50 protein-coding genes and 1 riboswitch (2 of these 51 only partly in view) are annotated in these 56042 nt (G+C 73.3%); of the genes, 12 read left to right on the top strand and 38 right to left on the bottom strand.

Annotated features, from left to right (window positions below; all coding sequences use genetic code 11):
• Positions 1 to 74, top strand: the 3' end of a protein-coding gene (locus tag ACF08W_RS06355; RefSeq protein WP_385206604.1) for a type II toxin-antitoxin system RelE/ParE family toxin. 196 nt of this gene lie to the left of the window's left edge; 74 of the gene's 270 nt are visible here — the last part of the coding sequence; the start codon falls outside the window, past its left edge; the stop codon is at positions 72 to 74.
• 18 nt (positions 75 to 92) lie between these two features.
• Here ACF08W_RS06355 and ACF08W_RS06350 read toward each other — a convergent pair whose 3' ends face one another.
• The 12 genes from ACF08W_RS06350 to ACF08W_RS06295 all read right to left on the bottom strand — a co-directional run bounded on the left by ACF08W_RS06350 (position 93) and on the right by ACF08W_RS06295 (position 11544).
• Positions 93 to 1034, bottom strand: a complete 942-nt coding sequence (locus ACF08W_RS06350; protein ID WP_392278601.1) for an exopolyphosphatase — start codon at positions 1032 to 1034, stop codon at positions 93 to 95.
• 72 nt (positions 1035 to 1106) lie between these two features.
• The gene (locus ACF08W_RS06345; RefSeq protein ID WP_352276961.1) at positions 1107 to 1652 is read right to left on the bottom strand and encodes a DUF501 domain-containing protein; all 546 of its coding nucleotides are present in this window, start codon (positions 1650 to 1652) and stop codon (positions 1107 to 1109) included.
• A 64-nt stretch (positions 1653 to 1716) separates the two neighbouring features.
• A complete protein-coding gene (locus ACF08W_RS06340) occupies positions 1717 to 2187 on the bottom strand; it encodes a septum formation initiator family protein (protein WP_392278600.1) in 471 nt (156 codons plus the stop codon).
• Between the two features lie 198 nt (positions 2188 to 2385).
• The gene (gene eno, locus ACF08W_RS06335; protein WP_352276958.1) at positions 2386 to 3675 is read right to left on the bottom strand and encodes a phosphopyruvate hydratase; all 1290 of its coding nucleotides are present in this window, start codon (positions 3673 to 3675) and stop codon (positions 2386 to 2388) included.
• 333 nt (positions 3676 to 4008) lie between these two features.
• Positions 4009 to 4773 carry a transglycosylase family protein gene (locus ACF08W_RS06330; protein ID WP_352276957.1) on the bottom strand — a complete coding sequence of 255 codons (765 nt, stop codon included), beginning with the start codon at positions 4771 to 4773 and terminating at the stop codon, positions 4009 to 4011.
• 3 nt (positions 4774 to 4776) lie between these two features.
• A riboswitch (cyclic di-AMP (ydaO/yuaA leader) is annotated at positions 4777 to 4950 on the bottom strand.
• Positions 4951 to 5262: 312 nt separating this feature from the next.
• Positions 5263 to 6231: a transglycosylase family protein gene (locus tag ACF08W_RS06325; RefSeq protein WP_392278599.1), complete on the bottom strand. Its 969-nt coding sequence runs from the start codon at positions 6229 to 6231 to the stop codon at positions 5263 to 5265.
• Between the two features lie 102 nt (positions 6232 to 6333).
• Positions 6334 to 7704, bottom strand: a complete 1371-nt coding sequence (locus ACF08W_RS06320) for a cytochrome P450 (protein WP_392278598.1) — start codon at positions 7702 to 7704, stop codon at positions 6334 to 6336.
• Positions 7701 to 8708, bottom strand: a complete 1008-nt coding sequence (locus ACF08W_RS06315; protein WP_392278597.1) for a nucleoside triphosphate pyrophosphohydrolase — start codon at positions 8706 to 8708, stop codon at positions 7701 to 7703. Before ACF08W_RS06315 ends, ACF08W_RS06320 begins: the two co-directional genes overlap by 4 nt.
• A 43-nt stretch (positions 8709 to 8751) precedes the next feature.
• A complete protein-coding gene (locus ACF08W_RS06310) occupies positions 8752 to 9396 on the bottom strand; it encodes a SurA N-terminal domain-containing protein (RefSeq protein ID WP_385206619.1) in 645 nt (214 codons plus the stop codon).
• A gap of 232 nt (positions 9397 to 9628) precedes the next feature.
• On the bottom strand, positions 9629 to 10066 hold the full coding sequence (locus ACF08W_RS06305; protein ID WP_385206622.1) for a hypothetical protein: 438 nt from the start codon (positions 10064 to 10066) through the stop codon (positions 9629 to 9631).
• A gap of 114 nt (positions 10067 to 10180) precedes the next feature.
• Entirely contained in the window at positions 10181 to 10585 is a 405-nt protein-coding gene (locus ACF08W_RS06300) for a GtrA family protein (RefSeq protein WP_385206625.1), read from the bottom strand.
• On the bottom strand, positions 10582 to 11544 hold the full coding sequence (locus ACF08W_RS06295; protein WP_392278596.1) for a glycosyltransferase family 2 protein: 963 nt from the start codon (positions 11542 to 11544) through the stop codon (positions 10582 to 10584). The genes ACF08W_RS06300 and ACF08W_RS06295 overlap by 4 nt, the downstream gene beginning before the upstream one ends.
• 123 nt (positions 11545 to 11667) lie before the next feature.
• Here ACF08W_RS06295 and ACF08W_RS06290 point away from each other — a divergent pair, with 123 nt between their 5' ends.
• Both ACF08W_RS06290 and ACF08W_RS06285 read left to right on the top strand, forming a co-directional pair.
• Positions 11668 to 14229 carry a YfhO family protein gene (locus ACF08W_RS06290; RefSeq protein ID WP_392278595.1) on the top strand — a complete coding sequence of 854 codons (2562 nt, stop codon included), beginning with the start codon at positions 11668 to 11670 and terminating at the stop codon, positions 14227 to 14229.
• Between the two features lie 245 nt (positions 14230 to 14474).
• Entirely contained in the window at positions 14475 to 15002 is a 528-nt protein-coding gene (locus tag ACF08W_RS06285) for a DapH/DapD/GlmU-related protein (RefSeq protein ID WP_392278652.1), read from the top strand.
• 10 nt (positions 15003 to 15012) lie between these two features.
• On the opposite strand, the gene ACF08W_RS06280 is transcribed toward ACF08W_RS06285, so the two are convergent.
• The 3 genes from ACF08W_RS06280 to ACF08W_RS06270 all read right to left on the bottom strand — a co-directional run bounded on the left by ACF08W_RS06280 (position 15013) and on the right by ACF08W_RS06270 (position 19470).
• A complete protein-coding gene (locus ACF08W_RS06280) occupies positions 15013 to 16554 on the bottom strand; it encodes a protein kinase (protein ID WP_352276942.1) in 1542 nt (513 codons plus the stop codon).
• On the bottom strand, positions 16551 to 17186 hold the full coding sequence (locus tag ACF08W_RS06275) for a hypothetical protein (protein ID WP_392278594.1): 636 nt from the start codon (positions 17184 to 17186) through the stop codon (positions 16551 to 16553). Before ACF08W_RS06275 ends, ACF08W_RS06280 begins: the two co-directional genes overlap by 4 nt.
• Before the next feature lie 193 nt (positions 17187 to 17379).
• Positions 17380 to 19470, bottom strand: coding sequence for an N-6 DNA methylase (locus ACF08W_RS06270; protein WP_392278651.1), 2091 nt, complete (start codon positions 19468 to 19470; stop codon positions 17380 to 17382).
• A 327-nt stretch (positions 19471 to 19797) separates the two neighbouring features.
• Between ACF08W_RS06270 and ACF08W_RS06265 the strand changes: the two genes are divergently transcribed.
• A complete protein-coding gene (locus ACF08W_RS06265; protein WP_385206638.1) occupies positions 19798 to 20667 on the top strand; it encodes a DUF4190 domain-containing protein in 870 nt (289 codons plus the stop codon).
• Between the two features lie 93 nt (positions 20668 to 20760).
• Here ACF08W_RS06265 and ACF08W_RS06260 read toward each other — a convergent pair whose 3' ends face one another.
• Positions 20761 to 21525 (bottom strand): HNH endonuclease family protein, encoded by a 765-nt coding sequence (locus ACF08W_RS06260; RefSeq protein WP_392278593.1) that lies wholly within the window; start codon positions 21523 to 21525, stop codon positions 20761 to 20763.
• 168 nt (positions 21526 to 21693) lie between these two features.
• The gene (locus tag ACF08W_RS06255) at positions 21694 to 22515 is read right to left on the bottom strand and encodes an SDR family NAD(P)-dependent oxidoreductase (RefSeq protein ID WP_392278592.1); all 822 of its coding nucleotides are present in this window, start codon (positions 22513 to 22515) and stop codon (positions 21694 to 21696) included.
• An 87-nt stretch (positions 22516 to 22602) separates the two neighbouring features.
• On the opposite strand from ACF08W_RS06255, the gene ACF08W_RS06250 reads away from it, so the two are divergent.
• Entirely contained in the window at positions 22603 to 23460 is an 858-nt protein-coding gene (locus ACF08W_RS06250; RefSeq protein ID WP_385206645.1) for a helix-turn-helix transcriptional regulator, read from the top strand.
• Between the two features lie 49 nt (positions 23461 to 23509).
• Positions 23510 to 24124 (top strand): DinB family protein, encoded by a 615-nt coding sequence (locus tag ACF08W_RS06245; RefSeq protein ID WP_392278591.1) that lies wholly within the window; start codon positions 23510 to 23512, stop codon positions 24122 to 24124.
• A gap of 43 nt (positions 24125 to 24167) precedes the next feature.
• Here the strand turns inward: ACF08W_RS06245 and ACF08W_RS06240 are convergent, their stop codons facing one another.
• The 3 genes from ACF08W_RS06240 to ACF08W_RS06230 all read right to left on the bottom strand — a co-directional run bounded on the left by ACF08W_RS06240 (position 24168) and on the right by ACF08W_RS06230 (position 25600).
• On the bottom strand, positions 24168 to 24737 hold the full coding sequence (locus tag ACF08W_RS06240; protein ID WP_392278590.1) for a hypothetical protein: 570 nt from the start codon (positions 24735 to 24737) through the stop codon (positions 24168 to 24170).
• 141 nt (positions 24738 to 24878) lie between these two features.
• On the bottom strand, positions 24879 to 25238 hold the full coding sequence (locus ACF08W_RS06235; protein ID WP_385206651.1) for a hypothetical protein: 360 nt from the start codon (positions 25236 to 25238) through the stop codon (positions 24879 to 24881).
• A 44-nt stretch (positions 25239 to 25282) separates the two neighbouring features.
• Positions 25283 to 25600 carry a hypothetical protein gene (locus ACF08W_RS06230; protein ID WP_392278589.1) on the bottom strand — a complete coding sequence of 106 codons (318 nt, stop codon included), beginning with the start codon at positions 25598 to 25600 and terminating at the stop codon, positions 25283 to 25285.
• Between the two features lie 92 nt (positions 25601 to 25692).
• Here ACF08W_RS06230 and ACF08W_RS06225 point away from each other — a divergent pair, with 92 nt between their 5' ends.
• The 3 genes from ACF08W_RS06225 to ACF08W_RS06215 all read left to right on the top strand — a co-directional run bounded on the left by ACF08W_RS06225 (position 25693) and on the right by ACF08W_RS06215 (position 27117).
• Positions 25693 to 26532, top strand: a complete 840-nt coding sequence (locus ACF08W_RS06225) for a Scr1 family TA system antitoxin-like transcriptional regulator (RefSeq protein WP_392278650.1) — start codon at positions 25693 to 25695, stop codon at positions 26530 to 26532.
• A complete protein-coding gene (locus tag ACF08W_RS06220; protein WP_392278588.1) occupies positions 26529 to 26744 on the top strand; it encodes a DUF397 domain-containing protein in 216 nt (71 codons plus the stop codon). The genes ACF08W_RS06225 and ACF08W_RS06220 overlap by 4 nt, the downstream gene beginning before the upstream one ends.
• A 163-nt stretch (positions 26745 to 26907) precedes the next feature.
• Entirely contained in the window at positions 26908 to 27117 is a 210-nt protein-coding gene (locus ACF08W_RS06215; protein WP_392278587.1) for a DUF397 domain-containing protein, read from the top strand.
• A 25-nt stretch (positions 27118 to 27142) separates the two neighbouring features.
• Here ACF08W_RS06215 and ACF08W_RS06210 read toward each other — a convergent pair whose 3' ends face one another.
• Positions 27143 to 27943 (bottom strand): phosphotransferase enzyme family protein, encoded by an 801-nt coding sequence (locus ACF08W_RS06210; RefSeq protein WP_392278586.1) that lies wholly within the window; start codon positions 27941 to 27943, stop codon positions 27143 to 27145.
• A gap of 229 nt (positions 27944 to 28172) precedes the next feature.
• The gene (locus ACF08W_RS06205) at positions 28173 to 29429 is read right to left on the bottom strand and encodes an MFS transporter (protein ID WP_392278585.1); all 1257 of its coding nucleotides are present in this window, start codon (positions 29427 to 29429) and stop codon (positions 28173 to 28175) included.
• 88 nt (positions 29430 to 29517) lie between these two features.
• Between ACF08W_RS06205 and ACF08W_RS06200 the strand changes: the two genes are divergently transcribed.
• Positions 29518 to 30498 (top strand): ArsR/SmtB family transcription factor, encoded by a 981-nt coding sequence (locus ACF08W_RS06200; RefSeq protein WP_392278584.1) that lies wholly within the window; start codon positions 29518 to 29520, stop codon positions 30496 to 30498.
• An 81-nt stretch (positions 30499 to 30579) separates the two neighbouring features.
• Here the strand turns inward: ACF08W_RS06200 and ACF08W_RS06195 are convergent, their stop codons facing one another.
• Positions 30580 to 31389, bottom strand: a complete 810-nt coding sequence (locus ACF08W_RS06195; RefSeq protein WP_392278583.1) for a maleylpyruvate isomerase N-terminal domain-containing protein — start codon at positions 31387 to 31389, stop codon at positions 30580 to 30582.
• A 144-nt stretch (positions 31390 to 31533) separates the two neighbouring features.
• The gene (gene mfd / locus ACF08W_RS06190) at positions 31534 to 35067 is read right to left on the bottom strand and encodes a transcription-repair coupling factor (RefSeq protein ID WP_385206667.1); all 3534 of its coding nucleotides are present in this window, start codon (positions 35065 to 35067) and stop codon (positions 31534 to 31536) included.
• 515 nt (positions 35068 to 35582) lie between these two features.
• Here mfd and ACF08W_RS06185 point away from each other — a divergent pair.
• Positions 35583 to 36569 (top strand): helix-turn-helix transcriptional regulator, encoded by a 987-nt coding sequence (locus ACF08W_RS06185; protein ID WP_392278582.1) that lies wholly within the window; start codon positions 35583 to 35585, stop codon positions 36567 to 36569.
• A 175-nt stretch (positions 36570 to 36744) separates the two neighbouring features.
• On the opposite strand, the gene ACF08W_RS06180 is transcribed toward ACF08W_RS06185, so the two are convergent.
• Positions 36745 to 37014, bottom strand: coding sequence for a hypothetical protein (locus ACF08W_RS06180; protein WP_392278581.1), 270 nt, complete (start codon positions 37012 to 37014; stop codon positions 36745 to 36747).
• Positions 37011 to 38261, bottom strand: coding sequence for an amidohydrolase (locus ACF08W_RS06175; protein WP_392278580.1), 1251 nt, complete (start codon positions 38259 to 38261; stop codon positions 37011 to 37013). The genes ACF08W_RS06180 and ACF08W_RS06175 overlap by 4 nt, the downstream gene beginning before the upstream one ends.
• 205 nt (positions 38262 to 38466) lie before the next feature.
• Between ACF08W_RS06175 and ACF08W_RS06170 the strand changes: the two genes are divergently transcribed.
• Positions 38467 to 38643, top strand: coding sequence for a thiazolylpeptide-type bacteriocin (locus tag ACF08W_RS06170; RefSeq protein ID WP_352276917.1), 177 nt, complete (start codon positions 38467 to 38469; stop codon positions 38641 to 38643).
• 140 nt (positions 38644 to 38783) lie between these two features.
• Here ACF08W_RS06170 and ACF08W_RS06165 read toward each other — a convergent pair whose 3' ends face one another.
• The 12 genes from ACF08W_RS06165 to ACF08W_RS06110 form a co-directional block, all read right to left on the bottom strand.
• Positions 38784 to 40775 (bottom strand): TOMM precursor leader peptide-binding protein, encoded by a 1992-nt coding sequence (locus ACF08W_RS06165; RefSeq protein WP_392278579.1) that lies wholly within the window; start codon positions 40773 to 40775, stop codon positions 38784 to 38786.
• Positions 40772 to 41527, bottom strand: a complete 756-nt coding sequence (locus ACF08W_RS06160; protein ID WP_352276914.1) for an ABC transporter permease — start codon at positions 41525 to 41527, stop codon at positions 40772 to 40774. The genes ACF08W_RS06165 and ACF08W_RS06160 overlap by 4 nt, the downstream gene beginning before the upstream one ends.
• A gap of 67 nt (positions 41528 to 41594) precedes the next feature.
• Positions 41595 to 42560: an ABC transporter ATP-binding protein gene (locus tag ACF08W_RS06155; protein ID WP_385206681.1), complete on the bottom strand. Its 966-nt coding sequence runs from the start codon at positions 42558 to 42560 to the stop codon at positions 41595 to 41597.
• A 27-nt stretch (positions 42561 to 42587) separates the two neighbouring features.
• Positions 42588 to 43727: a M50 family metallopeptidase gene (locus ACF08W_RS06150; RefSeq protein WP_392278578.1), complete on the bottom strand. Its 1140-nt coding sequence runs from the start codon at positions 43725 to 43727 to the stop codon at positions 42588 to 42590.
• Positions 43724 to 44797, bottom strand: a complete 1074-nt coding sequence (locus tag ACF08W_RS06145) for a lantibiotic dehydratase C-terminal domain-containing protein (protein WP_385206687.1) — start codon at positions 44795 to 44797, stop codon at positions 43724 to 43726. Before ACF08W_RS06145 ends, ACF08W_RS06150 begins: the two co-directional genes overlap by 4 nt.
• The gene (locus ACF08W_RS06140; protein ID WP_392278577.1) at positions 44794 to 47535 is read right to left on the bottom strand and encodes a lantibiotic dehydratase; all 2742 of its coding nucleotides are present in this window, start codon (positions 47533 to 47535) and stop codon (positions 44794 to 44796) included. Before ACF08W_RS06140 ends, ACF08W_RS06145 begins: the two co-directional genes overlap by 4 nt.
• A gap of 48 nt (positions 47536 to 47583) precedes the next feature.
• Complete coding sequence (locus tag ACF08W_RS06135) at positions 47584 to 49164, bottom strand: nitroreductase family protein (RefSeq protein WP_385206693.1); 1581 nt, start codon at positions 49162 to 49164, stop codon at positions 47584 to 47586.
• 14 nt (positions 49165 to 49178) lie between these two features.
• The gene (locus ACF08W_RS06130; RefSeq protein WP_392278576.1) at positions 49179 to 51170 is read right to left on the bottom strand and encodes a TOMM precursor leader peptide-binding protein; all 1992 of its coding nucleotides are present in this window, start codon (positions 51168 to 51170) and stop codon (positions 49179 to 49181) included.
• Entirely contained in the window at positions 51160 to 53526 is a 2367-nt protein-coding gene (locus tag ACF08W_RS06125; protein WP_392278575.1) for a TOMM precursor leader peptide-binding protein, read from the bottom strand. Before ACF08W_RS06125 ends, ACF08W_RS06130 begins: the two co-directional genes overlap by 11 nt.
• 5 nt (positions 53527 to 53531) lie before the next feature.
• Positions 53532 to 55466 (bottom strand): BTAD domain-containing putative transcriptional regulator, encoded by a 1935-nt coding sequence (locus ACF08W_RS06120; RefSeq protein WP_392278574.1) that lies wholly within the window; start codon positions 55464 to 55466, stop codon positions 53532 to 53534.
• An 11-nt stretch (positions 55467 to 55477) separates the two neighbouring features.
• Positions 55478 to 55711: a hypothetical protein gene (locus tag ACF08W_RS06115; RefSeq protein WP_392278573.1), complete on the bottom strand. Its 234-nt coding sequence runs from the start codon at positions 55709 to 55711 to the stop codon at positions 55478 to 55480.
• 272 nt (positions 55712 to 55983) lie between these two features.
• Positions 55984 to 56042, bottom strand: partial view of an ABC transporter permease gene (locus ACF08W_RS06110; RefSeq protein WP_392278572.1) — the end only. 2530 nt of this gene lie beyond the right edge of the window; only the last 59 of its 2589 coding nucleotides appear in the window; its start codon lies off the right edge, out of view; its stop codon occupies positions 55984 to 55986.

Here is a 56042-nt window from a genome sequence, read left to right as displayed (position 1 = left end):
GGGTGGAGGACGGCGAGCTCGTCGTGCTCGTCGTCAAGGTCGGCGACCGGCGCGATGTCTATCGCCACATCTGAGACGCGGTCGGTCCGGGGTTACGCGATCGACCAGGCGATGCCGTCGAGGATGTCGTGCTCGCTGACCACGACCTCGCGGGCCCCGGTCCGCCGCATCACGGCGAGCAGGATGAGCGCGCCGGAGACGATCACGTCGGCCCGGCCCGGGTGCATCGCGCCGAGGGCGGCCCGCTCGGCGTGGGTCGAGCCGAGCAGCCGGGCGGTGATCTCCTCGACCTGGTCGACGGAGATCCGGGAGTGGTGGATCGCCGACGAGTCGTACTCCTCCAGGCCCAGGGCGACGGCGGCGACCGTGGTGACCGTGCCGGCCAGGCCGACCAGGGTGGCCGCCCCGGTGAGCGGGACGCTCTGTGCCGCGAGGTCGAGGGCGGCCCCGATGTCGGACCGGACCGCCTCGACCTGGTCGGGGGCCGGCGGGTCGGTCAGGACGCCGTCGCGGACCAGGTGCCGCTCGGTCATCCGTACACAGCCGATGTCCACGGAGCGGGCGGCCCGCACCCGGTCGTCGCCGACGACGAACTCGGTGGAGCCGCCGCCGATGTCGACCACCAGGTACGGCGTCGGGAGGTGCTCCTGGCCCGCGAGTTCCCGGGTGGCGCCGGTGAAGGAGAACTCGGCCTCCTGGTCGCCGCTGATCACCTCGGGCTCGACGCCGAGGATGTCGACCACACCGCGCACGAAGTCGTCCCGGTTCTCCGCGTCCCGGGAGGCGGAGGTGGCGACGAACCGAGGCTTGCCCGCCCCGTGCTCCTCGATCACCGCCGCGTACCGGCGGCAGGCCGCGAACGTGCGCTCCAGCGCCTCGGGGGCCAGCCGGCCGGTGCGGTCGACGTCCTGGCCGAGGCGGACGATCTCCATCCGCCGGTCCAGCTCGACGAGTTCACCGGTGGACGGGTCCGCGTCGGCGACGAGCAGGCGGATGGAGTTGGTACCGCAGTCGATGGCGGCCACGCGGGTCATGGTGCTGCTCCTGGGGAGATCGGGGCCCCTCCGGCGGACGGGGAGCGGGGTGGGGGCGCGGAGGAAGGGCCGTCAGCCCTCGTCCGGCGCGCCGTCCTGCGGGGCGCAGGGCGTGACGCACGGGCCCTTGCGCCACCATTCCGGCAGCATCGCGATCGCCTCGTCGCCCAGCGGGTTCACACCCGGCCCGGCGGCCAGCGAGTGGCCGACCAGGACGTGCAGGCACTTCACCCGGTCCGGCATGCCGCCCGCGCTCGGGAAGCCCTCCAGCACCTCGATGGCGTCGCGCCGGGCGATGTAGTCCTCGTGGGCGGCCCGGTAGGCGGCGGCCAGCTCGGGGTCGGTGGCGAGGCGCTCGGTCATCTCCTTCATGACCCCGTTCGCCTCCAGCGTGCCGATGGCGGAGGCGGCGCGGGGGCACGTCAGGTAGTACGTCGTCGGGAACGGGGTGCCGTCCTCCAGCCGGGGCTGCGTCTCGACCACGTCCGGGTTGCCGCAGGGGCAGCGGTGCGCGATGGCGCGCAGGCCGCGCGGCGGGCGGCCCAGCTGCTGCTGGAACGCGGCGATGTCCGCCTCGGTGGGGGCGGTGGACTCGGTCTGGGGAGGAGGGGTTTCCATGCCTGCCTTGGTTCTGATCGGGTCTGCTCGAAATGCGGTACTACGGGGACGGGCGGCGGGAAGGTCAGCCGCGGTCGGCGCTGTCGACGCCGTCCCACAGGTTGGAGTGCCAGGGCCGGCCGGAGCCGTCCGCCCGGCCCTGGCGTTCCTTGACCGCGTCGGGGTCGACGATCGTGTAGCCGGTCTCCCCCGGAAGAAGGTAATGCAGATGCGTACGGGCCAGCCGCCTGATGTAGGCGTCGTCCTGGAGCCGCGCCTTCTCGTCGCGCAGCTCCTCGGTGCGTTCCTTGGCCTTCTGCGCGAGGCGCCGCTGGTCGGCGATCTCGTCCTGCTGGGAGACGTAACTGCGCATCGGATACGCGAGCACGACCACCAGGGAGCAGACGACGAGCGCCAGGAAGGCCGCCCGGCCGGTGAGCCGCGAGCGGCGGGCCTGACGGCGGTTCTGCGAACGGTAGACGCGGGCGGCGGTCTGCTCGCCGAGCAGTCGCAGCCGGGTCGCGGTGGAGAACCGGTCCCGGTCCTTCGCGGCCATCTCTCCGCCTCCCCATTACGCACGTCCGTCCCCGCACACGGTACGGGACCGAGTGCGGGGACGGACGGAGGCCGGGGCCGTTCGCGGCGCGCACTGCTCCGCGAGAGGCGTTTCCGCTGCTCCGCGGGGCGGCTGTGCCTACAGGTGCCTACTGGTCCGCGGAGCGGCTGTGCCTACTGGTCCGCGGAGCGGCTGTGCCTACTGGTCCGCGGAGCGGAACCGGGGGAAGGCGGAGCGGCCGGCGTACACCGCCGCGTCGTCGAGGATCTCCTCGATGCGCAGCAGCTGGTTGTACTTGGCGACGCGGTCCGAGCGGGCCGGGGCGCCGGTCTTGATCTGGCCGCAGTTCACGGCGACGGCGAGGTCGGCGATGGTGACGTCCTCGGTCTCGCCGGAGCGGTGCGACATCATGCACTTGAAGCCGTTGCGCTGGGCCAGCTCGACGGCGTCCAGGGTCTCGGTCAGCGAACCGATCTGGTTGACCTTGACGAGCAGGGCGTTGGCGGAGCCCTCCTCGATGCCGCGGGCCAGGCGCTCCGGGTTGGTGACGAAGAGGTCGTCGCCGACGATCTGCACCTTGGCGCCGAGCCTGTCGGTGATGACCTTCCAGCCGGCCCAGTCGTCCTCGAACAGCGGGTCCTCGATGGAGACCAGCGGGTACGCGGAGACGAGCTCCTCGTAGTACTCGGTCATCTCGGCGGCCGAGCGGGACTTGCCCTCGAACTCGTACGTGCCGTCCTTGTAGAACTCGGACGCGGCGACGTCGAGCGCGAGCGCGATGTCCTTGCCCGGGACGTAACCGGCCTCCTTGATGGCCTCGACGATGAGGTCGAGGGCGGCGCGGTTGGACTCCAGGTTCGGCGCGAAGCCGCCCTCGTCGCCGAGGCCGGTGGACAGGCCCTTGGTCTTCAGGACCTTCTTCAGCGTGTGGTAGACCTCGGCGCCCCAGCGCAGGGCCTCGGAGAAGGACTCCGCGCCGATCGGGGCGATCATGAACTCCTGGATGTCCACGTTGGAGTCGGCGTGCGAGCCGCCGTTCAGGATGTTCATCATCGGAACGGGCAGCAGGTGCGCGTTCGGGCCGCCCAGGTAGCGGAAGAGCGGCAGGTCGGATGCCTCGGAGGCGGCGTGGGCGACGGCCAGCGAGACGCCGAGGATGGCGTTGGCGCCGAGCGAGCCCTTGTTCTCCGTGGCGTCCAGGTCGAACATCGCCTGGTCGATCAGGCGCTGCTCGGTGGCGTCGTAGCCGACGAGCTCCGGGCCGATCTGCTCGATCACGGCGAGGACGGCCTTCTCGACGCCCTTGCCCTGGTAGCGGTTGGGGTCGCCGTCACGGAGCTCGATGGCCTCGAACTGACCGGTGGAGGCGCCGGACGGAACGGCAGCACGGCCCGTGCTGCCGTCGTCGAGGCCGACCTCGACCTCGACCGTGGGGTTTCCGCGGGAGTCGAGGATTTCCCGGGCTACGACGACGTCGATGGACGGCACGTGGCATCTCCTTCTGGGATATGACGCTGTTGGTGCAGGGTCGCTTTGGCCTTGCGACAAGAGCCTAACCGGCCCGGCCCGCCCGCCCCCACGACCGCCCGACCCCTGGGACGAAAAACGACCCGAGAGACCTCATTGCCGGGCATACCGGCCAAAATTTACCGGTCGGTAACTACAACAGTTGAACGCATCCCCGCTCCCCCGAGCGCAGGGAGCGGCGAAGACGGCGGAGCGGGTGGGGGACGGCGTCGCCCCGGTCCGGTGCGCACGGGGGGGGATGCGCGCCGGACCGGGGCGGTCTGGAGGAGAGAGCCCGCGCCGCGGGGTCCCGTGCTACTTCGTCAGGTGCAGCTGCTGACCCGGGTAGATCAGGTCGGCGTCCTCGACGATGTCCTTGTTCAGCTCGAACAGCCGCTGCCAGCCGCCCTTGACGCCGTGCTCGGCGGCGATCGCGCTCAGCGAGTCACCCTCGACGACCTTGTACTCGCCGTCACCCTTCTTGACCTTCTCGCCGGTCGGGGTGGTGACGGTCTTCTTCGACTCGGCGCTCGGGGCCTGGCCACGGTCCGAACGGGAGGCGGCGGGGGCCTCGGTGCGCTCGGCCGGCTTCGGCTGCGCCTGCTTCTTCGGGGCGGTGCTCTGCTGCTCGGAGGCGCCGGAGCCGGCGGTCGAGTTGGCGGAGGAGTTCGAGGACGAACCGGTGTCGACGCCCGGGTCGACACCGTCGTTGGTCAGGTTGCCGGCACCGGCGCAGGCCCAGGCACCCGGGCCCTGGAGGGCGAGGAGGCGCTCGGCGGTGGCGATCTGCTGGGCCTTGGTGGCCAGGTCGGCGCGCGGGGCGTACTGGGTACCGCCGGCGGCGGCCCAGCTCGACTGCGAGAACTGCAGGCCGCCGTAGTAGCCGTTGCCGGTGTTGATGGACCAGTTGCCACCGGACTCGCACTGGGCGACGGCGTCCCAGGTGGCGACGGAGGCGGCGGAGGCGTTGGTGGCGCCCATCAGCGGCACGGCGACGGCGGCACCCGCGACACCGGCGAGCGTGACGATGCGGACGGCCTTGGACGGGCGGCGGTGCTTGCCCTTGCTGGAAAGCAGCATGGAACTTCTCCTCACCGACGCCTACGAGGTGAGCTGTCGGGTTCGGGCCGAGTGAGTTGCCCGGTCGCACGTCCTAGCACGCGACTTCACCCCAAGCCTGATCCGATACGTCGTCCCGACGTCCGGACCCGGCGGCTTACCTGGGTCCCCCGCTCCTGCCTACGGCGCTGTACGCGTCTGTTTTCCCTTCGACCGACGGCAGGATTCGGCGTGACGGTCGACGGGGCCCGCGGTGCGAGCGATTCCGACCGTAAACATACGCAAGCCCTACATTCAAAGATGGACACATCAGACAATCAGCCCGTACTTGCATCTGAAGAATTGCCGTTTCCGCAGGTGGGAGCGGGGTGAGCGAGCCTCCGGATCGCGACACGCCGGAAGACGCAAAGAGACCCATGTCTCACTTACGCATAAGTGGACATAGGCCCCTAAACTGCCCCGGTTTCTGAGGCATTTTTAGGCGGTTTCCGGACCGCCGACCGGTCGCCCCTACTCGGCCTTCACGCCGAGTTCGAGGCTCTGACCGGGGAGGATGAGGTCCGGGTCGGAGCCGATGACGTCCTTGTTCGCCTCGTAGAGCGCGGGCCAGCCGCCGGGGACCTTCTGTGCATCAGCAATCGTCCAGAGGTTGTCCCCTGACCGGACGGCGTACGTGCCGTCGGCGGTCTGCCCGGCCGTGTCGCGCGCGTCGCCGCCGCGCGAGGCGTGCCGGCCGGACTCGCGGTGGCCGCCGTCCGTGCCACGGCTCTCGTCGGCGGCCGGGGCGCCTCGGTGGCGGCCGTTCGTGCCGCTGGAGGACTCGGGCGAGGCGGAGCCGTCCTGCGCGGGCTTCGACGGCGCGCCGGTGGAACCGGACGGGGTGGCCGAGGGCGAGGTCTCCGCGGACGGCGTCTTCGACGGCTTCCCGTTCGACTCGCCCTTGCGCTTGCCGGAGTCGCCGGACGGGCTGTCCGCCGAGCCGTCGGAGCCGTCCACCGCGTCCGCGCCCTCCCAGGCGGTGTGGGGCGGCGTGACGATGTCCGACGCGTCGTCCTGCTCGTCCCCGGAGGGAGTGGTGCCGGGGTCGACGCCGGGCAGCGAGGCGTCCGTCGCCAGGCCGGAGATGACGGCGCAGCTCGGCCACGCCTTCGGCCCCTGGTCCGCCAGGACCTTCTCGGCCACCGCGATCTGCTGCGCCCGGCTGGCGAGGTCGGCGCGGTCCGCGTAGGTCTCGCCGCCGTACGCCTTCCAGACCTCCGGCGAGATCTGGAGGCCGCCGTAGGAGCCGTTGCCGAAGTCGGCGCTCCACGCGCCGCCGCTCTCGCACTCGGCCACCCGGTCCCAGGTCGTGGCGTCGGCCGCGGACGCGCCCGACGCGCCGAGCAGCGGAATGGCGATGGCCGATCCGGTCACGCCCGCTGCGACGACGATGGCCGGTGCCTGCCGGGGGCGACGGTGCCTGCCGTTCGCGGATCCCATGGAATTGCCTTCCGTGTGACTGACGTCTGACTAGGTCGAACGGTGAACCTAGCCGCACTCGAACGCGCGTCACAAGTCGATGCAGCGCGGATCACGCGAAAGTCACAGAGTTGACGTTGCGTCAGCTGCAGGTGCGGTGCGTTCCGGTGTGAACTGGACCGGGAGCGTGCGGAGTCCGCGCATGATGAGCCCGCCACGCCACCGCAAATCGGTAGGTTCCACCGCGAGTCGCAGGTCCGGGAGACGGTTCAGCAGGGTGGCGAGCGCGGTCCGTCCCTCCAGCCGGGCGAGCGGTGCGCCGAGGCAGTAGTGGATGCCGTGCCCGTATCCGAGGTGCTGATTGTCACGTCGGGCGAGATCGAGGGTGTCGGGGTCCGGGAAGCGGTCCGGGTCGCGGTCGGCGGCCGCGAGGACCACGAGCACCGGGTCCCCGGCCTCGATGGACTCCCCGCCGAGCGTCAGCGGTTCGGTGGCGAACCGCCAGGTGGCCAGCTCCACCGGGCCGTCGTAGCGGAGCAGCTCCTCGATGCCGGTCTCCAGCAGCTCCTCCTCCCCCGCGTCGAGGGAGCGTTGCAGCCGTTCGCGTTCCCCGGGGTTGCGAAGCAGGGCATACACCCCGTTTCCGATCAGATTGACCGTGGTCTCGAAGCCGGCGAAGAGCAGGATGAAGGCCATGGCGGCGGCTTCGTTCTCGGTGAGGTGCTCGCCGTGGTCGCTGGCCCGGATCAGCCCCGAGATCAGGTCGTCGCCGGGCTCCTCGCGCTTGCGGTGGATGAGTTCGGCGAGGTAGCCGCGCATCTTCTTCACCGACCGGGCGACCCCGCCGCGCGGGCCGCCGCCGTGGCGGATCATCATGCCCGCCCAGTCCCGGAAGTCGTCCTGGTCCTCGGGCGGTACGCCGAGCAGGTCGCAGATGGCGTAGATGGGGAGCGGGAAGGCCAGGTCGTGGATGAGGTCGGCCTCGCCGCTCTCGGCGAAGCGGTCGATGAGCCGGTCCGTCAGCTCCTGGACGCGCGGGGCGAACTCGGCTACCCGGCGCGGGGTGAACGCCTTGGAGACGAGGCGGCGCAGCCGGGTGTGGTCGGGCGGGTCGATGTTCAGCAGATGCGTCATCAGCTCCGCCTTCCGCTCACCGGGGATGCCGGTCTTCCCCTTGGCGTGCGCGGGTTCGGCGTGGTGGGCCGGGTTCTTGGAGAGCCGGGAGTCGGCGAGGGCCTGCCGGGCGTCCTCGTACCGGGTCACCAGCCATGCCTCGACGCCGCTGGGCAGCTCGGTGCGGTGTACGGGGCTGTGCTCGCGCAGCCAGGCGTACGCCGGGTACGGGTCGGTGGCGAACTCCCAGGTGAAGAGTGCGGGCGCCCCGGCGGCCGCCGGGCACGTGGCGGGCTCGGCGGGCGGGTCCGCGGGGAGCGTGGCGGACGGGTCGTCCGTGGAGGGCGTGGCGGGGTGGTCGTCGGCGGGGCTGTGGTTCACCCTTCGACGTTATCCGCTGCCTTTCGGTCCTCGCCGTGGCCCTCCGCCGCCCTGATGGCGTCCCGGTAGGCGCGGCCCGCGGCGCGGAGGGCGGCCTCGGGGTCGGCACCGTCCCGTTCGGCCCGGACGGCGAGGGCGAGGAGCTCGTAGCCGATGCCCTCGCCGGCGGGGAGCGGCACGTCGAGACCGGCGGTGCGGACCCGGCTCGCCAGCTTGGCCGCGAGCGCCAGGCCGGGCTGGCCGACCGGGACGCCGTCGGTGACCGAGTCGCGCCGCTTCTCCTCCGCCTTGGTGCGCAGCCAGTGGGCGTGGACGTCCTCGGGGGTCTCGGCGGTCTCGTCGCCGAAGACGTGCGGGTGGCGGTGGATCAGTTTCTCGATGAGCCCGGCGGCCACGTCGTCGATGGAGAACGGCTCCGCGCCGTCCCCGGGGCGGCCCTCCTCGGCGATCCTGGCGTGGAAGACGACCTGGAGGAGGACGTCGCCCAGCTCCTCCCGGAGCTCGTCCCGGTCGCCGTCCTCGATCGCCTCGACCAGCTCGTACGCCTCCTCGATCGCGTACTTGGCGAGGCCCTCGTGGGTCTTCCGCGAGGTCCACGGGCACGCGACCCTGATCCGGTCCATGATCTGGACCAGGTCGAGGAGCCGGGCGCCGGGCAGGTCGTACGAGCCGGGCAGCAGCTCCAGGTCCGGCATCCGCGTCCGTCCCGATCCGGCGAGCCGGGCCAGCCCGTCGGTGAGCGCGGGATCGCCCTCGCCGCCCGCGAGGACGACGACGCTCCGGCCGCCCGCGCAGGCGTCGACCAGCTCCGGCGCGGTGGGCGCGGCGTGCTCGACGGTGACGCCCGCCTCGCGCAGGTACGGAAGCTGCGGGTGGTCGGGGTCGGCGCAGAGGACCCGGTCGGCGCCGTGCAGGGCCTGCCAGGCGGGCCAGGACAGCAGTCCGGGGGCGACGCGGTGGCTGGCGGTGAGCAGGACGATGCGGCCGGGGTCTTCAGCGTTCACCGTTCGAATCTACCTCTGTCGCCGCCGCCCGTTCCGCCGCAGGTCAGGCCCCGGCTCCGGCCGGCTTGGTGACCTGGGTGATCCAGGGGGCCCGGTAGGTGGCGAGCTGGGCCTGCTTGCTGTCCCAGGTGCCGTAGCGCGGGTTGACGTCGACCCGGAGCGCCTTCGACGCCTTGCCGAGCGCCTCGCTCACGGCCTGCTGGCCGGCGGGCTGCTGGAGGTCGACGCCGAGGGCGGCGGCCAGCTTCGTGAGCTGGACCTGCTCGCGCAGCACGGTGTCGATCTGGTCGGGGGCGACCCAGCTCTGCTGGAGCATCATCGTGCGCAGCCCCGTCGCCCCGCCGGTCTGGGCCTCGGCGACCTTGCGCATCTGCTGGATCTCGGTCCGTTCGACGGTCACGCCCGCGTCCGCGGCGGCCCGGTCCAGGACCCGGTCGAAGATCATGCTGTGCAGCTTGGCCCGGCCGAGCTGCCCGGACTTGTCGACGAGCTGGGTGGCGTCCTTCGTCTCGTTCTGCGCCGCGCGCACGGCGGCCACCTGGCCCTGGAGCGCGGAGACCTCGATCCGCTCCCCGCCGACGACGGCCGCGGCCCCCGGATGGGTCTCGCCGCCGCAGGCGGCGAGGGCGGGTACGCCGACGAGCAGGGCGGCGGAGACGGTGAGCGCGGTGCGACGGCGGCGGTGCAAAGGAACCTCCCGGGGAGACTTTGTGCATCAGTGCACAAGACCTTGCGGTGATCGATGTTAGGCAGTGGACGTGGCTGGGGCCACTGATTCGACCAACGATTCGGAAGGAGTTGGGGATGTGGGGCGTCGGCGACGCGGATCGGCCGGCCGCCTCGACGGCTGTCGACGGCCCCCGGCGGCCCGCGGCCGCGGGTCGCGGGGCCGGGGGCCGCCGGTCCGGGCCGCGCGGTCCCTACGCCGTGGCCTGCGGGATCTGCCCGGCCACCACGTCCAGGCCGCCGGGGCCGAACCGCTGGAAGAAGATGCGCAGGGCGCTCTGCGCGGACTCGTCGATCATGACGAACGAGTGCTTCAGCAGGCCGCGCTTGACCTCGGTCCGCTTGAGGTCCGCGAGGAGGTACGTGGCCAGGTGCCGGTCCGGCTTCGCGAAGGTCGGGTTGGCGACGAACAGGAACAGCCGCTCCCCCGTGGTCGCGAGGTAGATGGGCTGCGGGGCCGCCGCAGCCACCATCGTCCCCCCGCTGAGCACCGCCGCGGCGATCCCCATCGCGATGTTCTTCTTGACCGAGACCTCGCTCAGGTTCACCAGCGAGGTCGACATCACCTGCTCCCCGGGGGCCAGCATCGGCGTGACGGCAGCCACCAGCGCCCGGCTTCTTCTCTTGTTCATCACAACACCTCTGGGTCGGATCGGCCGGATCGGCCGGTTCGACCGAAATGCAGCACGACGTGTCAATGCATCGCGACACTTTGCCACATCGGATCCCGGTCCCCGCCGTCCGTCTCAGCCGACGTGTTCGCGCTCCACCGCCGGTGGCGCGTCGGGGCGCAGCATGATCGTCCGGGAGACGAGGAAGGTGATCGGGACGGCCGCCGCGGCGGCGATCAGCGGCGCGTACCGGCTGCCGAGGCCGGCGACGTCGACCAGCAGGTAGACGCCGCCCGTGGTGATGGCGAAGTTGGCGGCGTTGGTCAGCGGGAAGAGCAGGAACTTCCGCCAGGTGGGGCGGGTCCGGTAGGTGAACCGGCAGTTCAGGAAGAAGGAGCCGGTCATGCTCAGCGCGAAGGCGAGCACATGGGCGGCGATGTACGGCAGCCGGGTCAGCAGTACGAGGTAGCAGCCGTAGTACGTGCCCGTGTTCACGACCCCCACCAGGGCGAACCGGGCCAGCTGGGCGGTGACCGTCATCGGCGTACGGACTCCCGGGCCTCGCGGACGGCCGACGGGGTCTCCGTGTTCGTGGCCTTGACCAGGTAGTGCGGGCGCTGCTTCACCTCGTAGTAGATGCGGCCGACGTACTCCCCGACCACCCCGAGCATCACCATCTGGACACCGGCGAGCGCGATGACCACGACGAGCGTGGTGACGTAGCCGGGGGTGTCCACGCCCCGCACCAGGGCGACGCCGACGATCCACGCCGCGTACGCGAGGGCCACCGACAGCAGCAGCATCCCCAGGTAGAGCGCGGCGCGCAGCGGCTTGTTGTTGAAGGACAGCAGCCCGTCGAGGCCGTAGTTGAGGAGCTTGCCGAAGGTCCAGGCGGAGCTGCCCTGCTCCCGTACGGCGTTCTCGTAGCCGAAGGTCTTCGTGCGGAAGCCGACCCAGGCGAAGAGGCCCTTGGAGAACCGGTTGTACTCGGTGAGCCGCAGCACGGCGTCGACGGTGCGGCGGGACAGCAGCCGGAAGTCGCCGACGCCGTCGACGAGTTCCACGTCGACCAGGCGGTTGATCAGCCAGTAGTAGGCGCGGGCGGTGACGGTGCGGGTGACCCGGTCGCCCTTGCGGGTCCGGCGGGCGATCACCTGGTCGTGGCCCTGCTCGTACTCCTCCAGCATCCGGCCGACCAGTTCGGGCGGGTGCTGGAGGTCGGCGTCCATGATGACGACGGCGTCGCCCTCGGCATGCTGGAGACCGGCCAGCATCGCGGCCTCCTTGCCGAAGTTGCGGCTGAAGGAGACGTAGCGCACGCGGGGGTCGGCGGCGGCCAGCTCCTGGAGGATCATCAGCGTCCGGTCGGCGCTGCCGTCGTCCACGAAGACCAGCTGGAACTCGTGTCCGAGCCCGGCCATTTCGTCCGTGACGCGGTCGTGGAAGCGTTCGAGGATCTCTTCCTCGTTGTAGCAGGGCACCACCAGAGAGATCAGCACAGACGTACATCAACCGGGCCAGGTGTCGGCATCCGATGCAGCACATGACCGGCGCACGTCCATTGCGTGAACTGGTGCGTGGCACAAGGGATTTGCGTGTTCGAGGCTGACATATTTCTGCCCATGCCCGTGCCCTTGTCCACGTCCCGGCCCGCTTCCGCCCCCACCGCGTCCGCCGCCGCCCCGCCGCTGGTGGACCGCGCCCGCCCGCGCGCGGGCGCGCTCGCCGCGCTGCTCACCGTCGTCGCGGTCTGCGCGGGCGACGCCGTGTCGCGGAGCTTCCCGTTCGGCCCGTACACGCGGAGCGTCAACGACCTGGGCAACCAGTTCGTCCCGTTCCACGCCCGGCTCTGGGACCTGCTGCACGGGCGGGCCGACGGGGGGCTGCTGCTCAACTGGTCGTCGGGGTTCGGGACGAGCTTCCTGCCGGATCTCGGTACGTATCTGGGCAGCCCGTTCGCCCTGCTCGTCGGGGTCTTCCCGAGGGACCGGATCGATCTCGCGGTCTATGCGGTGACGGTCCTGAAGATGGCGTCGGCGGCGGCGCTGATGGCGGTGTTCCTGCTGACGCTGCGCGGCGGGCGCTGGTGGGTCGCCGGGGTGCTGGGCGGTTCGTACGCGCTGTGCGGCTGGTCGGTCGCGGAGGCGGCGTACAACCCGATGTGGCTGGACGGGCTGGTCGCGCTGCCGCTGCTCTGCCTGGCCGCCGAGTGGGCCCGGACCGGGCGGCACCGGGTCGCCGCGCCGCTGCTGGTCGCGCTGGCGTGGGTGGCCAACTTCTACACGGCGTACATGGCGACGCTCGGCGCGGCGCTGGTGCTGGCGGTCCGGCTCTTCACCGAGCGGGACGACCGGCGGGCGGTGGCCCGGGCGCTGGGGCGGGCGGTGCGCACGGTCGGGGTGGGGATCGGGCTGTCGGCCCCGGTCCTGCTCCCCGTCTACCTGGGCACCAAGCACGCCTACCCGGGCTGGGACCGCCCGTTCGCGCCCGCCTCCTGGACCGATGTGCTGGCCCGGCTGCTGCCCGCCACGTACAGCTTCTTCACCCCGGCCCTCTACCTCGGCACGGGCACCCTGCTGCTGGCCGGTGCGCTGGCCTTCCAGCGGTCGGTGCCGGGGCGGGAGCGGTGGGCGTGGGCGGGGCTGGTGGCCGGGGTCGCGCTGTCGATGCAGTGGGAGCCCACCCATCTGCTCTGGCACGCCTTCGCCACGCCCAACGGCAGCCCGTACCGGCAGACCTTCGTGCTGGCCGGGCTGGTGGTGACGGCCGCGTGGATCTCCGTCTCGTACGGCCCGCCGGGGCGGCGGGCGCTGGCCGGCGGGGCGGCGGTGCTGGTGCTGCTCGCGGCCGGGGCGGGGTTCAGCGGGCTGGTCTCGGGGTGGACGTATCCGCTGTTCGCGCTCGGCCTGGGGGCGGCGGTCCTCGCCCTGCTGCTGGTGGGGCGGGGCGGGCGGTACGCGGCGCTGGCGGCCGTGCTGCTGATCGGCGCCCAGGCCGGGCAGGCCGCGGCGGCCACCGCGTACTTCGACCGGCAGCGGCTGAACCGGCTCGACGACTACGCGCCCTGGGGCGAGCGGCAGAGCACCCAGCGGGCCGTGGTCGAGGGCGCCGACGACTGGCCGCGCTTCCGGACGGACCCGGGCCGGGAGCAGACCACCGCGAACGACCCGCTGCTGGTGGGCGGGGAGGGCGGCGCCTACTACAGCAGCCACACGCCGGACGTGCTGACCCGCACGATGCGGGCGCTCGGCGGCGGGTGGACGTCGAACGGGCGGGCGGTGCAGAGCCTGGACAACCCGGTCACGGACGCGGTCTTCTCCGTCGGCGCCCGGGTACGCGGTCCGCGCGACCCGCATCAGGGCGCCGGTCACACGGGCCTGGGCGCCCCGGCCGACCGGCCGGTGACGGCGGGGCGGGCGGCGGCCCCGCCGCTGGTGACGGTGCGTCCGTCCGGGGCGGGCGGCCCGGTGGCGTACGGGCGCTCGGCGTTCCGGAACCAGGAACTGCTGCTGGGCTCACGGGTCTACACGGTCCCGCCCACGGTGCTGCGCGCGGCGTCGGCGGGTACGGCCGCGGTGACGGACCGGGGCGCGCACGACTACCGGGTGCGGCGCGGCGCGTACACGCTGACCGCCGCCTGCCCGGCGGACTCCGAGGCGTATCTGTGGACGCCCGACCTGTTCGGCCGGGCCCGGCTCGGCGGCGGCCGGGACGTCGAGTTCAAGGGCCAGCTGCCGGCCCGGCGGGCCGCGATGCAGCACCTGGGCCGGGTCGGCCCGGACGGGCACGTACGGATCGCGCTGGCCCCGGTGCGCCCCGGGACCGTGCCGCACCGGGCGGTCGGCTGCCTGGACCGGGCCCGGCTGGCCTCGGCCGTCGACGGGCTGCGGGCCACCGGCGCGACCGCCGTCCACATCACCGCCGACGGCGTACGGGCCGAACTCCCGCCCGGCACCACGGGAACGGTGGTGCTCGCCGCCCCCCGGATCGCGGGCTGGCGCTGCCAGGGCCGCCCCGCCGACAGCCACCTGGGCCTGGTCGCCACCCCGGCCCCGGCCGACGGCACGGCGGTGGAGTGCGCCTTCCGCCCCCCGGGCCTGCGGGCGGGCGCCCTGGCCGGCGCGGCGGCGCTGGCCCTCCTGATCGCGGGGGGCCTGGTGTCGGCGTACCGGCGGCGGTCCTGAAGCGGGTTGCCGATTCGGGGTGCGCCGCGGGTCGTGGGTCCGGGGCCACGGGTACCGGACCCGGCCGCCGACGAGGGTGGCCGGCGAGGCCGACTCGGTCAGCGCGGCCATCAGTGTCTCTCTCCATACCCATGCCGCCACCCCCCTCCACAACTTCTGGTTGTTTCCAGTGTGATTCCGGGTTGTTTGATCGGATGTCCGCACAGTGGTGGGATCAGCGCATGTCTACTCGCACAGAGCAGGTCATGCATGTCCAGACGCCTGAGTTCGCGCGTTTCGCGGAGCGGATCGCGGAGGTGACCGATGCGACGTCCCGGCTGAACGTGCTTCCCTTCAGCGACAGCGAAGGGCGCACGGAACTACTGTCCGTTGTGTTCGGCGGCCCACTGCCGGAGTCGGTGGTGATCTACCCGCCGTTCTTCACCGAGTACGGGCTGGACACGACGTTCGGGGAGAACGTCTTCGTCAACCAGGGATGCACCTTCATGGACAAGGGAAGCATCCGCATCGGCAGCGGCGTCATGATCGCCCCGAAGGTCAGCCTCATCACCGGAGGCCATCCGCTGCCCCTGGCCGAGCGCCGTCAGTACCTTTCCTTCGCCCCGATCGTCATCGAGGACGACGTCTGGATCGGGACGTCCGCCGTGATCACGCAGGGGGTGACCATCGGCGCCGGTGCGGTGGTCGCCGCCGGTGCGGTGGTCACGCGTGATGTCCCCGCCGGCACGATGGTCGCGGGAGTGCCCGCCCGGGTGGTCAAGGAGATCGACTGAGTCCGGCCGGTCAGCCGCCGTGGACCTCGGCCTGGCGGTCGAGGCGGCGGCGCAGCTCCGCCGGGAGCGGGTGCTGGGGGCCGTAGGCGCGCTCGGCGTCGTAGAGCAGGGCCTGGAGCTGGACGCGGGCGGTGACGTGGTCGCCGAGGGCGAGCAGCAGGTGGGCGACGCGGTTGCGGATCTCGAACCAGCGGGCCGGGTCGCCGCCCCGGGCGGGCTCGTCGTAGTACGGCAGGATCGCGCGGTACTCGGCGAGCGCGGCGGCCGGTTCACCGAGCTGCTCCAGGCACTGGGCGGCGTCGTGGCGGAAATGGAGTGCCTGGGGGTCGGCCGGGCCCGCCTCGGCCGCCCGGTCGTCGGCGAGCCGGCGCAGCTCGGGCAGGGCGCGGCGGTACTGCCCGTCGTCCATCAGCGTCGCCGCGTACTGCTTGCGCAGGATGCGGACGACGGTGGAGTTCTCTCCGTGCTGTTCGGCGGCGGCCGGGAGGATCGAGCCGAGGATGTCCACCGCCTGGGTGATCCGGCCCTCGCCGAGCAGTTTCTTCACGTCGTCGACGGCGGCGGCCACATCGGGCCGGGCGGCTGCGGCGGCGGGGGCGGGCGGGGCCTGCGGCTGCGGGGGTACGCGGGTGGCGCGGTCGGGCCAGGGGGCGTGCGGGCGCAGGAAGGGGCGGGTCGGGTCGAGCGGCCCGGCGGCGGGTGCGGTGCCCGGGGCGGGGAGCAGCGGGGCGAGGTGTTCGTACACCTCCTGGGCGCCGGACGGGCGGTGCTGGGGGTCCTTGGCGAGGAGCCGCAGCACCAGCGCTTCGAGCGGTTCGGGGATGTCGGGTCTGATCCGGCGGACCGGGACGGGCGGTTCGTAGAGGTGGCGGTGGAGGACGCCGAGGGCGGTGGCCCCGCCGAACGGCACGTCCCCGCTGAGCAGTTCGTGCAGGAGCACGCCGAGGGCGTAGAGGTCGGTGTACGGGCCGACGGCGCCGCCCATCGCCTGCTCGGGGGCCATGTACGCCGGGGAGCCGATGGGTGAGCCGGTGTGGGTGAGGCGGGTGGTGTCGTTGTCCATGACGGAGGCGACGCCCAGGTCGAGGACGGTGAGGGTGCCGTCCGGGCGGACCATCACGTTGCGGGGCTTGAGGTCGCGGTGGACGATCGGCACGGCGTGCACGGCGCACAGGACGGAGCAGAGCTGGGCGGCGACCGCGACGGACCACTGCCAGGGGTACGGGTCGTGCTCGGCGAGGTGGTCGGCGAGGTCGGCACCCTCGACGTGCTGCATGACGAGGTAGAGGTCGTCGCCGTCGCTGCCCGCGTCGTGGACGGTGACGAGGCCGGGGTGGTCGACCCGGGCGGTGACCCGGCACTCGCGGACGAAGCGGCGGCGCAGGTCCTCGGCGGCCCCGCTGTCGACGCCGGCGACCCGGTCGGGGCGGAGCAGTTTCACCGCCACGCGACGGTCCAGGCGCTGGTCGTAGGCGGTCCAGACCTGGCCCATGCCGCCCTGGCCGAGGACGGTGGCCAGCTCGTAACGGCCGCCGATGATCCGGCCGCTCATCTGCCCTCCGCCTTGCGGAGGTAGTCGCTCAGCTCGTCGAGCTCGGCGCGGACCTGCTCGATGCGTTGGGGCTGGGGCTGTTGCTGCGGCTGGGGCTGCTGTTGGTGCGGCTGGGGCTGGGGCTGCTGTTGGTACGGCTGTTGCTGGTACGGCTGCTGAGGCGGCTGCGGCATGTGCTGCTGCGGCGGCGGGAAGGCGGCCGGGGCGGGAGCAGGGGCGGACGCGGGGAGCACCGGGACCGTCTGCACGTAGGCGTATCCGGGCGCGGGGTGCTGTGTCTTGGTCAGCCGGTCGTAATGGCGGATGTCCCCGACCAGGTAGTACGCGATCGAACCGGCCATCACGAGCAGGAGCAGGGGGATGAGCACGTTGTCGATGCCGGTCGGCTCCTCACTGCCGTCCCGGCCGAGGATCGGCAGGAGCACGCAGACGAAGACGAACCCGGCCCCGGTCAGCCACCAGTCGACGGCCCGGCGGCGCACGATCGCGAGGCGGAGCAGCGGGGTCCACAGCAGCAGCCCGATCGAGCCCACCGTCAGCAGGGGGAAGAGCACGCGCATGGAGACGATCCAGGCCCGGCCGGGAACCCGGCGCGGCGGCGTCGGCGTCGGCGGTGGGACCGGGGCGTACATGGCTGCTCCTGGAGTACCTGGTCGGTGAGTTCCGTGTGCACGCTCCGCGTGTACGGAACCGAGCGTAAAGGGCGACCACGACAACCGGCCCGGGGTTGTACGGGTCGGCTGTGTTCCGCCTCACCCGTGGCCGCGTCGCGTCGCTACCGCCCTGTCCGTCGCACCCGCGTCGTTGGCCGCGTGGTGTCCGTCGTCAGTCCGGTGTGACCGTTCCGTCGGTCAGCCCGTCGTACATGCCCTGGACGAGCTGTCCGCCGAGCCGGCCGGTCAGCCGGAGGGCGTCCTCGAACTCCGCCAGGGCGCGGAACCGCCGCCCGTACCGCTGTTGCTCGGCGAGCGGCAGCCGGGGCAGTTGGAGGCGGCGGGCGTCCAGCCGGGTGGCGGTGGAGGCGTAGCTGCTGGCCTGGCGGTTGTTGGCGGTGGAGCGCAGGAATCCGGCCAGGAACCAGGGGTCCAGGGCGGCCGGGTCGGGGCGCAGGAGTTGGAGGTTGCGGCCGAGCGCGGCGCCCGCGGTGGCCTCGTCGACGACCCGGGTGGCGGCGCCGCCGCCGAGTACGGGGACGACGACGTCGCCCGCCTCGACGAACACCGGCTCCTCGGGGGGGCCGTCCGTGGGGAGGCTGCCCGAGGGGGCGGTGGCCCCGAGGACGTCGTGTTCGGTGAGGACGGGGGCGGTGCCGGTGCCGGAGCCGCCGGTACGGAGCTGGAGGGCCCCGGCGCGGGCGAGTTCGCCGACGGTGGTGAGCGGCCAGTGGGCGGGGGCGTGGAGGGCGGCGGGGGGTGGGGTGAGGGCGGTGGTGAGGCCGAGCGTCTCGGTGAGCCGTTCCCGTACGCGGGTCAGTTCGGCCGGGCCGCCCGCACCGGCGGGTGGCAGGTGGCGGGCGGGGGCGAGGTCCACGTCGTCGTCGAGGAGTTCGATGACGGGGACGGCGCGGCTGACGCCGGGGCGGTCCGCGGCCGGGGCCCCGCCGCCCGCGCCCTCCCCCGCGAAGGCCCGCCAGGCGTCGAGCACGGCGCCGTGCACCGCAGGCCAGTCGAGCCGGTCGCGCCCGCCGGCCGCGGCGGTGGGCGCGGGGCCCGTCGTGGCCGGTTCGGCGGGTTCGGCGGTGTCGACAACGAGCAGTTCGGGCGAGGGGTGCGGGCCGCCGTCGGGCTTGCGCAGCACCCAGAGGTGGAGCGGGATGCCGTACGGGGGTGCGGCCCCGGCCGGGAGCGCGACGACCGCGCGGAGCGCGCCGCGGCGGAGCAGGTCGGCGCGGATCCGGCGGCCGGAGCGGCGCGAGGCGGCGGCCGGGGGCATCAGGAGGACGGCGGCGCCCCCCGGGCGGAGCCGGGCCAGGGCATGCTGGACCCAGGCCAGTTCGGATTCGGTACGGGCCGGGAAGCCGTACTCCCAGCGCGGGTCGTAGGCGAGTTCGTCGTGGCCCCAGTTGCGTTCGTTGAACGGCGGGTGGCAGAGGACGACGTCGGCGGCGAGCTGCGGGAAGGCGTCGGCGCGCAGGGTGTCGCCGGTCCGCGCGGCGACGGTGCGGGTGCGGGCCTCCTCCGCGTGGAGGGCGAGCCGGAGGGCGGTGAGCGCGGCGAGGTCGGGGTCGGCCTCCTGCGCGTACAGGGCGGCCGGGCCGTCGACGGCCCGCAGCAGGGCACCGGTGCCCGCGGCCGGGTCGAGGACGGTACGTGCTGCCTCCCCGCCCCGCGCTCCGGCCAGGGCGGCCATCAGCTCGGCGAGTCCGGGCGGGGTGAGCGTGTACTGGCGCGGGTTGGCGTCCAGTTGGCGGCCGAGCAGGAACTCGAAGGTCTCCGGAACGCCGGTGCCCCCGGCGAGTTCGGCGGCGGCGCGGAGCAGCGGGACGGACGGGAGCAGTTCGGCGCAACCGGGGGTGTGCACCGCCCTGCCGGGGTCCGCCGCCGGGCCGAACCGCTCGGCGAGCAGCTTGTCGAGGGCGAGGGCGAGCACCCCGGCCATCCGCTCGTCCGGGACGGCGGCGCACTCCCGCCAGGCGCGGGGGTTGGCCCGCAGGAACAGCAGGGCGCAGCCGGTGTGGACCAGGGCGGGGACGGCTCCGGCCGGGTGGCCGGCGAGCTGCTGCCAGACCCGTTCGCGCAGCGGGACCTCGGCGAGTTTTCCCTGGTCACGGAGCCACTGCTCGACCTCGGCGAGGGAGAACGCCGGGCTCGTCTCGGTGCCGCCGACGGGTTTGGGGAAGTCGGCGTGCCGGCGGCGCCAGTTGCTGACGGCGGCGCGCCCGACACCCGCGAGCCGGGCGATCCCGGCCGCGGTCACCTCGGCCACGCCCGCGCCCGTGCCCGCGTCCGTCGCCTTCTCCGTCTTCCCGGTCTTCTCCGCCTTCTCCGTCTTCTTCTCCGGCACTGGCTGTCTCCCTGGTCCTGGCGCGCGCCCCGGTCGTGGCTTGTCGGCGAGCATACCGACCCGGTTCACACGCTATCGATTCACAGCGTGCACCACCCCATCCTCCGTGAACCATGTTGACTCGGTTCACAGTCTCTGTTGTTATTGACCCATCGCTGCACGAGCGATGCGCGAGAGCGCCGCACGTGCCGCCCGCCATCCGTTTCCGCTCATTTCCGCTCTTTTGCCGGAGGCACAGCCATGTCCCAGTCCACGCAGCCGCCGCAGTCCCCGCAGCCGCAGCCCCAGCAGCCGTACGCACCCGCCCAGGCGCCGGGGACGCACCCGGCACGCAACGGACTGGGGGTCACCGCGCTCGTCCTGGGGATCATCGGCGCTGTCTCCGGCCTGATCCCGTTCCTGTTCTGGCTGGCCGGCCTGCTGGGCCTCGTCGCCCTGATCCTGGGGCTGGCGGGGCGGGGCCGGGTGAAGCGCGGCGAGGCCACGAACAAGGGGGTGACCACCTTCGGCGCGGCGCTCGGCGGGGTCTCCCTGGTGCTCGCGGTGGTGGGCGCGGTGATCACGTTCATGGTGGTCAACGACGCCGTGAAGGACCTCGACAAGGCGGTGTCGGACACCACGGCCTCCGCGAAGCCGAAGCCCGGCGGCGACACGGGCGCGAAGGGCGACGGCAAGAAGGACGACGCCGAGAAGGGGGAGGGAGAGGACAAGGACGCTTCCAAGCCCCTGGAGGCCGGTGACTCGGCCGTGTACGACGACGACCTGACGGTCACGGTCGGCGACGCCACCTCCTACGCCCCGGGCAGCTACGCCGTCGGGCACACCAAGGGCAAGAAGGCGTACCGGATCGCCGTCGTCATCGAGAACGCCGGCAAGGAGAAGTTCGACTCCACGCTGGTCAACGTCACGGCGCGGGCCGGCAAGGACGGCGTGGAGGCCGAGCAGATCTTCGACGACAAGGTGGGCGCGGGCTTCGACGGCACGATCCTGCCCGGCAAGAAGGTCACGGTCCAGTTCGCCTTCGACGCCCCGGTGGACGCCAAGGAGTTGAACGTCGAGGTCAACCCCGGCTTCACGTACGACGCCACGCAGTGGGACCTGAAGCTCTGACGCCCGCGGCGGACCGGCCCCGCGAAGGGGCCGCCCGCCGCGACTCGTGGGCCCGACCGGCCGGACGGCCCGCCCGGCCCGCGCCCGCCCGGCTCAGCCGCCGCACTGCTCCAGCATCGCCGTCTTGTCGGCCGTGGTGACCGGCAGCCCGTACTTGAGGGCCACCTGCGCGAACCGCACCGCGTAGGAGCAGCGGATCGGCTCGTACGGCGGCAGCCAGGAACCGGGGCCGTAGTCGCGCTTGGCGTTGTTGGCCGGCCCGTCGACCGGGATGAGGTTGAGCGGGTCGTTGGCGATCTGCTGGCGCTTGGCGTCGCCCCAACGCGAGGCGCCCATCTGCCAGTCGTACGAGAGCGGCATCACGTGGTCGATCTGGATCCTGGTGGGTCGCTCCTTGCTCCACTCGATGGTCGAGCCGGTGTACGGGTCCTTGAGGGTCATCGACACGACCACGCAGTCGGAACCCGACCGGAGCTCGACCTTCTTGCCGTCCCGGGCGAGGAGGTCGTTGCGGGTGTCGCAGCCGTTGCGGGCGAGCGGTATCCCGTCGATCGAGTCCTTCCAGGCGTAGCCGAACTTCTCCCGGGCGTACCCGTTCCTCGTCCCGCGCCTCTTGGTCGTCACCTGCTCGATGACCTTCCGCCCGGCCGCCCGGTCCGCCTCGGAGGTGAGCGGCGCGAGGCCCGGCTTCGTACCGTCCGGGTTCTCCAGCGGGCTCGCCCCGAAGCCGCTGACGGTACGTTCGCTGCCGCTTCCTCCCTTGGGAGGCAGGGTCTCGACATCGCAGCCGGTCAGGGCCAGCACCGCCGTCACGCAGAGGGCGGGCAGGGCCACTTGATACACACGGGGAACAGACACGCGGAGCCGTCCTGACGGAGAGAAAGCCGAACCACCGAATCGTACGTATGTCTCTCCTGCGCACAGGTGTCCGCAACCGTGCCGCTCCCCGATGCGGCCGGAATCACACCCTCCGCCCGCTGTTCAGTGCCCTGCTCCGACCTCCCGCCTTCTGACGTCCCGTCCGGCTCAGGACCGCATGCCGCCGTCGACGCGCAGGACGGTGCCGGTGACGTAGGAGGCGCGGTCGCTGAGCAGCCAGGCGGCGGCCTCGGCTATCTCGTTCGGGTCGGCGGCCCGGCCCAGCGGTGTCTGGGAGTTGAGCTGTTCGATGATGCCGGGAGAGTCCGCCTCCCACACGTGGACCATCTCGGTGAGCGTGGTGCCGGGCGCGATGGCGTTGACCCGGATGCCCTCCGGGCCGTACGTGACGGCGGCCGAGGCGGTGAGGCTGTTGACCGCGCGCTTCGCGGCACCGTAGGCGGGCAGCCACGGGTTGCCCATCAGGCTGCCGACGCTGGAGGTGTTGACGATCGCCCCGGTCCCGGCGGTGGCCCGGATGGCGGCGATCTCGGCGGTCATGGCCAGCCACGGCCCCTTGAAGTCGACCGCGCACACCCGGTCGAAGTCGGCCTCCGTCAGTTGGTCCATCGGGCCGGGCGGCTGGGCGGTCGCCGCGTTGTTGAAGGCGACGTCGAGCCGGCCGTACACCTCCACGGCCCGGTCGACGGCCGCGCGGATGCTCGCGGGATCGGCCAGGTCGCACAGCACGTACTCGGCGGTGCCGCCCGCCTGCCGGATCTCCTCGGTCACCGCCGCCAGCTGGGCCCGGGTACGGGACGCGAGGAGCACCCGGGCCCCTTCCCGGGCGAACAGCCGGGCCGCGGCGGCGCCGATGCCCCGGCCGGCTCCGGTGACGAGGGCGACCTTGCCGGGGAGCAGCCCCGGGCCTGTGGTGCCCGGGCCTGTGGTGCCCGGGCCTGTGGTGGACGTGATCAGTGTGTCGGTCATGGGGCCGAGCCTGCGCCGGACCGCGCCGCTCATCCAGGCACCGGCGGTACCTGGATGAACCGGACGGGGTCCGCGCACACTGGAGGGGTGGACAGACGAGAACTGGCAGGCTTCCTGCGCAGCAGGCGCGAGCGGATCACCCCCGCCGAGGTGGGGCTCCCGGCCGGGCCGCGCCGCCGCACGCCGGGGCTGCGGCGCGAGGAGGTGGCGCAGCTCGCGTTCATCTCGACGGAGTACTACACGCGCCTGGAGCAGGCCCGGGCCCCGCATCCCTCCCGCGAGGTGCTGGCCCAGATCGCCCGCGCGCTGCGTCTCTCGGACGCCGAGCGCGACCACATGCACCACCTCGCCGGTACTCCGCCGGGCCCCCTGCCCGGCCCGTCCAGGGAGGTCCGGCAGAGCATCGTCGACCTGCTGGACCGGCTCCCGGAGGCCGCGGCGCTCGTCCTGTCCGCCACGTACGAGGTGATCGCCTGGAACGGTCTGGCCGCGGCCCTGATGGAGGACTTCTCCGCCCTGTCGCGCCGCGACCGCAACCTCGTCCGGCGCGTCTTCCTCGGGCCGCACCGGCACGGCCGGCCGCTGTACGGCGTCTCGGACGCGGACGCGTTCGTCCGGACCTCGGCCCAACACCTGCGCGCGGCGGCGGCCCGCTACCCGGACGACCCGGAGGTGGCCGGTCTGGTCCGGGAACTGCTCGCCGGGAGCGAGGAGTTCGCCCGGATCTGGGCGGGCCACGACGTGACCGCCCGCCCCACTCTCTGCAAGACCTTCCACCACCCGCTCGTCGGCCCCGTCTCCGTCAACTGCGACGTCCTGGACATCGCCGACCGGGACCAGCGGGTCGTCATCTACACCGCCGCGCCCGGCTCCCCCTCCGAGGAGGCGCTGCGGCTGCTGTCGGTCGTCGGCACCCAGCGCCTGGACGTCCCCTCGGACGTGTGACGAGTTCTTCCCGGGGGCGCTGTCAGTGGCGGGTGCGAGACTGCCCGGCATGACCGAACCGGGTGGGCCGAGTGAACCGAGTCCGAAGGCGGACCTTCTCCAGTACCTCCAGCAGGGCCGCGACGCGCTGGTGTGGAAGCTCGACGGGCTCTCCGAGTACGACGCGCGGCGCCCGTTGACTCCTACGGGTACGAATCTGCTCGGGCTGCTCAAGCATCTCGCCGGGGTGGAGCTGGGTTACTTCGGCGACACGTTCGGGCGGCCGTTCTTCACCGGGGAGCCGCCGTCCTGGTGGTACACGCGGGACGCGGAGCCCAACGCGGACATGTGGGCGACGGCGGACGAGTCCCGCGAGGACATCATCGGGCTGTACCGCAGCGCCTGGGCGCACACCGACGCCACGGTCGAGGCGTTCGACCTCGACGCGACCGGCCGCGTCCCGTGGTGGCCCGAGGAGCGTGCCGAGGCGACGCTGCACCACCTCCTGCTCCGCGTCATCTCCGACACCCAACGCCATGCCGGTCACGCCGATGTGGTGCGGGAGCTCATCGACGGGACCACCGGCTACACCCTGGCCCAGGACAGCCTGCCGACCGATGACGCCGCCTGGTGGGAGCGTCATCGGGCCCGACTGGAGCAGGTGGCTCGGGAGGCCGACGGCTGACCGGAGCTCTCGCCCCTCTCGGCCCCGTGGTGCCCGCCCGGGGTCAGAGGGGCGCCGTCTCGACCCTGCCCGTGAACCGGCCGCCCACGCGATCGGCGAGCCAGTGGGCGCGGGCGGTCTGGTCGCCGTTCCGGTCCCGGACGTGTACGTGGACGGTGTGGTCCGGCGACGGCTGGTCCTGGTAGAGGTCCCTGGAGTTGACCGTCAGCGTGAGGTACGCGTACTTCTGCGAGATCGCCTCCAGGCCCGCTTCGGGAACCGCCGGCCACGACTCCAGATCCCACCGGACAGCGGCGGAATCCTGCCCCAGGGCGACGACGAAGGGTTCGGCCCGGTCCAGCGGACGTCCCCAGTCGGACACGCGGATCGGCAGGTGGTCCGCAGCGTCCTCACCGGTCTCCGACGAGCCGTGCTCCTTGCCCGCCAGGGCCCACCATTCGAGGCCGGGCAGTACGCGGCGTACGCGCGCCAGGGTGTCCCGGGAGCTGATCACGGCTTCGAAGTCGACCTCTGCCCGGCTGGTGTCCGCCACACCCAGCAGGACACGGACCGCCCGCACCGCTTCGGACAGGTCGGTGGTGGTGAGGATGGCGGACGCCGCGGAGTTGCTCATCCTGGAACCGTAACGGGCATCCGCATGCGCCAGGGGCGGAGTAAGGGGCCGGGTGCGGGCACGGACGACGGCGTTGCGGCTGCCTCCCCCGCGGGTGCTCGCGAAAATGTGTGACACATCGGGGGGCGAGTGTCACGTTGTTCAACTGGGGTGGGCGGAGAGGGTGTACGTCACGTCCGTGTCCGGGACGACGACGAGGAGCGGGCTGCCGCCCCTGAGATGCGCCTGCGCCTCGCGCTGACCCTTGCGGTCCGCGTACCACTCACGCAGCTCGGCCGGGCGGCTCGGCGGAGCACCGGCCGGCCGACGCCGACTCAGGTGCTGCACCCACGCCTTCCCCTCCAGATCCAGACGCGGACCGTCCTCGGGATCACTGTCCAGCCGGTCCGCGATCCACAACGCCTGACCACCCAGCCACCGCACCGCCAACACCGGCGAGATCGTCTCGAACCTCCCCAGCACATACCGCGCCATCCGCCCGGTACCCCCGAAGAACTCCACCGCCAACACCTCACACCGGTAACCCGGCAGCCTATTCAGCCTGTTCACACGCCACCCCTGCTGCTTCGCAGATTCCGCAACGCGTTCTCCACACTCAACCGCTCCGCCGGAGTCAACGCCCGCACCCACCCCGGCTCCGCCTCCCACTCCACCCCACCCCCCACCGGCCGCAACGACCAGTACGGCCCCACCACCCCACGGAACTCCCCCACCCGACCCCCACGCCCCTCATCCCGGAACAACGCCCCAGGAGGCGGCACTTCGAGCTCACCCGAAGGCCCCTCCGAGCACCCCTCCGAGCGCTCCTCCGAGGGTCCCTCCGAGGGCTCCTGACCGTTCGGCACACCTGCGTCCTCGTGCACGTCAACTCCGCTCCGTAGTTGTCCCACTACCAAGTGGGGTCAGCGTGACCTAGAGTCGAAGTGTCAGCAACGTGGCTGAAAGGCAGGGCACGATGGTCAACGTCAAGGAACTCAACCCGGAGGCGAGCCCCGCAGCCGCCTACGGAGCCCGTTTGCGCAGGCTGCGCGAGGAACGCGGCTGGACCCAGGACCACCTCGGTTCGCTGGTCGGGTGCACGGGCAGGCATATCTCGGCGCTGGAAACTGGGAGGAAATCGCCTACTCTGCCTTTTTCTCGCCGTGTTGATGTGGCATTAGATACGACGAACACCGCTGATTCGTTCGAGCGCGAATGGCGCGAGATGAAGCACGGCAGCCTGCTGGAGGGCTTCCCGGAGTACGTGGGGTACGAGGCCCGAGCGGCGGAGATCAAGCTGTTCGAGTGCGGAGTGATTCCCGGACCGCTCCAGACCCGTGCGTACGCGGAGGCCCTGGCCACCAGCGCGGTGGACCGGGGAGTGATCACCCAGGAGCAGGCCAATGAACGGGTCGCGTTCCTCATGGAGCGACAGGCCGCTCTGGTCCGGCCCCTGCCCCCGCTGATCGTCGCGGTACTGGACGAGAGTTGCGTCCGGCGCCCCATCGGCGGCCCCGCCGTGATGGACGCACAGTTCCAGCATCTGATCGACTTCGCCGCGCAGCCCAACACCATGCTCCAGATCGCCCCGTACAGCATCGGTGAACTCCGCCCGTTCAATCGGTTGGTGAATCTGCTGACCCTCTCGGACCGGTCCGTCTTCTCCTATGTGGAGTCGCAGACGCAGGGGCATCTCGACCGTGAACTGTCGTCCGTACTGCCCCTGGTGAGGGACTACCATCAGTCGCAGGCTGTATCACTGTCACAGACGGCTTCTGTAGACCTGATCCACCAGCTACGAAAGGGCACCCCGTGACGACCGAAGTCGCGACCCCCCACTGGGTCAAATCCTCCTACAGCGACAACGGCGGTTCCTGCGTCGAGTGGGCCCCCGCGCAGGCGTCCACCACCGGCGTCGTCCCCGTACGCGACTCCAAGAATCCGCACGGACCCGTACTGCACACCTCCCCCACCGCCTTCGCCGCCTTCGTCGCAGGCGTCAGGAACGGGGAGTTCGGCGCCGTCTGACCCACGCGCGTCCCGCACATCCGATCCGTCAAACCCCACCGCGCCACGCACGGTGGGGTTTCGCGTTCCGCGCCCCCCGCCGGTTTGCCGCCCCGACCTGACGGGCACCTCGAACGCGGCACGGTTTCGCGACCAGACACGGGCAGTTGACGAGAGGGTTCCCATGGCGATCGAGTCCCCCCGCTGGATCAAGTCCTCCTACAGCAACAACGGCGGTTCCTGCGTCGAGTGGGCCCCGGCCCAGGTGCCCACCACCGGCGTCGTCCCCGTATGCGACTCCAAGAACCCGCACGGACCCGTACTGCACACCACCCCCACCGCCTTCGCCGCCTTCGTCGCAGGCGTCAGGAACGGGGAGTTCGGCACCGTCTGAACAACGGATTCTGCCCACGGGGCGGTCAGTTCAGCAGGGCAGCAGTGAACGTCTCGCGCTGGTCCACCAGCCAGTTCTGCATGCGGTCCCAGCGTTCCCATCCGCCACGCTCGGCCAGTGCCTGGAGATAGACAGGGTCGCCGTCGGCCACGCGGCGGGCGACGAAGGCGCGGCAGACCTCCGTGGCCTGCTCGATGACGGCGGGGAGGTCGGCCCGGTCCCGCGCCGAGAGGCCGTACCCGTCGGCGAGAATCCGGAGGCGCGCGGGCACGTCCAGCCCGGCCGGGTAGGGAGCGGGTGCCGGTCCGGGGTTCCGCATGGGCACCCAGTAGCGGGCGGTCATCGCGACGTCCCAGAGGGGGCGGCCCGGGGCCGCCAGGTCGAAATCGATCAGGGCCACGGCCCGGCCGTCACGGAAGACGACGTTCTCCGGGCACACGTCGTTGTGGCACAGCAGCGTTCCGCCCTCAGGATCGGCCAGGTCCCGGGGCCACGCGGTGCGGGTGTCGACCGCGACGCCCGCACCGGCCTCGTGCAGACGCCGCAGCAGGCTCCCCACCGACGCGAGGGCGGCGCTCGTCATCGCCCACTCCGGGAACGGTGGCAGGGGCACGTCGCCGGGGACGAAGGTCAGCCGCTCACGCCCCTCGTCGGTGCGGCCGACCGGGATGGGCGCCGCGTCGAAACCGCGCTCCCTCAGCGCGAGGAGCCAGGCGTGCAGAGCGGGCGCGTGGGGCGGCGCCGGACGCTCGACCAGCGCACCCCGGCGGAAGACCGCCCCCGCGTTCGCCATCCCGCCGACCAGTTCCCCGCCCTCAGCCGTCATGACGGTCACGCTACTGCGGGACCGGCCGTCGAGGTCCTGTTGTTGGCCGACGCAACAGGCCGGCCAGGGGATGGATGGGATGGACGTGGGCCCAGAACAGCGGCTGTGGAGACCGGTGCTGCGGAATCCCTCGCCGAGTACCGGTGGCCCGCCCATGGACGTGTCCGGGCTCCGACCCGCCGCATCGCGAGGAGGCGCTCCGCTCGTCGAGCGGCTCATGGGGCGGATCTCATGGGGCGGAGACCGGGGAGGCGGGCGGGTACCAGGTGAGAATCCAGCCTGCGGCGAACGCCGCCGCGCCTCCGGCCAGGGCGATCGCGCCGCCTGTTCCGATGCCCGCGGCCACCGCGCCGAAGCAGACCGGTCCGACGCCCTGCAGTGTCATGCTGCCGGAGCCGAGCAGGCCGAAGGCCTGGCCCTGGCCGCCCTGCGGCAGGGCTTCCAGGAACGGCCGTTGCAGGCCGAGACCGTAGGCGAATCCGAAGCCGCAGAGCAGCAGCAGGCAGGACGAGGCGCCCACCCCGGGTTCGGCGGCGAAGCCGACCAGCGGCAGGCCCATCAGCGCGGTCAGCGGGACCACCAGTCGCTCACGGGTGGGCGGCCGCAGCAGTCGCCCCACCAACAGGTCGCCGACCAGCATGCCGACCGGCAGACAGCCCATCAGCACCGCGTACCACCCGGGCGCGAAGTGGCGTCCTCCCGCGTAGGCCACGATCAGGCCTTCCCCGCCCGCCACGAACGCGGGCGGCAGCCACTGTGCCAGCATCAGCCGTCGCACCGTGGGTTCGCGCAGCAGCAGGCCGGCGCCGTGCAGGCTCGCCCGGACGGTGCCGCCGTCACCCCGGGCGCCGCCGGGTGTGCCGCCGGACTCTCCCCGTTCGAGCCGGGGCAGTCCGATGCGGACAGCGAGCGCGCAGCCGAGGTAGAGGGCGGCGCCGACCGCGAGCGCCCGGCGCGGACCGAGTACCGCGACGACCGCGCCTCCCAGCGCCAGACCGAACAGTTGCGCGCCGGAGGCCGCGATGTTGTTCAGTGAACGCCCCAGTACATAGGCGTCGCCCTCCAGCGACTGCGCGACCAGCCGACTCGACGCACCGTGGAACACCGGTGTGGCGAGGGCGACCAGCGCCACGACTCCGAGGGCTGCCGCGACCGGCATCCGTACCAGGGCGAGCAGCAGGGCGGAGGCGCACGTCACGGCGTAGCCACCGGTGATGAGCGCGCGGGCCGGCAGCCGGTCGGCCAGTGAGCCCAGCAGCAGCGAGCCGAACAGCTGCGGGACGAAGCCGATGCCGAAGGCCAGTGCGCTCAGCGGCGCGGAGCCGGTGGACGAGAAGGCCAGGACCGAGAAGGTGGTGATCCGCAGCGCGTCCGCGGTGATCGCGACGGTGCGGGTCGAGAAGAGCAGCCGGAATCGCGGCTCGGCCAGCACCTCCCGGTAGGTGGCACGGTGGTTGCCCTGCGCGGGCTCGGCGGTCGGGTTCATGACGCGCAGCCTCGCCGGACGCCCACACCCCCACCAATGATTCGTCGCTGGACGAATCGGAGCGGATGCCCCGCAGTAACATGGCCGGATGCTGCGCTTCGAAGTCTCCGTCGAAGACCTGCTGCGCAGCCGCTTCGCGCTGTCGCCCGCGATGGACCTGTGTTTCCTGCTGCGTTCGCTCGCCGGCCTGGAAAGGCCACTGCCGCGGGCCTGGGCCGCCCGGCTCCTGCCGGATTTCGAACGGCTTCGCCGCGAATGCGAACTGGACGCCGTCCTGGCTCTGCACAGCCCACGGGGCGGACCGGACTTCATCGCTCCGCCCCCGCGCGGCCTCAGCCAGACCTGGGCGGACGACCTGGCCGTGATCCGGGCCACCCCGTGGGAAGCGGCCCGCCAGGAATGCGCCACCGCCGCGACCGGCCCGTTGGCCCGTGATCCCCGCGTACGCGCGGTGCTGGACTCGCCGAACGCCGTCTCCAGGATCGCCGAGGCGATGGACCGGGCGTGGCACGTGCTGCTCGGCCCCGACTGGCCGCAACTGCGCGCGATCTGTGAGCGCGACATCGTGCACCGGGTGGGCGTGATCGGCGAACGCGGATGGGCCACGACCGTCGAGAGCCTGCACCCGAGCATCACGTGGCAGGCCGACCACATCGAGATCGGCCACTTCCCACACGCGGGAACAGTCCGCCTCACCGGTGCCGGGCTCCTGCTGATCCCTTCGGTCTTCGTCAGGGACCTCGCCGCCCACACGGAGGACCCCTGGCCCCGGACCTTGATCTACCGCGCCCGCGGCACCGCCGCCCAGTGGGGCGAACAGGACACCGTCCCCCAGCCGGACGCGCTGACCGCCCTGGTCGGCCGGTCCCGGGCCCGACTGCTGCTGGCGCTGGACGCCCCGGCCAGTACCAGCCACCTCGCCCGGAGCCTCGCCATGACACCCGGCGCGGTGGGAGACCACCTCGCCATCCTGCGCAGCTCGGGACTGCTCGTCCGGGCCCGGTCCGGACGGTCCGTGCTCTACCGGCGCACCCCGCTCGGCGAGGCGCTGGTCGCCGGTTCGCTCTGAGGGGGCCCGGATCAGCCTTCGCGCGGAGGCCATGGGATCCGGGGCCGGCCGCCCGCGCTCCGGCGCAAGGACCCCGACGTCCTACTCGTCCGGTTCCCAGGCGCGGAGCTGGTCGAAGAGACGGCGGTCGCCGTCGAGCTCCAGGGAGTCGATCGGGATGCGGTCGTGCAGGATGAGAACCAGCTCGTTGGCCGTGCCCCGGACGGAGGCGAAGGCGGCGGGCGCGTCCGGGTCCTGGCTCCGGTCGGCCGTGGTGGCCGGGACCGTGCCGGGCCGGGGAAGACGGGCGGACCGTGCGCCGTCGGCGGAGAGCGAGAGGCGCCAGGAGTGGCCCTCGGAGGCGTGGAAGTCGATCGCTGCGGGCTGGTGCGGCCAGGCGCTCGCCGTCGCGACGCAGGTGGACAGGAACTCGTCGACACCGTCGAGCGCCGCCTCCTCCGGCAGCGGCTGCGCGGCGCCCACGGTGATCTGGGCGTCGTACGTGTGCACCGCCATCTGCTGGAGCTGGTGCCGGGCCACGGCACCGGAGGTGTGCGGCGACTGCAAGGTCTCCCACCACGACCAGCAACCGCGGTCCGGACCGGCCTCCCGCAGCGCGTCCAGCAGTTGCCCCGTGGACTCCGCCAACCAGACCAGCAGGGCCTCGCGCTCCCGGGGTGCGGCCGGGGCGCCCTCCGCGGCGGACTTGGCCGGGGCGGGCCCCGCTGCGACGGTGACGGCCCAGTCGCGGCGCCCCTCACCGATGTGCTGCGCCAGATCGAACAGCGTCCACTCGGGGCAGGTCGGCACCTGTACGTCGAGGCTGGGCGCGGAGGCGACCGCGGCGCGGAAGGCGGTCGACCGTTCTTCGATCAGTCGCAGCAGATCGGGGAATTCAAGTGTCATGGTCACGGTGAGTCTCTATCACCGCGTGCCGATCACCGGACAGCGAATTTCCCCGCCGGTGCTCGCGGAACGAACGCCGCCGGGAGGCGTGGGGACAGGGGTGCCGAGTCCGGGGCCCGCCGGTCGTGCCGGCGGCGGGCCCCGGGGCCGTCACGAGCCCAGGATCGTGGTCAGGAACTCGCCGGTCCAGGCCAGGAGTTCGCGGCCGACGACCGGCTTCCCGCCCACCTTTCCGGTGGTGGGGCGGGGCACCAGGATCTGGTGGACGGCCGGCTTGATGACCGTACGCGGATACAGGCGCTTCAGCCGGAGCTCCTGGGACTCGCGCAGCTCGACCGGGGCGAAGCGGATGTTCGGCCCCTGGAGGACGATCTCGCCGACGCCGCAGGCGCGGGCCAGCATGCGCAGACCGGCGACCAGGAGCAGGTTCTCGACCGGCTCGGGCAGCTTGCCGTAGCGGTCGGTCAGCTCCTCCCGTACGGCCCGGATGTCGTCCTCCGTGTTGGCGGAGGCGATGGCGCGGTACGCCTGGAGGCGCAGCCGCTCGCCGGGGGCGTAGTCGTGCGGGACGTGGGCGTCGACCGGAAGTTCGATCTTGACCTCCAGCGGCGGCTCCTCCTCCACGCCGCCTTCGAGGGAGGCCCGGTAGTCGGCCACGGCCTCGCCCACCATGCGGACGTACAGGTCGAAGCCGACGCCCGCGATGTGTCCGGACTGCTCGCCGCCCAGAAGGTTTCCGGCGCCCCGGATCTCCAGGTCCTTCATCGCCACGTACATGCCCGCGCCCATCTCGGTGTGCTGGGCGATCGTGGCGAGGCGTTCGTGGGCGGTCTCGGTGAGCGGCTTCTCCGGCGGGTAGAGGAAGTAGGCGTAGCCGCGCTCGCGGCCCCGGCCGACCCGGCCGCGCAACTGGTGGAGCTGGGAGAGGCCGAAGTTGTCGCCGCGCTCCACGATCAGGGTGTTGGCGTTGGAGATGTCGATGCCGGACTCGACGATCGTCGTGGAGACCAGGACGTCGAACTTCTTCTCCCAGAAGTCCACCACCACCTGTTCCAGGGCCTGTTCGGACATCTGCCCGTGTGCCGTGGCGATCCGGGCCTCGGGGACGATCTCGCGGAGCCGGGCGGCGGCCCGGTCGATGGACTCGACCCGGTTGTGGATGTAGAACGCCTGGCCCTCGCGGAGCAGTTCGCGGCGGATGGCGGCGCCGATCTGCTTCTCCTCGTACGGGCCGACGAAGGTGAGGACGGGGTGGCGCTCCTCGGGGGGCGTGGTGATCGTCGACATCTCGCGGATGCCGGTCACGGCCATTTCGAGGGTACGGGGGATGGGGGTCGCGGACATGGTGAGGACGTCCACGTTGGCGCGGAGCTTCTTCAGCTGCTCCTTGTGCTCGACGCCGAAGCGCTGCTCCTCGTCGACGATGACCAGGCCGAGGTCCTTGAACCGGGTCTCGGAGGAGAAGAGGCGGTGGGTGCCGATGACCAGGTCGACGGAACCGTCCTTGAGCCCTTCCAGGGTGGCCTTGGACTCGGCCTCGGACTGGAAGCGGCTGAGCGCCCGGACGTTGACCGGGAACTGGGAGTAGCGCTCGGTGAAAGTGCCGTAGTGCTGCTGGACCAGAAGAGTCGTGGGGACGAGGACGGCGACCTGCTTGCCGTCCTGGACCGCCTTGAACGCCGCCCGGACCGCGATCTCCGTCTTGCCGTAGCCGACGTCGCCGCAGATCAGCCGGTCCATCGGGACGGACTTCTCCATGTCCTCCTTGACCTCGGCGATGGTGGAGAGCTGGTCGGGCGTCTCCGCGTACGGGAAGGCGTCCTCCAGTTCGCGCTGCCAGGGGGTGTCGGGGCCGAAGGTGTGGCCGGGGGCCGCCATCCGGGCCGAGTAGAGCTTGATCAGGTCGGCGGCGATCTCCTTGACGGCCTTCTTCGCACGGGCCTTGGTCTTCGTCCAGTCGGCGCCGCCGAGCCGGTGCAGGGTGGGGGCCTCGCCGCCGACGTACTTGGTGACCTGTTCGAGCTGGTCGGTCGGGATGTAGAGGCGGTCGCCGGGCTGGCCGCGCTTGGCGGGGGCGTACTCGACGAGCAGGTACTCGCGGGTGGCGCCCTGGACGGTCCGCTGGACCATCTCGATGTAGCGGCCGACGCCGTGCTGCTCGTGGACGATGTAGTCGCCGGGCTCCAGGGTCAGCGGGTCGATCGTCTTGCGGCGGCGGGCCGGCATCCGGCCCAGGTCCTTGGTGGCGGTGCGCTGGCCGGTGAGGTCGGTCTCGGTGAGGACGGCGAGCTGGAGCGCCGGGTCGACGAAGCCGTGGTCGATCGCGCCGCAGGAGACGTGGACGACGGACGGGGAGATCTCCGCGAGGTCCGGGTCGAGGCGGGCGGCGATGCCCTCGCCGCTGAGCACCTCGACGGTGCGGGAGGCGAGGCCCTGGCCCTCGGTGACGTAGACGGTGCGCCAGCCCGCGGCGATCCGCTCCCGGGTGTCGGCGAAGGCGCGGGCGGTGTCGCCCCGGTACGCCTCCGGGGCGTGCATGCCGAGCTGGAGCGTGTCCTCGTCGACCTCGGCGTCGTCGGCGGCGAACGGGGAGACCGACCACCACATCATGCCCAGCTCGCGGGCCCGGTCCCGGACGTCCGCGATGCCCCACAGCGAGGCGGCGCCCACGTCGATCGGGGCCTCGCCGCCGCCCGCCGTGGCCGCCCAGGACGCCTGGAGGAACTCCTGGCTGGTGGCGACGAGGTCGGCGGCCCGGGTGCGGACCCGCTCCGGGTCGCAGACCACCGCCATCGCGCCCTGCGGCAACACGTCGAGCAGCAGCTCCATGTCGTCGACGAGCACCGGGGCGAGGGACTCCATGCCCTCCACCGCGATCCCCTCGGCGATCTTGCCGAGCAGTTCGCCCAGCTCGGGGTGGGCCTCGGCGAGGGCGGCGGCGCGCCGCCGGACCTCGTCGGTGAGCAGCAGCTCGCGGCAGGGCGGCGCCCACAGCCCGTGCTCGGCGATCTCCAGCGAGCGCTGGTCGGCGATCTTGAAGTAGCGGATCTCCTCGACGTCGTCGCCCCAGAACTCCACCCGCAGCGGGTGCTCCTCGGTCGGCGGGAAGACGTCGAGGATGCCGCCGCGTACGGCGAACTCGCCGCGCTTCTCGACCAGTTCGACCCGGGAGTAGGCGGCGGCACCGAGCGCCTCGACGGTCTTGCCGAGATCGGCGCTCTGTCCGATGGCCAGCGCCACGGGCTCCAGGTCGCCGAGTCCCTTGACCTGCGGCTGGAGCACGGAACGGATCGGCGCGACGACCACCGAGACCGGCCCGGTCTCCGGGTCGTCCGCGCGCGGGTGGGCCAGCCTGCGCAGCACGGCGAGGCGGCGGCCCACGGTGTCCGAGCGGGGCGAGAGCCGCTCGTGCGGCAGGGTCTCCCAGGACGGGAACTCGGCGATCGTGTCCGGCGGGAGCAGGGTCCGCAGCGCGGCCGCCAGGTCCTCGGCCTCCCGGCCGGTGGCGGTGACGGCGAGGACCGTGCGCCCGGTCTCGCGGGCCAGCGCGGCGATGGCGAAGGGGCGGGCGGCGGGCGGGCCGACGAGGTCGACATGCATCCGGTGGCCGTCGCCGGCGGCCCTGACCGCTTCGTCGAGCGCCGGATCACGTACGACGACATCGAGCAGACCGTGCAGGCTCATGAAGGGCTTCCGTCCGGTAACGAAGGGCAGGTCCCGGCAGCCGGCTGCTGCCAGGAACAGGGCAACGCGAAGGGCCCGACACGTGTACGGGGGCGGCTCCCGGTCCGGCACGATCCGGGGGGCCGCCTCCGGACGGGCCGGGGACCACCAGCCTACGACTCCGACGCGGTGCCCGCGTGCGGGCGCCCGGGGCGCGCGGTGGCCGAAACCTCCGCACGCGGCGGCACCGGCGACGCGCACAGGTACGGGAGCGGGCATGTCAGCGGGCACGGGAACGCGGACCGGGCGCGGCCGGGACGGAAACGGAACGTTACCGGCCGGGGCCGGACGGACCGTCCGTCGCACGGGGGCGGCCGCTCGTCGCAGGACACACACCGTTCATCTCCAGCCCGCACACAGTTGTGTCCTGGGTCCTCACAGAAAAGAACCCAGCGTCTACGCTTTGGCCGAAAGACTCCACAAGCAGGTGCGGGGGCAGGCGTACGGCAGCGGGGGCACACGTGGGCGACAACGAGATGTCCGTATTCGGAGTCTCGGCGGCCGAGGAAGCGGTGTACCGGCATTTCCTGCGCAACCCGGGCAGCACCGTCCAGGACGCGCAGCTCCTGCTCCACATCACCCCGAGGACCGCGCGCGACTGCGTCGGGCGGCTCCGGGAGCTGCGGCTGCTCCACCCCGAGGAATCCGGCCAGGAGGTCTTCCCGACCGATCCGGAGACCGCCGTCGCCCGGCTGATCGACCAGCGGGTGCACGCCCTGCACCAGGAGTTCCAACGGGTCACCCGGGCGCGGCACGTCATCGACGGTCTCCGTGCGGAGCAGCTGACCCGTAATCCGCCCCCGCTCGGGATCGAGCAGCTGGAGGGGCTGGCCCAGATACGCAACCGGATCGACGACCTCGCGTTCTTCGCGCGGGAGGAGATCCTCTCCGTGGAGCCGTACACCAAGCTGTCGGCGGAGAACATCGCCCGGTCCCGCCCGCTGGACCTGCGCTGTCTGCGGCGCGGGGTGAAGATCCGGAACGTGGTGGTACGGGACGCGCTGCGGGACCGGGCGACCGCCGCCTACCTGCGGGAACTCGTCGAGCACGGGGCGATGATCCGGGTGACGGAGCAGAGCGCGGAGCGGCTGCTGGTCTACGACCGCAAGGCGGCGCTCGTCCCGCTGGACCCGCACGACACCTCGCGCGGTGCGCTGCTGGCCCACCGCAGCGGCCTGGTCAGCAACATCATCGCGCTCTTCGAGAAGATCTGGGACCAGGCGACGGACCTCGGCCGGGCGGACGAAGCGGTGGTCCGGGAGGACCCGGAGGAGTGCCTGTCGGAGACCGAGCGCCGGGTGCTGGTGTCCATGTGCTCGGTGGGCAAGGACGAGGCGGGCGCACGCGAGCTGGGGGTCTCGGTGCGTACGTACCGGCGGCACGTCGCCGACCTGATGCAGACGCTCGGCGCCGCGAGCCGCGCCCATGCCGCGCTGCTGGCCCGGGAACGCGGCTGGATCTGACCGACGGCTGAACCCGCGAAGCACGGCCGGAACGGGAACACGGCGCTGGAACAAGGCCGGGGCCGAAGCACTTCCGGGATCAAGCACGGCCGGGACGGAAGCAGACGGAAACACAGCCGGATGTGAAACACGGCCGAATCCGAACGGTCCGGGCGGCCCGGTCCGTCCGTCCGGCTCAGGGGCCCTCCGCCCAGCCGGTCAGGGCACGGTCGGCGAAGGCCCCGGCGACCCGGCGTCGGACCTCGCCCCGGTCGGCGGAACCGTCCAGGTCGATCCGGAGCTCGATCCGGTCGGGGCCGACCGCGCGGGGCGTGCAGAGCCAGTGGGCGGGCAGCAGGCTCAGCAGGCGTACGACGGTGGTCTCGCCGGTCGCGGCCGTGGCGTCGCGGCGGACGGCGATCAGGTCGACATGGCCGTCCGCGCCGCCCGGCCCCCTTCCGGTCATGCCCGGCCCCCTTCCGGCGGGGCCAGGAGCCGCCGGGCGGCCGTCGCCATGGCCGTGATCCCGGTGGGCAGGGCGGTGCGGGCGTCGGGGGCGAACTCCGGCGCGTGGTTCGACGGCACCGGCGGGCCGCCGTCCCTGGCCCGGCGCCACGGCCCCGCCCCGGTGGCCCCGAGCAGCCAGTAGACCGCCGGTACGCCCCCGGCGGCGTACCGGGCGAAGTCCTCGGTGGCGGTGATCGGTCCGGTGCCGGTGACCCGGTGCGGGCCGAACACCTCCTCGTGGGCGCGGCGCACCTCGGCGGTGGCGGCCGGGTCGGTCGGCAGGGCGGGCGAGCGGGCGGTGACGGTGATCGCCGGCTCCTCCGGGCAGCCGGCGGCCGCGCACTCGGCCCTGACGATGCGCTCCACGGAGGCCACCATCCGGTCGACGGCCGGTCCGGTCAGGGCCCGGACGCTGAGCGAGAGCTCCGCGGTGGCGGGGACGACGTTGCCGGGGCCGCCGGCCCGCAGGGCGCCCACGGTCAGCACGGGCCGCTCGGCCGGGGCGGTCTCCCGGGCGACCGAGGAGTGCAGCCGCAGTACCGTCGCCGCCGCGGTGAGGACCGGGTCGACGGTCAGGTGCGGCGTCCCGGCGTGGCCGCCCAGCCCGTGCACGGTGACGTCGACCGAGGCGCCGGCCGCCATCAGGGGCGTGCCCGGGTCCGCGACGTGGGCGAGGGTGCCCGCGGGGGCGGGCGAGGTGTGCTGGGCGAGGACGGCGTCCGGGGTGCCGAAGCGCTCGTAGAGGCCGTCGGCCAGCATGTCCCGCGCCCCGGTCAGGGTCTCCTCGGCGGGCTGGCCGACCGCCAGGACGGTGCCCCGCCAGGCGGACCGGGTCCGGGCCAGCGTGTCCACCGCACCGGCGAGCGCGGCGAGGTGGAGGTCATGGCCGCAGGCGTGCATCACCCCGGGCACGGTGCTCGCGTAGACCAGGCCGGTGCGTTCGGTGACCGGGAGGGCGTCCAGCTCGGTGCGGAGCAGGACGGTCGGGCCGTCCCCGTTGCGCAGGACGCCGACGACGCCGTGGCCGCCGACGTCCCGGGTCACCGCGCAGCCGCTCGCCGCCAGCCGGGCGGCGAACAGGGCGGCGGTGCGGCGCTCGGCACCGGGCAGCTCGGGGTGGGCGTGGACGTCGAGATACAGCTCCAGGGCCGGACGCAGGACCTCCCGTTCCACCGTGGACGTGGCGGACGTGACCGTCTCCCGCATGTCATCTCACCTCGTTCCGCCGGGTGGGCCGCATCAGCGTGCGCCGTCCCGGCTTCAGTAGTACGGCGTTTCACTGACAGGGGGTGTCAGCGGTCTGACAGCGAAACCGCTGCCGATCCGACAGCGCCCGCCGCTGGAATGGGCCGGACGCAGGGGAACGGTGCCGGATCGGCCGGTCCGTCCCCGGGAACCAAGGGAGAACACCATGGCCCCCAAGACCGAGCTCGCCGCCCTCGCCGACGAGATCCTGGAGCTGGAGTCGGAGACCTTCGAGATCTCGGACTACTCGGACGCCGCCGAGGTCGTGCTCGCCGGTTCCACGTCCTGCTCCTCGACCTCCACCTGCTCCAGCACCACCAGCACCACCTCCTGCTGCGCCTGACCGGTTCAGCGGTCGTACGGTCCGGCGGGACCGGGGCCCTTCCCGTGCCAGGGGCACGGGGAGGGCCCGTTTGCCGTTCACCGGGGCCACGGGGGTCCCCCGGGTCTCGGGGGTCCCCCTGGTCTCGGGAGTCACCGGGGTCATGGGAAGGGGTGTGGCACCCGTTTGATCCCGGACTCCGGCAGGTCGTCGGCGCGGCGGCCGGCGGCCCGGAGCGCGGTGCGCAGCCGGGGCATCAGCAGGGCGCGCTGCCGGTTCCAGCCGAAGTCGAGCGGCAGCAGGCCGGGGACGACGGTGGCGACCGTGTGCAGGCCCATGCGGCGCTGCTCGGGGGTGGTCTGGTCGACGGCGACGACATCGTGCCCGGCGGCGGCGAGCCGGTCGCGCAGCAGGTTCAGATCGTCCAGCAGGTCCCCGGTGCGGGGGCGGCGGGGCTGCCAGTCGGCGAACGTGTCCGCCAGGGGACGCATGTCGACGGGTTCCAAATACTCCCGGGCGTGCACGGCCATCTCCGGCAGCCCGTAGAGCTGGGCGTGGTCCTTGAGCTGCCGCACCCGGCCGAAGTCGCTTGCCATGGCGGTGAGTTCGGCGTGGCGTTCGGCGACCTGGTAGGGCAGGTGCGGGATGTAGGTGAGCACCTCGGAGAGGGCGGACTCGACGGTGGCCTCCGGGTCGAATCCGGCGGCGGCGGCGAACGACAGGGTGCCGTGTCCGCCGTCCCGGCGTACCGCGAGGGCGGTGACGACGGGGACGTCCAGGTCCATCCGGGTGTCGAAGGCGTGGACGTCGTAGCCGTGCAGTCCGGCCCGGTCGATCATGGAGCGGACGGCCGGGGAGCGGCAGGTGGTGAGGTCGATCGCGGTGAGCGGGGTCCGGCCGTGCCAGGCCAGTAGGAAGGCGTCCCGTTCGACGAGCTCCAGCAGCCCGTAGAGGATCGCCTCCTCCACACTGCCGCCGGTGGCGCAGCCGTTGGAGCATTCGAAGACGAAGTTGTCGGCCTCGACGCCGGCGCTGTAGTGGGCGAGCCGGGCGGGGACGAGGACGGGCCGGTCGTCGCGCAGGGAGTGGCCCCACACCCAGGGGATGGGCCGGTCGGGGTCGAACGGGGAGACCATCGGGTCGTTCGCGTAGGTCTCGGGGGCGTAGAGACCGCAGGCGGCGGGGTCCACGGCGTGGTCGGCGAGGCGGTGGTAGCTGTCGACGACGGGGGTGGTGCCGCGTCGGCGGGTGGTGCCCGCGTACCGCTCCAGGCCCTCCAGGTGGGCGAGGAGACGGCTGGTGTCGTAGCTGTTGGCCTGGCCGCTGAAGGTGACGTCGTTGAGCCCGGCGTAGCCGCGGACGAAGTGGGTTCCGGCGGCGGGGGCGGTGGTGGTGGAGGTGGGGTTGATCCAGAGGTCCGAACCGAGGGTGCCGCAGACCGGGTTGACGAGCGCGGCGGTGGGCAGCGGGTACGAGGCCAGGGGGCGCAGCCGGTAGCCGTCGGGGTCGGGTTTGGGGGCCGGGCCGAGGTGCATGCGGGCGGCCTCGGCGGTGTCGGGGACCGGGCGCACGCAGGAGGGGCAGAGGGGTTCGGGCAGGATCGGGAAGGTCGCGGTGGCGAGGGTGGCCAGGTCGATCCGGCTGACCCGGGGCAGGGCGCGGTCGGCGGGGGTGGTGTCGGACGCGGTGGCTCCGGCCGGGGCGGGGGCGGGGTCGCCGAGGGCCGCCCGGTAGAGGGACCAGACGGCGTCGGCGGCGTAGGCGGTGAGGACGGGCCAGTGGGTGGCGCCGTTCGGGGAGCCGCCCAGCTCCAGGGCCTCGCGCTCGGAGCGGCTGCGCAGCCGCTGCCAGCGCATGGCGAGGCACTGGCCGCAGGCGGTGGCGTCGGGCCCGCCGCCCCAGGGCCCGATCAGCACGGCGCGGGAGGTGAGCTGGACGTTGGCGGCCGGGCGGAGCTCCGCGTACGGGTCGGGGGCGCCGTGGCCGAGGGTGTCGGCGGCGCCGAGCGGGACGACGAGCGGGGCGGGCAGGGCGGCCGCGTCGGGCGCTTCGCGGTGGCGGCGGGCGAGTTCGGCGTGGAGGGCGGTGCGGGCCTCCTCCAGTGGGGTCTCGCCCCGGACCGGCGGCGCGGGTGCGGCGGGGGCCGTCGTCATGACTTGTCGCTCCAGCGGAAGGTCTTCAGCGCGATGGCGCCCAGCACGACGGCGAACCCGGCGAGGACCACGCAGGCCAGCCCGATGTCGCCGTTGGTGCCGTTGCCGGTGAGGGAGCCGGAGATCCCGTCGTTGAGGTAGCGCAGCGGCAGCACCCGGGAGAGGTTCTGCATCCAGCCCGGCATGGCGTCCAGCGGGAAGAACGAGCCGGACAGGAACGCCATCGGGATCATCAGGCAGTTGGCGACGGCGGCGACGGCCTCCGGCGTCTTGGCGTAGCTGCCGACGATGACGCCGAGGGCGAGGAACGCGGTGATGCCGAGGACCAGGACGGGCAGGGCGAGCGGCCAGCGCCCGTCCACCTCCAGGCCGAAGGCGGGCAGCATGGCGACGGCCACGAAGAGCACGGACTGGACGGCGCCGATGGCGAGGGCCAGCACGTACCGGGAGGCGAGGACGGCGGAGACCGGGGTCGGGGTCATCCGGATGAGGCGCAGGATGTCGTCGCGCCGCCATTGCATGAGGACGAAGCCGACCCCGAACACGGCGGCGTTGCCGACGCCCCAGGACAGGACGCCGGGGGCGATGTAGTTGATGTAGGGGCGGCCGCTCTCCTCGACGGTCTGGCCGTGGAAGATCAGGCCGAAGACGACGAGGAAGATGAGCGGGAAGGCGAAGGTGAAGAAGAGCGTGGTCTTGTCGCGCGTGTAGGCCCGGTATCCGGCCTGGCTCAGCGCCGCGTATGCGCTCATCGGGGTTCTCCGTATCACTTGCTGAGGTCTGTACGTGGGGGGGCGGACGGGCCGGGGGCGGGAGGGGTCAGGAAGCGTCCGGGGCGGCGGCGGTCAGCGCCAGGTAGACGTCCTCCAGGTCGGCGGTGCGGGTCTGCACGCCCCGCAGCCCGGCCAGGGCGTCGATCGCGGCGAGGACCTTGCCGGATTCGAGGGTCTCCAGCACGAGGGCGCCGGGCTCCTCGGTGACGGCGTCGACGCCGTCGATGGCCCGCGCCTGCTCGGCGGTGAGCCGGTCGTCGGGGACGACGAGGCGGGTGGTGGGCGCGGCGGCGGCGATGAGGTGGGCGGGGCTGTCCAGGGCGACGACGGACCCCTCGACCATGATCGCGACGCGGTCGCAGAGCGCCTCGGCCTCGTCGAGGTGGTGGGTGGTGTAGATGATGGTGCGGCCCTCGCCCTTGAGGTCGCGCAGGACCTGCCAGAGCGCGCGCCTGGCCTGCGGGTCGAGGGCGGCGGTGGGCTCGTCCAGGAAGATGAGTTCGGGTTCGTGGACGAGGGCGGAGGCGATGGCCAGGCGCTGGCGCTGGCCGCCGGAGAGGTCGTCCACCCGGACGTCGCCCTGTTCGGTGAGGCCCACGGAGGCGAGCGCCCGCTCGGCCGCCGCCCGGTCCGTCCGGTAGAGCGCGGCCATGGTGCGCAGGTGCTCGCGGGCGGTGAGGCGGACGAAGAAGGCCGACGTCTGGGTCTGCACGCCGAGCCGGGGCAGCAGCTTCGGGTCGCGCGGCCAGGGGCTGGAGCCGAGGACGGTGACGGCGCCGGAGTCGGCCCTGCGCTGCCCCTCCATGATCTCGACGAGGGTGGTCTTGCCGGCCCCGTTGGGTCCGAGCAGCCCGAAGAACTCGCCGCGCCGCACGGTGAACGACACCCCGTCGACGGCGTGCCGCTGACCGTACGTCTTGCGTACGGCGTCGAGGACGACGGCGGCTTCGGACCGGTCGTCGTCCGGGGCCGTCCGGTCGCCCGGGGAGGGGGAGGGGGCGGTGGGGGTCATGGACTTCTCCTTGCGGGGGGGGCTGAATCAGGTGGTGAGCAGATGGCGGGCGGCGGCCACGACGGCGGCGGCCACGGCGACGAGCGCCAGCACCGCCGCCAGCCCGTAGGCGCGGTAGGCGGCCCTGGCCGGGCGCGGGTAGTCACCCGCCGCCGGGTCGCGGCGGGCGGCCAGCCGCAGGTACGCGAGGGTCGAGGCGGCCAGTTCGGTGGCCCCGCAGAGCTGGCTCGCGATCCGGTATCCGTCCAGCGGCGGGAGCGGGACGAGCATGGCCAGCGCCTGCACACTGCCCAGGAGCAGCAGCGCGCCGAGCGCGTCGTGCGTGGCGGTGTCCAGGGGGGCGAACAGCCACAGCGCGCAGAACGGGAGCAGGAACAGCAGGTTCATCACCGCACCGGCCACCGCTGTCTGGATGCGTTGCCAACGGGTGCCGAGATACAGGTAGTTGTCGACGGTGCAGTACATGATGATCACGGGCAGCCGCCAGCGCAGTCCGATTTCGGCCACGGTGCCGCCGTGGTGCCGGGCGACCACCCCGTGGGCGAGTTCGTGCAGCGCGGTGCTGAACCAGAGGAGCGTGGCCGCCCCCACCAGAAGGGCCGGGTTGGTGAACAACTCCTTTGTCATATCGAGGAGTTCGCCCACCCGTACGGCCACCAGCACCTCCATCGCCAGCACCAGGGCCAGCAGCGGCAGCAGGAAGCCGGGAACGAGCAGGAAGCCGACCACCCGGTGCAGCCGGTCGGTGGTGGCGTCGGCGTCGGCGACCAGGCGGATGCTGCCCTTCAGCAGTCCGCGCTCGGCCCGCTCCGGCCCCGCGGGGACGTCCCCGGCGGTGGACGCGGGCGCGGGCACGGGTGCTCCGGCGAGCAGGCCGCGCGTCCCGAGCATCCGCAGGATCTGCTGCCAGCGGGCGCCGTCCAGCCTGCGCCCGTACTCCTTCGCGTACTCCTCGCCGATCTCCGCGAGGCTGCGGCTGCCGTCCATCCGGGCGATCAGGAAGTGTTCCTTGGGGCCGACCTTGAAGGAGCCCCCGGCGGCGGTGTCCTTGATCAGGTGGACGGTGGCCGGGCCCTGGAGGAGGGCGTCGCTCAGCAGGACCTGGGGCCCGAGCGCGGGCCGGTACTCGGCGAGGCCCGGTGCGGCGCCGGGCGGGGTGGGGCTCATCCCGACTCCCGCAGCGCCCGGCCGAGGACGTGCGAGAGGTACGCCTCGTCCCGGATCGTCACATGCAGCCGGTTGTTGGTCATGTGCATGTACGGGGAGAGGAGCAGCGGCAGCGAGACCGCCGGGTCGGTGACGCGCTCGTCGCGCTCGCCGTCCCAGGAGCGGAACACCAGGTCGCCGTTGCGGCTCAGCTCGACGGCCCGTTCGCGCAGTTCGGCGCAGTGCTCGGCCCAGCCGGCGAGGAATCCGGGCAGCCGGGCGGCCTCCCCGTCGCCCTCCCCGCCGGCCTCCCCCGCCGTGGCGGCGCGGACGCGGGCGAAGCGGGCGGCCAGTCCGGGCGCCATGGCGGCGTAGTTGCGGTCGTACTCGTCGCTGCCGATGAAGCCGGTGCCGGGGAACGCCTTGTGCCAGAACTCGTAGTAGCTGTCGAGGTAGTCGGCGAGTTCGGTGCGGTCGGGGAGGAAGGCCGCGGACATCACCATCATGAGCTGCGCGGAGGTGCCGAGCAGCACGGTCCGCAGGTGCAGGTTCTTCGTCCGGAACGCGTCGATGACCAGGTCGCTGGAGTGCCGGAAGTGCCATTCGGCCAGCTCGATCCCGGCCGGGCCGCCGTACTTGCCGTACTCCGGCTCGTACGGTTCGGCGCTGCGCGAGTTGTTGGGGCGCAGCCGCATCCGGCCCTGGTCGTCGGTGTAGTGGCCGCGTTCGGCGCCGGGGAACTCGATGTCGAACAGGGTGTTGTAGAAGTCGTTGAGGAAGCCGGAGTCCACCTCGTACAGGGCGGGGCGCTCGGTGAGGAAGGTGTCGATCGCCGCTTCGGTGCGGCGCCGTACCTCGGCCTCGGCGGCGGGGCTCGCGGGCTTGATCCGCAGCCGTACGTGCGGCCCCTCCAGCCAGTAGTTGATGAAGAAGTAGCCGTCGATCAGGCCGTCCGCGTCCAGCTCCTCGATCAGCGGGCGGACGCACTGGGTCAGCATGGGGCGGGGGTTGGCGGCGTAGAAGATGTGGGTGGCCTGCCAGGACCCGGCGGTGGTGGCGGTGGCCTCGGGTACGGGTGGTGCCGTGCTCATGACGGGTCGGTCCTTTCCACGGAAACGGCGGTGGCGGCGGTCTCGACCGCGAGTTCGGCGACGTGGTGGCCCCGGCCGGAGACGGTGTGCAGGCCGTTCTCGTCGGGGAGCATCTCCCGGAACACGACGCGCGCCTCGGCCGTCCTGATCAGGGCCTCGAACGCGGCCAGCGAGAGGGTGCTGTCGAAGTCGAGGTACGAGGGCTTGGCACCGGTCGCGCCGCGCGCCCCGCTGTCGGAGACGGTCGCGAAGACCCGGTCCGGCAGCCCGTGGGCCCGGCGGAACGCCTGCCAGCCCAGGAACCAGTCGTCGTCCGCCCGCCCCGGCCCGCGCAGCGGCAGCACGGCGGCGGGCGCGCTCCAGCTGCGCCGGGCGAGCACCACGCTGCCGTGCCGGACCCGGGGCCGCGTGGAGACCCCGTCGACGGCCACGCCCTCGGGGACGCCGCCCCACACGTTCAGCGGGGACATCGAGGTCGGCGAGAGCAGCAGCAGGGTGCGGGGCAGTTCGGGCAGCGCGAGCGGGACGAGGTAGCCGAGGTAGACCGGTACGACCTCCTTGCCGAGCCGGGTGGAGCGCAGCACCAGCCGGTCCGCGTCGCGGTCGTGGACGAGGTGGAGGTCGTCCAGGTGGATGCGGTTCTCCTCGGGGAGGGTGCCGCGCTCGCCGGGGCAGACGATCTCGTAGTCGGTGAGTCGGCCGTGCAGGTTGAGGTTGCTGGTGACGGGGCCGCCGGTGACCTCGGCGAGGACCGCGCCGTCGGGCAGCAGGTCGGCGGTGGCGGCGTGGAGCTGCTCGGCGAGGCCGTCGAAGAGGTGGGTGAACCGGCTGAACGGGAAGGACACCCCGCCGTAGGAGCGGTTGAGCACCACGAGCGGATCGCCGGGCCGGTCGGCGATCTGCACATGGTGGGCGAGCGGAGTGAACTCGCTCTGCAGGGAGGCGAGTTCGGTGGCGACCTCGTCCAGCAGCTCACCGTCCACCCGGATCTCGCCGCCCCGGTCCGGGTCGGCCTCCCAGGCGGCCCACAGGGCCCGCATCCGCTCGACGAAGGTCTGCCGGGCGGTGTCGAGGGCCTTGAGCTGGGGCAGTCCCAGCCAGTTCTCCTCGGGGACGTAGTCGCCGTCCGCGTCGAAGGTGGTGCGCTTGGCGGTGAACGACATGTACTGGTCGAAGAAGTCCTCGTGGAAGTCGTGGACCAGCTTCAGCAGGTCGTCGCAGCGGCCGCCCTGCCCGTACCGGGCGAGGAAGAAGCCCTTGAACGTGACGCGCTGCGGCAGGGTCAGGTCGAAGGCGGGCAGCACGCGCTCCACCGCCCCGAGGGGGGCGGCGGCGAGCCGGTCCCAGGCGGCGGCGGAGAGCTCGGTGCGGCGGCCGGCCGCCACGTCCTCGTAGAGCAGGGTCTGCGGGATACGGGCGGCCGCGCCCAGCTCCTCCTCCTGGAGGGTGCGCAGCGCCTCCCTCAACTCGCCCAACAGCACGCGGCGTTCGGTCGGGGAGGCGTCGGCGAACCGCTCGATCCCGGCGGCCGGGCCGGCCAGGTGCCCGGCGAGCCGGTCGGCCCAGGGGCGGCCGAGACCGCGCAGCGAGTCCTGGAGGGCACCGAGCGGGTCGGTGTCGTGGACCTCCGTCCGCAGGCACGGCACCTGCACCATCCCGATGTCCAGCAGTGCCTGGAGGTACTGGGCGCACTCCTGCGGGTCGGCGCCCCGGTCGGCGGCGAGCCAGTCGGCCAGCTCCCCGTACCGGAGGGTGTCGTGCTCCTCGAAGAGGCCGAGGAGGCGTTCCAGGGTGCCGCTGCGGCGCAGGAAGAACAGCCGGTCCTTCACCGCGTCGAAGGTGACGGCGGTGGACTCGTCGCCCTGGGTGACCCAGCGGCGCACGTAGCGGACCCGGTCGTCGTCGCGGCCCCACCCCGAGGCGGGGGCGACCGGGAGATCGGCCCGGCGGACCGGGTCGGTGACCACGGCTTCGGTGAGTCGGCCGATCGCGGCGACGTTCAGCCGGATCCGCCCGTCCCAGACGTCCTCGACCCGGGCCCGCAGATCCTCCTGGCCACCGTCGGAGAACGTGCCGAGGGCGACCCCGGTGAAGGTGGAGAACGGGCTGGTCTTGCAGGCTGTGCGGTACAGGTACGAGAGCAGCGAGCGTTCGATCTTGCGCTGCTTCTTGTCCGGCGCGGCGGCGGCGTCGGAGCGGATGTACGTGTCGAGTTGGGCGTCCAGGGCCGGGGAGGCGAGCAGCAGCGCCCGGCGCAGCCGCTCCTCCCCCGCCAGGGCGCGCAGCCGGGCGCGGGCCTCGGCGGTCTCCCCGGCGAGCAGGGCGGCGCCCCGGGCCCGTCGCTCCTCCAGGCGGTGGCGCCCGTCGAGCCAGGCGGCCAGCGCGTCGGCGGCCTCCGCACCGGCCGCCGTGCCGAGTCCGCGCATCAGCTCGCGGGCCCGGTCGACGGCCCCGGGGCGGGGCAGGCGGTTGTTGAAGAGGTCGCGGCGCAGGGCGAGCAGGGTGCGGCGCAGCGTCTCGTCCTCGCTGCCGCCGACCAGGCCGTGGATCAGGTCGGCGAGCCGTTCGCCGTCCGCGCGCACCCGGTCGGTGGCGTGCAGGACGTCGTCGGCCCAGCGGCGGCTGTCCGGGCAGCGCAGGCCCCGCACACTGTCGAGCGGCAGCCCGGCGACCCGCAGCATGAAGCGGGGGCGGGTGGTGGCCGCGGGGGCGGCGGGGGCCGGGTGGTCCGGCGTCATGACGGGGTCTCCCCTTCTCGTTCCGGTGGTGTCGTCGTACGCACGGGCTCAGGCGATCTCGTACCGGAAGTCGGCCGGGGCGGGCCGCTCGTTGCCGATCATCATGATCAGCAGCGGGGCCTCGCCGGTGCCGTCGAGGCCGAGTTCCTCGATGTACGAGATGTTGTCGAAGCCGAGCGCGACACCGCAGCCGACGCCGAGGGCGGAGGCGGTGGTGTACGTGGTCTGGGCGATCGCCCCGACGGTGGCGTTGACCAGGCGGTAGCCCCGGTCCCCGACGGCGTCGAGGACGGCGTCGGTGCGGACGGTCGGCACCAGTACGGCGGCGGCCTGCTCCAGGTTGTAGTTGGACAGGAAGTAGTTCTTCTGGAGGAAGGCGCCCGGCGCCCCCGCCTTCACCAGGCGCAGCACATGGGCCTCGGGGTCGTACTCGTACGCCCCCGGTTCGATTCCTTCGACGTGTCCGACGAAGGCGTAGAGCTTCGCGAGCCGCTGCCCGCCGGTGTCCCCGCCGATCACGGACCCGGCCACCGAGGCCGCCAGGCAGGACGCCAACTGTTCGGCGGACATGGGGCGTTGGGCGTCGAACCGGCCGAAGCTGCTGCGCCGCTCGCGGAGTGCGGTGCGGACGTCGACGGCGAGCGGCGGGCAGGTCGGCAGCTCGGTCACCGGCCGGTCCGGCACGGGCGGGTGCGCGGCGGCCGGGGCGAGGGCGGCGGGGTCGGGGCGGTCGGTGGCCCCGGCGGCGGTGACGGCCTGCATCCGGCGGAGCGCGTCGAAGGCGAGGACGGTACGGGAGCGTTCCCGGTCGCGGTGGCGGACGGCCACCGGGGCGGCCGGGGCAGGGGTACGGGCGGGGCCGGCACCGGTCCACCGGAGCGGGACGACGGCGAAGACGCCCTCCTCGGCCGTGTCGACGCCGAGGAGCCGCCCGAGCCGTTCCTCGTCGAACCAGAGCGCGGGCTCGACGGACAGCCCGCGCGCCCCGGCCCACATCCGCCAGGTCTGGAGGCAGGCGCCGAGGTCCATGGTCACGGCGTGGAAGGAGAAGTTGTTGTACTTGAAGGCGTTCTGCCAGTACTTGATGGACAGGACGAGGTACTGGTCGGTGTCCGGGCCCGGCGCCCCGTCACCGAGCGCCGCCCGCACCTCGCCGGTCACGTCGCCGGTCAGCAGCCGGCGCATGGCGTGGTGCCGGACGGAGTAGTAGTGCACCCCGGGCGGTACGGGGGCGCCCGGCCCGGAGACCCAGTGCACGGCGACGGGGTAGAGGCCGCCGCCGGAGGCGGTGCCCCGGGACCAGTTGGCGAGCGGGTAGAACGGCAGGGCGTTCAGGTCGGTGTTGGCCTGGACGCCGAGGCGGCGGCCGGTCAGCCCGTAGGAGTCGCGGAGCATCCCGGACAGCAGCGGGAGGTCGAAGGCGCCCTCCCCGTGGGCGTCCCGGGCCAGCCCCCGGTCCAGGTCGGCGTCGGCCGGGTAGCCGCAGTCGGGCAGCGGGAGGCTGTCGGTGCCGGGGTAGAACTTCGTCTTGCGGGGCCCGTCCGACCAGTTGGGCACGAAGTCGGCGGGGTCCATCGGGATGCGGCCGCGGTGCAGGATCGCGGTGGCGTATTCATGGGCGTACCCCATGGCGGGCTCCTCGGTCACGGGAAGGGGTGCGGGGCGGGGTTGAGGTCGGCGTCGGTCAGGTCGTCCTCGCGCAGTCCGGCGGCGCGCAGCGCGGTGCGCAGCCGGTCCATGCCGAGGGCGCGCTGCCGGCTCCAGCCGAAGTCGATCGGCAGCAGCCCCGGCACCAGGACGCTGACCGTGGTCAGGCCCAGCCCGCGCTGTTCGGGCATGGTCTGGTCGACGACGATCACGTCGAACCCGGCTGCGGTGACGGCGTCCACACACCGGTTCAGGTCGGTGCGCAGGTCGTCGGAGACCGGGAGCACCGCCCGGTTCCCGCGTCCGGCCGCGGGACCGTCCCCGTACAGCTCGTCGAAGGAGAGCCGGGGCGGGCGGGGCGCGCCCGGGGCGCCGAGGAGGAAGTCGGCGTGGTGGCCCATCTCGGGGAGCCCGTAGACCAGCGGGTGGTCGTGGAGCGCCTCGACGCGGTCGAAGTCGGCGGCCATGGCGCGCAGCCGGTCGCGTTCGCGTGCGGTGCGGTGCGGCAGGTTGACCGCGTCGGTGGCGATCTCGCACAGGGCCCCGGCGAGCGCCGCCTCCGGGTCGAGCCCGGCCCCGGCGCCGAAGCACATCAGGCCGTCACCGCCGTCGCGGCGGACCGCGACCCCGGTGACGACCGGGACGGGGAAGGTGATCCGGGTGTCGAAGAAGCGGGCCTCGTAGCCGTACATCTCCAGCCGGTCGATCATCTGCCGGGTGGCGGGGCGGCGGCTGGTGGCGGCGTCGATCTCCGGCAGCGCGGCCCGCCCGTACCAGGCGAGCAGGAAGGCGTCCCGCTCGACGACCTCCATCAGCCCGAAGTAGACGGCCTCCTCCAGGCAGCCGCCGGAGGCGCAGCCGTTGGAGCTCTCCTGGACGAACCGGTTCTCCAGCCCGGGGGCGTGGTAGTACGCCAGGATCTCCGGCACCAGGACCGCGCGCCCGTCGCGCAGCGACCAGCCCTGCACCCAGGGGATGCGCCGGTCCGGGGCGAAGGGGACGACGCGGGGGTTGGCGCGGTGGAAGGCGTCCGCGTACAGCCCGCAGGTGCGGGGGTCGAGGGCGTGCTCGCCCCGGGCCCGCAGGGCGTCCAGCGAGTCGGCCGTCCCGGCCCGCCTGGCCCGCGAGCGCATGCCCGCGTACCGCTCCAGCCCCTCCAGCACTCCGATCCGCATGGACTCGGCGTACGTGTCGGCGTGTCCGCCCCAGAAGGTCTCGCGCAGGTACTCCCCCGAGCGCATGGAGAAGCAGCCGATCGTGGCGGAGGTGGAGGTGGAGGAGACGTCCTGGACGACGGACGGGCCGAGCGAGCCGCACACCGGGTTGGCGTAGGGCTCGACCGGCAGGTCGTACGCCTCGATGTCCCGGACCCGGAAGCCGCCGGGGCGGCGCTTGGGCGCGGGGCGCAGTACGAGTGCGGCCGCCTCGGGGGTGTCCGCCTCGACGGTGCCGCAGCGCGGGCATTCCGGGTCGGGCACCAACGGGTAGTGCCGGACCGTCAGTTCCGCCAGGTCGACCAGGTGGACCGCCGGGCGGCCGCCGGTGCGCGGGCCCTCCCCGGCCAGCCGGGCCGCGACCAGCCCGGCCAGCGCGTGCACGGCGAACGGGGCGGGGTACGGGGACTCCCCGGCCGCCCGGGTGCCGGAGCCCAGCTCCAGCGCCTCGCGCAGGGCGACGGAGCGGACCGCCTGCCAGCGCCGCTCCAGGCACCGCGCGCAGCCCGGCGCCCCGTCGTCCGGCGCGAACGGGCCGACGACGGCGTGCCGCCCGTAGAACCGCACGGGCACGGCGCCCGCCTTCCCACTGTCCCCGCCGTACGTGTCCGCCGCCTCCGGCACATCGGCGAAGGCGTCGCGCACCCCGAGCGGGGCCACGTCCAGCGGGGGCGGGGTGCCGTACCGGGCCAGCGCCTCCCGGAGCGCCGCCGCGAGGGCCCGCGCGGTCCCGGACAGTACGGGGGCCTCCCGGACCGGGGCGTCAACGGGCATCGGTGCCGCCCGCCTTCCCGGCGGCGCCGCCCGCGTCCGGCACGGCGCCGTCGACGGTGAGCAGCACCCGGGCCGTGCTGATGCCGCCCGCCGCGAGGTCGGCCGGGGTGGTCGGCAGGTACAGAGCGTCCCGGCCGGCTGCCCGCAGCGCGTCCAGCACCGCGTCGAAGGTGGTGTCGGGCCCGTCCACCGCGACCGGTGCCCCGGTCACCCCGACGCTGCCCGCCGCCAGGTCCCCGACCAGCGGGTCGCCGGTGTCGACCGCGCCGGCCGGGTCCTCGGCGGCCAGCTGCGCCTGCCCGAGCAGGTCCCGCAGCGCCGCGCAGGCCGCCGCCCGGCGCGAGAGCCCCGCGCCGACCGCCCACCGGCCCCGGGCGCCCCCGCCGTCCGCCTCGCGGGCCAGCACCACGTGGGCGGTGGTGCGGGCCGGTTCGCCGAGATCCAGGAGGTCCACCGGGAGGTCCAGGTTGGCGGCGGACTTCAGCAGGAAGACCAGCTCGGGGTCGTCGCCGTCGGCCGCGACCGGGCGTACCTCGGTGGCGCCGCGCACCGCCCGCAGCAGGGCGTCGTGGGCCAGCGCGGACATCAGCCCGGTGCCCGCCGCCTCCCGCGCGTCGGCCCCGGCGCCCGATCCGGCGACCGACGCGAGGTGCAGCCGCCCCCGGTTGTCCGGGCCGAACGGCCGCACGGCCGCCGCGGGCACCCGGGCCGCTTCCCCGCCGGTCAGCGAGGCGACGGTGGTCCAGGCGTCCGGGACCGCCCCGGTGCCGCCTCCGGTGGTCAGCGCGTCCGGCCCGAGGACCCGGCCCGCACCGCCTTCGCAGGAGGACCCGGCGGGCGGCACCACGTGCTCGACGTAGGCGCTCGCCGCCGCGTACAGGGCCCGCATCCGCGCCCCCGCCAGGTGGTGGACGTCGAAGGCGGCGATCCGGCGGCGCCGTCCCGCCCCGAGGGCCACCTCGATCCGGCTGAGCTTCAACGGGGTCTGGGTAAGTGCCTCGTCGTCCCAGCTCCGGAAGATCCCGGTGTGCGGGCGGACCATGGACGCGCTGATCCGGTTCAGCTCCTCGACCAGCTCCTCCGCGTCGCGGGCGGTCTCCACGGTCGCGGTCACCGGCAGGGCCGGCCCGTCCGGGAGCGCCCCGGCGAGCTCCGGCGCGGCCGCCTCCGCGCAGCGCGCGCAGCGGGGGTGCGGGGCGACCGGTTCGGCCATGACGTCCAGCGAGGCGAGGTCCTGGATCAGGACCTGGCGGTCGGTCTCGGCGGGCAGCACGCCCGTGGTGAGGCGGAAGATCTCGTACCCCAGCAGGTTCCCCACCATCGCGGCGACCGGCCCGTCCACCGTGTCCGTGGCGGCGGGCACCGCCCCGGCCGCCGCGCCCCACAGCTCGGCCGCCGCGCCCGCGTCCACGTTGCCGCCCAGGCGCAGCACGGCGCAGGACCAGCAGCCGGTGGAGGTGGCGGTGGCCAGCGGGCCGACCACCAGGCGCTCGGCGAAGAGCCAGGCGGGGATGAGGGTGCGGCCCTCGGGCACCCCTGCGGCCAGCAGCCGGTGGGTGCGCGGACCGGCACCGGCACCGGTCACCACGACGACGTCGTACCCGTCCAGCGCGGCCCAGTCGGCGCCGGTGCCGTCTCCGGTCCCGGTCCCGTCTCCCGTTCCGGTGGTGATGCGGGCGGCGTGGGCGGCCGCCTGCTCCGCCTCGGCGGTGACGTCGTCGAACGCGGCGGTCGTACCGATCCGTACGCAGCCGTTGCGCAGCAGGCTCAGCGCGCACCAGCGGGCGATCTCGTCGTCGCCGAGCACGGCGACCCGGGTGGCGCGGAAACGGGCGAACCGTTCCGGTGCCCGGTCGGTGTAGTGGTCGATGTAGGCGATCTGGGCGGCGAACCGCTCGGCCACGTCGTCGTCGACCGGGGCCGGTCCGCCGGCCGCCTCGGGCACGTCGCGGGCGAAGTCCCGGGCGTAGAGCGTCCGGACGAGTTCCGCGGCCATCGCGCGCTGGGCGGGGCCGAAGCCGGAGCAGAGGTCGGCGAGCCGGTGGTGGCCGGTCAGATGGGGCACGACGAGGGAGGCGAAGCGGTAGGCGGTGCGCCCGGCCAGGTGGAAACCGCCGTCGGCGTTGTGGAAGAGGACCCCGCCGGGGGTCTCGGTGAACAGCACGTCGCGGCGGATCCGCGGCCGGGTCCCGGCCAATGTGTCGAAGACCGATGCGGTGGAGGCGGGTTCGGGCCCGGCGGACGCGGACGCCGGTGCCGGTGCGGACTCCGGTGCGGTCGCGGGTGCCGGTGCGGCGGGGTCGGCCGTCGGCGCGGCGTCGGGGGCGCGCTCGGTGGTGGCGGCGGTCTCGGCCATGGGGGTCACACCTTCTCTGTGCGGCGGATGCGTTCCTGGTCGGTTCTCCGCGCGTGGGCGCGGAGCAGTTCGTGGATGCGGTACGGGCCTGGCGGGCCGTCCTCCAGCAGCCCGGCGTCGGCGAGCCGTTCCAGCACCGCTTCCGGGGTGCCGGGGACGTCGTCGGCGGTGAAGGCGGGCCCGGTGCCGGTCGCGGCCCGGTGGAACGCCTCGGAGAGCCTCGGGTCGAGCCGGGCCAGCGCCCCGTCGAGGACGGCGGGGACGGACAGGCTCGGGGAGTCGGGGAGGACGAGCCGGGCCAGCGGGTCGTCGCCGAACCAGTCGACGGCGTCGCCGAGCGACAGCGCGGGCCGGGTGAGCAGCCGGGCCGTCAGGATGCGCAGGGCGAGCGGAAGGTGTCCGCACAGCCCGGAGAGTCGGCGGGCCGCCTCCGGTTCCGCCTCGACGCGTTCGGCGCCGAGGACGGAGACCAGCAGGGCGTACGCCTCGGGCTCGGTGAACACCGAGAGCCGGTGCACCCAGCCGCCGTGCGTGGCGACCAGCCCGGCCAGCCCCATCCGGCTGGTGACGACCACCGCGCCCCGGGCCTGGGCGAGCGCGGGCAGCAGCGGGCGTACCTGGTCGGCGTCCACGACGTCGTCGAGCACCAGCAGGACCCGCGCCCCGCCCGCCTCGCCCGAACCGCCCGTACCGCCTGTACCGCTCGTGCCCCCCGTACCGCCGACGCCTGCCGTACCTCCCGTACCTCCCGTGCCGAGGGCCGCGTGGGCCTCGGCCGCCAGGTCGGCGGCGGGGCGGGCCTCGCCGTCCGGGCGGGTCGCCGTGACCACCGCCCGCCCGCCGGGGAAGGCGTCCCGCACCAGATGGGCGACGTGGTGGGCGAGGGCCGACTTGCCGACGCCGGGCGCCCCGGACACCAGGATGATGGGCGGCTGCCGGTCCCCGCCCGCCCCGGTGTCGGCGGCGTACGCGGTGAGCCGGGCGGCCATCGCGGCGGTCTCGGCCTCCCGCCCGGTGAAGTCCGGCACCGGCCGGGGCACGGCGGCCCAGGGCACCGGGAAGGCCGCCTGGACCGCGGAAGCCGCAGGGGTCAGGGCCGTACCGTCGCGCACCACGGACACCTCGCGCACCGGCACGGGCCCCCGCTCCCCCGGCGCGATCACCGTCCCCTCCAGCACGCCCATCGCCGCCCCGGGGCCGAGGTCCTCGCCGCGCAGGATGGCGAGTTCGAGCTGCTGGAGGGCGGGCGAGGGGTCCACCCCCAGCTCGTCCAGGAGAAACTCCTTGACCCGCCGGTACTCGGCGAGCGCCTGGGTCTGCCGCCCGGTCCGGTACAGCGCCTCGATCAGCTGCTCGTGGAGCCGCTCGTGCCCCGGGTATACGCGCGTAGCGGTCCACAGTTCGACGAGCGCCTCACCGTGCCGGCCGAGCCCCAGCAGCAGGTCGCAGACCCGTTCCACACTGCGCAGCCGCTCCTCGGCCAGCCGCGGCACCTCGTCCCGGTGCAGGACGTCGGAGCGGACGTTGGCGAGCAGCGCGCCCTGCCACAGCGACAGCGCGTCCTTCAGTTGCAGGAGTTCGGCCTCCGGGTCGTGGGAGAGCAGGACGGCGCGGCGCACCTGTTCCCGGAAGCCGAGCAGGTCGAGGGTGTGCGGTTCGGCGGTGATCCGGTAGCCGCCGGGGACCGCCTCGATGACCGTCTCCGTCACGCCGTGCTTGGTGAAGAGCCGACGCAGCCGGAGTACGCAGGTCTGGAGCGCGGCCTTGGCGGTGACCGGCTGTTCCTCGCCCCAGACGGCGCGCTGGAGGTAGTCGGCGGAGACGACGGAGTTGGCGCGCAGGAGGAGCGCCGCCAGCAGGATGGTCGGCTTGGACGGCTGGAGCACCACGGATTCGGGGCCGTCGGCGAGGGTCAGTGGCCCGAGCAGCTGGAACCGCATCGGCCGCGGTCCTAGTCCCAGCCGTTGACCAGCTTGCACACCGGGACCGGTACGGAGACCGGCAGCCCGGCGAGGGCGGCCTCCACGCTCTCGCAGGCCCGCGCGGTGCCCTGCGCGGCCTCCGGCCGGCCCGTCGCGTCCCCGGGGACGGGGGCGGCGGAGGCGGTGGCGGCGCCGAACAGGAGCCCGGCGAGGGCGATCCCGGTGACGGCCGCGGTGCGGGCGAGGGCCGCGGTACGGGTCACGCGGGCGGGCCGACATGAAAACGGAGAACTGAACACGTGTGTCCCCTTCGGCGGTGTCGTCCTGCCGGGGGTGTCCCGGCACGACGACGATGCCAGCGGCAAGGGCGCGGCAGCAGGGGCCTTGGTGTCAGCATGCTGCACCGGTCGCGGCAGCTTCGTGCAACGCGGTGGCCGAACTCCGTTGCTCCACAGGGGCGCACGCGATCCGGCCCCGGAGTGTTTGGAGGAACACCCCGGGGCCGGATGCGGCCAGTCTACGCGGATCGTACGGCTCAGCCGTCGGCGGCGATCGCGTTCAGGACGTTCATCCGCCCCGCCCGGAACGCCGGTA

This window comes from Streptomyces sp. NPDC015144 (assembly GCF_043079735.1).
In the GTDB taxonomy this organism is placed as follows: Bacteria; Actinomycetota; Actinomycetes; order Streptomycetales; family Streptomycetaceae; genus Streptomyces.
The sequence above is the reverse complement of the archived record's forward strand: the minus strand, read 5'-3'. Positions and strand labels throughout refer to the sequence as shown.

Bases quoted from the DNA above. Each gene is read 5' to 3' on its own strand.
- ACF08W_RS06350 (WP_392278601.1), bottom strand. From the start codon at position 1,034: ATGACCCGCGTGGCCGCCATCGACTGCGGTACCAACTCCATCCGCCTG.
- ACF08W_RS06345 (WP_352276961.1), bottom strand. From the start codon at position 1,652: ATGGAAACCCCTCCTCCCCAGACCGAGTCCACCGCCCCCACCGAGGCG.
- ACF08W_RS06340 (WP_392278600.1), bottom strand. From the start codon at position 2,187: ATGGCCGCGAAGGACCGGGACCGGTTCTCCACCGCGACCCGGCTGCGA.
- ACF08W_RS06330 (WP_352276957.1), bottom strand. From the start codon at position 4,773: ATGCTGCTTTCCAGCAAGGGCAAGCACCGCCGCCCGTCCAAGGCCGTC.
- ACF08W_RS06325 (WP_392278599.1), bottom strand. From the start codon at position 6,231: ATGGGATCCGCGAACGGCAGGCACCGTCGCCCCCGGCAGGCACCGGCC.
- ACF08W_RS06305 (WP_385206622.1), bottom strand. From the start codon at position 10,066: ATGAACAAGAGAAGAAGCCGGGCGCTGGTGGCTGCCGTCACGCCGATG.
- ACF08W_RS06300 (WP_385206625.1), bottom strand. From the start codon at position 10,585: ATGACGGTCACCGCCCAGCTGGCCCGGTTCGCCCTGGTGGGGGTCGTG.
- ACF08W_RS06290 (WP_392278595.1), top strand. From the start codon at position 11,668: ATGCCCGTGCCCTTGTCCACGTCCCGGCCCGCTTCCGCCCCCACCGCG.
- ACF08W_RS06285 (WP_392278652.1), top strand. From the start codon at position 14,475: ATGCATGTCCAGACGCCTGAGTTCGCGCGTTTCGCGGAGCGGATCGCG.
- ACF08W_RS06280 (WP_352276942.1), bottom strand. From the start codon at position 16,554: ATGAGCGGCCGGATCATCGGCGGCCGTTACGAGCTGGCCACCGTCCTC.
- ACF08W_RS06275 (WP_392278594.1), bottom strand. From the start codon at position 17,186: ATGTACGCCCCGGTCCCACCGCCGACGCCGACGCCGCCGCGCCGGGTT.
- ACF08W_RS06265 (WP_385206638.1), top strand. From the start codon at position 19,798: ATGTCCCAGTCCACGCAGCCGCCGCAGTCCCCGCAGCCGCAGCCCCAG.
- ACF08W_RS06255 (WP_392278592.1), bottom strand. From the start codon at position 22,515: ATGACCGACACACTGATCACGTCCACCACAGGCCCGGGCACCACAGGC.
- ACF08W_RS06245 (WP_392278591.1), top strand. From the start codon at position 23,510: ATGACCGAACCGGGTGGGCCGAGTGAACCGAGTCCGAAGGCGGACCTT.
- ACF08W_RS06240 (WP_392278590.1), bottom strand. From the start codon at position 24,737: ATGAGCAACTCCGCGGCGTCCGCCATCCTCACCACCACCGACCTGTCC.
- ACF08W_RS06225 (WP_392278650.1), top strand. From the start codon at position 25,693: ATGGTCAACGTCAAGGAACTCAACCCGGAGGCGAGCCCCGCAGCCGCC.
- ACF08W_RS06215 (WP_392278587.1), top strand. From the start codon at position 26,908: ATGGCGATCGAGTCCCCCCGCTGGATCAAGTCCTCCTACAGCAACAAC.
- ACF08W_RS06210 (WP_392278586.1), bottom strand. From the start codon at position 27,943: ATGACGGCTGAGGGCGGGGAACTGGTCGGCGGGATGGCGAACGCGGGG.
- ACF08W_RS06205 (WP_392278585.1), bottom strand. From the start codon at position 29,429: ATGAACCCGACCGCCGAGCCCGCGCAGGGCAACCACCGTGCCACCTAC.
- ACF08W_RS06200 (WP_392278584.1), top strand. From the start codon at position 29,518: ATGCTGCGCTTCGAAGTCTCCGTCGAAGACCTGCTGCGCAGCCGCTTC.
- mfd (WP_385206667.1), bottom strand. From the start codon at position 35,067: ATGAGCCTGCACGGTCTGCTCGATGTCGTCGTACGTGATCCGGCGCTC.
- ACF08W_RS06185 (WP_392278582.1), top strand. From the start codon at position 35,583: ATGTCCGTATTCGGAGTCTCGGCGGCCGAGGAAGCGGTGTACCGGCAT.
- ACF08W_RS06180 (WP_392278581.1), bottom strand. From the start codon at position 37,014: ATGACCGGAAGGGGGCCGGGCGGCGCGGACGGCCATGTCGACCTGATC.
- ACF08W_RS06175 (WP_392278580.1), bottom strand. From the start codon at position 38,261: ATGCGGGAGACGGTCACGTCCGCCACGTCCACGGTGGAACGGGAGGTC.
- ACF08W_RS06170 (WP_352276917.1), top strand. From the start codon at position 38,467: ATGGCCCCCAAGACCGAGCTCGCCGCCCTCGCCGACGAGATCCTGGAG.
- ACF08W_RS06165 (WP_392278579.1), bottom strand. From the start codon at position 40,775: ATGACGACGGCCCCCGCCGCACCCGCGCCGCCGGTCCGGGGCGAGACC.
- ACF08W_RS06160 (WP_352276914.1), bottom strand. From the start codon at position 41,527: ATGAGCGCATACGCGGCGCTGAGCCAGGCCGGATACCGGGCCTACACG.
- ACF08W_RS06155 (WP_385206681.1), bottom strand. From the start codon at position 42,560: ATGACCCCCACCGCCCCCTCCCCCTCCCCGGGCGACCGGACGGCCCCG.
- ACF08W_RS06150 (WP_392278578.1), bottom strand. From the start codon at position 43,727: ATGAGCCCCACCCCGCCCGGCGCCGCACCGGGCCTCGCCGAGTACCGG.
- ACF08W_RS06145 (WP_385206687.1), bottom strand. From the start codon at position 44,797: ATGAGCACGGCACCACCCGTACCCGAGGCCACCGCCACCACCGCCGGG.
- ACF08W_RS06140 (WP_392278577.1), bottom strand. From the start codon at position 47,535: ATGACGCCGGACCACCCGGCCCCCGCCGCCCCCGCGGCCACCACCCGC.
- ACF08W_RS06135 (WP_385206693.1), bottom strand. From the start codon at position 49,164: ATGGGGTACGCCCATGAATACGCCACCGCGATCCTGCACCGCGGCCGC.
- ACF08W_RS06130 (WP_392278576.1), bottom strand. From the start codon at position 51,170: ATGCCCGTTGACGCCCCGGTCCGGGAGGCCCCCGTACTGTCCGGGACC.
- ACF08W_RS06125 (WP_392278575.1), bottom strand. From the start codon at position 53,526: ATGGCCGAGACCGCCGCCACCACCGAGCGCGCCCCCGACGCCGCGCCG.
- ACF08W_RS06120 (WP_392278574.1), bottom strand. From the start codon at position 55,466: ATGCGGTTCCAGCTGCTCGGGCCACTGACCCTCGCCGACGGCCCCGAA.